The organism is Klebsiella sp. RIT-PI-d (assembly GCF_001187865.1).
Taxonomy (GTDB): domain Bacteria; phylum Pseudomonadota; class Gammaproteobacteria; order Enterobacterales; family Enterobacteriaceae; genus Superficieibacter.
The window spans coordinates 115,344-173,014 of record NZ_LGIT01000003.1 but is presented as its reverse complement, the minus strand read 5'-3'; the positions used below and the strand labels follow the sequence as shown (position 1 = coordinate 173,014).

Below are 57,671 nucleotides of genomic sequence, written 5' to 3'. Positions count from 1 at the left end.
TAAACAAACAGCAAATAAAATAATGCAGCGAACATCGCTACCGTCCATGGTTTCCCAGGGAATTTCATATTGGGTTCGTCCAATGGCCAGCGATGTCCTGACCACGCCTGAGGATTTGCCATGCGGGATTGCAATATGATTTTCAAATCCTGTTGAGCCTTGTGCCTCGCGTAGCCAGACATCTCTGAGGAAATCATCTTTATTACTAATAGAACCGTCCTGGACTAATAAATCCGTTAATTCTTCAACTGCTTCTTCTTTGCTTTTAGCCATCAAGTTTAATTTGATGTTTTTTACATTAAGTACATTTGAAATATCCATGACTCACCTTCGTTAATATAGGCGGAAATTGAGTAATGCAGCATAAATTGCTTACTTGAGGCGTGGCGAGCCGACATAACCAACGCCAGTTATAACAGGGTTACAGCGCGCTCAAGCGTAAAATTAACAGCGAAGGCAAAGAGACAGACCGGTTAAATAGACTCTTTATCCTGCACTGCGTTTAATTCGACTGAGCGCGCTGCAATTTTCAGGCAGCGACTTCGCGCTGATAAATGTCAATCATCTTATCCCAGGCATTGCTGACGTCTTCTGCCAGTGAGAACAGACCGGAAGTGCCGACAATGAACACATCAACACCGGATTGAGAGATGATGTTGAAGGTTTTCTCATTACAGGAGCCGTCAATCTCGGTCAGGTAGTGATAACCATTTTCTTCACGCATCTTAATCAACTGTTTGATTTTGTTAAGCGATTCCGGGATGAATTTCTGTCCGGCATAGCCTGGATCGACTGACATTACCGTCACTTTATCCAGCAGATGCGCATACTCTTTAATCGCGTCTGCCGGGGTTGCCGGGTTCAGCACGACGCCACAGCGGCGTCCGGCATCTTTAATTTGATTGAGCAGACGGAAAATTTTGTTATTCGCCGTCTCCGGATGGAAACTAATGATATCGGCCCCGGCATCAATGCACATTGGAATAATATCTTCCGGGTGATTCACCATCAAATGTACGTCAATTGGCACATCAGTAATTTTCTTCAGATTTTCGATAAAGAACGGCGACAGCGTAATATTTTTTACATAGCTACCGTCCATAATATCGACGTGATAAAAGTCGGCCCGACCGTTCATTGCTGTAATCTGCTCTCTGAACTGCGTTAAGTCCATGCACATCAATGAGGGCGAAAATTTAGCCGCCATACTCTACCTCCAGAAGGATCAATTAGTTAAAGAGGGCTACTACGTGGCCAAGTAAAATACCTACTACGCCGAAGTCCGCATCGCCAAAGGTGGTGGAGACAAAGCCCAAATCCCCCATTAGCGGCAGTAAAATAGCCGGTAAGAACGAAATCAGCAGACCCTGAGCGAAAGCGCCAATGATGGCACCGCGCCGACCTCCGCAGATATTGCCGTAAACGCCTGCCGTCGCGCCGCAGAAGAAGTGCGGCACCAGCCCGGGAACGATGACGCTTAAGCCAAACAACGGGCACAGGAACATACTCAGCAAACCCGCGGCAAAGCTCGACAGGAAGCCGACGATGACCGCGTTAGGGGCGAACGGAAAGACGGTAGGGCAGTCCAGCGCCGGTTTGGCATCTTTAACCAGTTTGTCAGCGATGCCTTTAAAAGCCGGAACAATTTCAGCGATAATCATGCGTACGCCTGCGAGGATTATCCATACGCCTGCTGCGAAGGTTAACGACTGGATAATCGCGAAGATAATAAAGTTCTGACCGCCGCTGACGCTGGTTTCTACAAACGTTTTACCTGCCACTAAGACCAGAATCACAAACAGGATCATCATCGTTAGTGAAATAGCGACCGAAGAGTCTCGCAGAAAGTTTAGCGATTTTGGCACCTTCAATTCTTCGATTGAGGGGCTACCTTTACCGACAGCTTTTCCTACCAGCGCCGCCAGCAGATAGCCGATTGAGCCAAAGTGGCCGAGCGCCAGGTCATTCGTACCGGTAATCTTGCGGGTAAACGGCTGTAAAATGGCCGGAGATACCACCATCATAATGCCGAGGATCACCGCGCCTATCAGCACTACCCAGAACGGCGACAGACCGCCGACGGAGAGGATCACGGCCAGCATCGCTGACATATACAGTGTGTGGTGCCCGGTCAGAAAGATGTACTTCAGCGGGGTAATGCGGGCCAGTACGATGTTAAACAGCATCCCCAGCACCATTATCATCGCCGTCGCCGTGCCGTAGTTTTTCTGCGCGAGCGCCGCCATGGCGTCAGTATTGGGCACCACGCCCTGAATATGGAATGACTGCTCAAACAGCTGACTGAAGGTGGTTAACGTTGTGGCAACAATCGCCGCCCCGGATGTTAATATCACAAAACCCATAATAGTCTTAAGGGTTCCGGAAATAACATCGGAGAATGCTTTTTTCTGCAATAATAAGCCGATCATGGAAAAAAGACCGACCAGAATTGCTGGTGTACCCAACACATCATGAATTATAAACTGCAGCATAGGCTGACTCCGTAGGGCCGCAAATAATTAATCAAAGATTCTCTGAAAGAATTTCTTTAATTTTATTGTTATCCAGCAGATTTGATAAACCAAATACCTTCGCAGAATGGCTGGACAGGTGTTCAGCGATGTCATTGGCGCTAAGAATAATATCAGCCGTTTCGCTTTTCGCTGATGTGAGGTCAGTATGGGAAACATCTGCTTCTATATTAAGCTCGTTAAGGATTTTTTTTACATTCATCTCAACAATAAAGCTGCTGCCTAAGCCGTTGCCGCAAACAATCAGGATCTTTTTCATCTTCATCTCACTATCAGTTTATAACATGTTGAATTTCTTCAAGTGATGCTGCTTTCAGCAGGGCTGAAAGTCGGGCGTCATCACTAAAAATCTCTGCCAGGGCCGTGATCATATTGATGTGCTCATCGCCCGAAAGCGCACACAGCATAATAACGACATAAATCGGGTCATTCTCTTGCGCATTAAAAGAGACCCCATTCTTAATATGTAAAAGCGACAGCCCGTTTTTAATGGCACCTTGTTCAGGGCGTGCATGTGGCATTGCCAGTCCTGGCGCTAAAACATAGTAGGGACCAATTTCATGATGGCTGTTAAAAATGGCCTGAATATATTCTTCGGTGATTGACCCTGCTGCCAGTAAGGGCTGGGCCGATAACGTGATCGCCTGTTTCCAGTCGTTGACCGAATCGACAATCTGGATATTTTCCGCAGGTAGCCAGGTCATCATCATAAATACCCCGATAGCATTGAAGTGGACTTACTATAGTAGAATATCTTTACGCCTTACCGTGATCTAACTCGCAAAGTTAGCGCTAACACAGCATAAATGTTAAAATCCTTGTTACCGCTAACTTTAACAACCTTTCTTATTACTACTTTGCAGTTGAGCAATGCGCAAAAGACCAAACATCCTTTACAATGGTTATCCGGACAGACTGGAGGAGGACATCCGTGCAAACATTTGATACGGACGATGGCGCGAGAGAAAAACGCAGAAAAAACACCGGTAAAATTACGCTCGCCGAAGTTGCAAAACTGGTCGGCGTTAGCACGATGACCGTATCGCGCGCGTTACGTATGCCTGAAAAAGTGAATCCCGAACTGCGCAGCCGCATCGAAGCGGCGGTCAGTGAGTTGGGATATATACCCAATCTCCAGGCGCGAAGTCTGGCTTCAGCCGATTCCCGTTTGATTATGGGCGTTGTCTCGTCCTTCTCATCACCCGGTTTTCTTGCCGTGTCAGAAACGCTGCAAACTGTTCTTTCGACCCAGGGCTATAGCATGATGTTTATTGAGTCCGGCCAGGGGGGACAGAGTGAGGAGAACGCGTTTCAGCAAATGCTGGCTTATAATCCGGCGGCAATTGTGCAGTTTAATATTGATAACATCAGTAGCTGTTCACAAATGTTACTCAATACGGGTATGCCGGTGGTTGAAATTGGCGCGATCAATCGCGATGCCGGCTGGGTAAGTATCGGCGTAGATTATGCCGCCGGGGTAAAAAAGCTGGTTAATTCTCTGGCACAAAGCGGCTACAGAAATATCGGTTTATTGTGCACGGCCTCCAACAATATTCTGTTTCGTCAGGTTCTCAACGGCTGGAACAGCGCGATGCTGTCGCTTAACCATTCTCCTCATCGCGTGGTGACATCGCACCTTCCGTCCGGCATCACGACGGGCTTTAATCTGCTGGGCGATATCCGCATTACCTGGCCTGAGCTGGATGCGTTAATTTGTACTTCAGACGAAATGGCGTGCGGCTGCATTATGGCCTGCCACAATACCGGAGTCAGTGTCCCTGAAAACCTGGCGCTGGCAAGCCTGAGCGGGGGCAATCTTGCGGCAGTGTGTTCGCCTGCGCTGACCGCAGTTGAATTTCCGTGGAGTGAAACCGGAACCCGCGCCGGAAAAACGTTGCTTGATCTGCTGGCGGACAAATCGACAGAGCAGGCTATCGAACTGCCCTCGACATTAAAAATTCGTGCCAGCACCAAAAAGCCGTAATGTTGCGACAGGGTTCCTGATTTACATCGCATTCCTCTTTACGTTCTTCTGGTCGTGATACCTTTCAGGTTGCTGAGTTGACGCCGGACGCGGCGTTATTTATTAATGAATTTTTTGCATAAGTGAAATCACATTTCCCGCACTAATCGGGCATCGCTTTTTATCCTAGAATGATGATTCTTATCGTCTGGAGGTGCTCACAGTGGAATTTTCTGTACTCAGCAACAACCTCAAAATGCCCATGGCAGGTTTCGGTGTTTTTCAGGTAACGAATAAAGAAGAGTGTAAGCAGTCGGTCCTGAATGCTATTCGTGCAGGTTATCGTCTTATTGATACCGCCGCCGTTTACGGTAATGAAGATGCCGTTGGTGAGGCCGTTCGCGAAGCGATCGCTGAAGGTTTGTGTACCCGTGAGGCGTTATTTATTACCTCAAAGTTATGGGTACAGGATATGGCAAACTACGATACGGCCAGGGCGGGTATTCGCGCGTCGCTACAAAAATCGGGTCTGGAATACTTCGATCTCTACTTATTGCACCAGGCGATGCGCGATTATTTCAGCGCATGGCGTGCATTAGAAGATGCTTACGACGAAGGAAAACTGAAGGCGATTGGCGTGTCTAATTTCTACGCCCACGTGCTGACCAACTTCTGTGAGACCGTCAGAATCAAGCCAATGGTCAATCAGATCGAGCTGCATCCTTATTTTTCGCAGCCCGCGGCGCTGGAAACCATGAAGTACTACAATGTACAACCTGAAGCATGGGCGCCGTTAGGCGGTGGAAGGCATAAGCCATTTGAAGATAAGGTGCTTCTGGAAATCGCCGATGCCCACCACAAATCCGTCTCGCAGGTCATATTGCGCTGGAATATACAGCGGGGCGTTACGGTCATCCCGAAATCGACTCATCAGCAGCGTATAGTGGAAAATATCGCCATCTGGGATTTCTCGTTAACCGACAGCGAAATGGACAAGATTAGCTCGCTGGATTCAGGCTATGTCGGCGAAGCCGTAAAACATTTCAATCCTGAATTTGTCCGTCACTGCCTTGGCGTAAAAATTCACGACTAGTCTTCGGGCGATATTGCACCAGAAGCCGTCATCATGACTTGCCCACACCCGAACACTTATCCGATCCGTCACGGGTCATCAAGAGGTACTTATGAAAACAATGGGTTATGCAGCACACAATTCCGATGGAAAATTAGTCCCTTATCACTTTGAACGCCGTGAACTTCGTGAAAATGACATCGCTATGGAAATTCTTTACTGCGGTGTCTGCCACTCGGATTTGCATACCGTGAAGGGCGACTGGGGCGCGCAGCCTTATCCCTTAATTCCGGGTCACGAAATTGTCGGCGTCATCACCTCCGTGGGCCAGGGCGTCAAAAAATATCAGGTCGGCGATCGCGTTGCCGTCGGCTGTATGGTGGACAGCTGTATGCACTGTGACCAGTGCGAACACGGCGAGGAGCAATACTGTCGTAACGGCATGACGCCCACTTACGGCGCGCCGGATCGGATCACTGGTGAAATCACCCAGGGCGGCTATTCGAGACATATTGTTGTGCGCGAAGAGTTCGTACTGAAGATCCCGGCAAATATGGATCTGGCAAAAACGGCACCGATTCTCTGCGCGGGGATCACTACCTTTTCGCCGTTACGTGCCTGGAACGTGGGACCCGGAAGTCGGGTAGGTGTAATAGGATTAGGCGGATTAGGCCATATGGCGGTGAAGCTGGCCGTGGCGATGGGGGCCGACGTCACTGTGATCAGCCGCAATAATAATAAGGATGATGAAGCGAAAGCGCTTGGCGCGAAGGGGATCCTGGCGTCCTCCGACGAGCAGGCGTTAAACGCCGCAGCTTGCGCATTCGATCTGATTATTGATACCGCCCCCGTCAAGCACGACCTGAATATTTATACTCCGCTGCTGGACGTTGATGGCTCACTGGTCATTGTCGGCCAGGTTGGCCCGATGGCGGAACCGTCGACTATTCCTTTGATTATGGGACGTCGCCGGATCGCCGGTTCGCTAATCGGCGGTATTGCTGAAACCCAGGAAGTGCTGGATTTCTGTGCCGCGCATAATATCTACCCCGAATGCGAAATGATTAATATTGACCAGATAAATGACGCGTTCACCCGTCTCGAAAAAGGGGATATGGCGCATCGATTTGTGATTGATATGGCTTCCCTGAAGGTTGATGCAGCCGATAAATAATGTGCTGGCTTAGATGGTGAATAAAGGCGGTAATGATACACCGGGAATGGCTGACTCTATTCCCGGTTTATATAGCCCGGTCGCCGCTGGCAACACCGGCGTAAGCGTCAGAACGGCTCTGATAAATCATTGCGATGCGCTAAACAACCGTCGGCCAATCTCCGCAATAACCGCATCTGCTGTTTTCATCGACGCCGTAGTCTGTGTGATGTAAATCGCCACATAAAACGGCGGTTTTTGCGGGGGATATACCGCGGCGATGATGGCGCGCGAGCCGTAGCCGCCTGCACCGGTTTTATCAGCGATGGCCCAGCCTTCAGGTAACGTTGAACGTAGCAGCGCGTCGGCAACGTTATCTTCCCGCATCCAGTTATCGAGCGTGGCCCTGTCGGTTTGGGTCAGGACGTCCGATGCTAAAAGCAGACGCAGCGAACGGACAATATGGTGCGGCGTGGTTGTGTCGCGTACATCGCCGGGCGTTGCCATGTTTAGCGTTGGCTCGGTGCGATCGAGTCGGGTGACGTTATCATCAAGGCTGCGCATAAATTGCGTCACCGCCGCCGGGCCGCCGAGCCAGGTCAGTAGACGGTTTGCCGCCGTGTTATCGCTATAGCTGACCGCCGCAGAGCAAAGTTTGCGTAGTGAAATGGTTTCAGGCGGCAAGTAATTTTTAGCGATCGGCGAGTAGTCCAGTAATTCAGTCGGCTGAAGAGAAACGCGCTCTTCCAGCGAACCGTGCTTTTTGTGCAGCTGGTCGAGGAGGGCCGCACACGTCAGCACTTTAAAGGTACTGGTAAGGGGAAAACGTTCGTTCTCGCGCCAGCCAAACCCCGGCGTCCCCTGCGCATCCACTACCGCCATACCTATCCGGGCGTTCAGTTGGCTTTCCTGCTGCTGAAGATACCCCGTTAGCGCAGAAGAGGCTGCCTGGGCCGGGGAAAGCCAGGTCAGCAGAATAAAAAACGCGGCGGCAATACGTTTCATGGCAATGATTTCAGGTGAGTAATAAACAGGATGGATCATAGCTTACCCCGGCATGATACCGGGGTAAACGCGATTACGGCTGCCAGGTTTGCGCTTTGCCCGACATTTTTTTATTCAAATAATAGGCCGCACTGATCAACGCCAGATGCGAAAGCGCCTGCGGGAAATTGCCCAGCGCGTGGCCCCAGGCGTCAAACTCCTCAGCGTACAGCCCCAGATGGTTAGCATATTTCAGCACTTTTTCGAACTCTTCACGCGCTTCCTCCAGCTTATCCGCCCGGGCCAGACATTCGATATACCAGAATGAACAGGCGACGAAATAGCCTTCTTCGCCGTGAAGTGAATCGGCAGGTGTTTCATCGGCAATATAGCGTCGCACCATGCCATCGCGCACCAGTTTGCTTTTGATGGCGTCGAGGGTGGCAAGCCAGTCGGGATCTTTGGCGCTGACGAAACGCAGCAGCGGCATCAGCAGCATCGACCCATCCAGATCGCTGCCGTGGCGGGTTGAGGTGAAATGCCCCAGTTTCTCGTTCCAGAAATTTTTCCAGATATCTTCCCGAATCGCCTGGCGCGTGCTCTCCCAGCGCTGATAGGGCATCGAAAGCGAACGTTTTGCTCCAAGGCGTAACGCCCGGTCGAGCGCCACCCAGCACATTAAACGTGAGTAGAGAAAATGCTCGGCCTCGCCGCGCATCTCCCAGATACCCGCATCGGCGGTATTCCAGATATCGCAGACGTGATCCACCAGGTTAATCACATGTTCCCAGGCGCGATGAGAGATACCATCGCCATATTTGGTTGCCAGATAAAGGGTATCCAGCAGTTCGCCATAAATGTCTAACTGACGCTGTTTATAGGCGTCATTACCAATACGCACTGGCACTGAGTCACGGTAGCCTTTCAGATGCGGCAGTTCGATTTCGGTGAGCTCGGTGCCGCAGTCCAGACGATACATTACCTGGAGCTTATCGGGTTCGAAACGACTGTTTTCCATGCAGCGACCAACCCAGCGACCAAAGGCGGCGGCTTCATCAACATAGCCGAGACGGATCAGGGCATAGCAGCTAAAAGAAGCATCGCGTATCCAGGTGGCGCGGTAATCCCAGTTGCGCTCGCCGCCGGGTAGCTCAGGCAGTCCGAAAGTAGCCGCTGCGGCTATCGAACCCTGCGATTTTGAACTTAGCAGCTTGAGTGCCAGCGCCGAGCGGATCAGGATTTCATGCCAGCGCCCTGAATATTTGTTTTTAGCTACCCACTGCTGCCAGTACCCCAGGGTATCGTGCTGGCTTTGCAAAACGTCCTGTTTTTTCCAGCGCTTTACCTCATCGCCGCCCAGCACAAAAAAGGCTTCTTCACCACAGCTAAGTGTAAAGGTGCCGCTGAGAAAACCGTCTTTTTCGCTTAACGGTACTGACGTTCTCAGCGTGATTTTATCGTCGTTCTCTCCCTGCCAGACGGCAAAGGTCTTATTTACCTTCGGTGAAGGGGCGTGGCGTGCATAGTCAAAATTTACCCGACACAGCAGGTTAATTGTGGCTTCACCCTGATCAACCCGAAGCCGACGAACAATTCGCGGCAGCGTATTCTCATCATCGGCAACAGGCATAAAGTCGGTTAATTCGACAATTGCACCCTCGGTGAGCCAGCGCGTTTGTAGCAGGTTGCTGTCAGGCAGGTAAGACTGAAGCGAACGCCACTGGTCGCCTTCGGGGGAGAGCGTGAAGACGCCTGCCCGTTCATCATCCAGCAGAGAGACGAAGAGGGAAGGGCTATCCAGATTCGGCCAGCAGAAGAAATCGATAGTGCCATTACTGGCGACCAACGCACAGGTGCGCAAATCGCCAATGATCCCATGATCGCCAATCGGCCGCAGTGATTGTCGGTACGTTGTCTTTTTCATATAAGAATGAGCTTAGTACAGCGTTTGTTAATTGAACAAGACTGAAACGCGCCGGTCCGTTAAACCATTAACATCACCCCGGTTGTCTGTCCCGGAACAGGGGCTGACTGAAGTAGGGCGGTAGGGCGTCATTTTGAAAGAGAAAAACGAGTAAGAAATGCTTATCTTGCTCGTCTTTTTAAGCGCGTGAAGATGGGTGTGGGCGATTAATTGACATACGACTGAGCCGTTACGCGGTCAGGACCACACAGCATGATAGGTTTTCCCTTAGCGATACTGTCGCTAAAGTATTGCTTCATACCGACACTGATACCCGCGCCACACCACATAAGATGGTGCTCATGACGACTGCTAATGGCTACCGGGATTTCACTGATAATGGAAGAGACATCGACGCTAAAACCTTGCCCGGAGAGACGAATTGCCTCAAGCCAGATTTCGTTATCATCCTTCACGCTGATTGCTTCGAGGAACAGCGGGACATCACCATCACGACGAGATGAGCGCGTCAGAGAACCGGCCCGGTGTATAACGCACTGATGAAAGCGCTGTAAACGACGAGGAGCACCCTCGCGGGTATCGTCCTGCAGCCAGCGGTTTACCGGGCGCATTAAGCGGTTGATAACGTCATCGCTGCTGTAATCATTAATCACATTTCTGACATAGCGTAACAGCGCGCGATCTGTGCCAAATTCCAGCTGCCAGAGTAAATCGCCTTTCAGGGCCGACCAGCCGTAGGTACGCAGAGGCTCGCCTGACTGATGGCTATGACGAATATCTAAAAGCGTCGCGCCGCCCGCCGTCTGCGTTTTTAGCGTACGAACATCCTCAAGCTGAGTTTCATTCCAGCCCGCAGAGAATTCGCCCGGGCTAATCAGGCCATAACGATACCAGCGTCGCAGATTGGAAGGGTGAATACCGGTGATAGTGCAGATATTATCCGTGGAGTGATATTTCATACTATGCCCCCTTAGAGGGATGTCGTCGGAGAATGCCAACAACTGAAGCACCATTATGAACCGCAATGTCTAAAATTAATACAGCAGATCATGCTCATTACAAAACTTCACGCCTTTTTTTACATAAAATTCATTAAGCGGCAGATAAATATGACATTCTGATAAAAATTAAATGAAATAATTAAAAATTATTTTGTGCTACCCGGCAGTCAATCTTACCGGGTAACACATCGCTGAACGGTCTCTAGCTGAAAAACATTACTGAAACGCAAAGTAAACCAACAATAAGCGTAATGAGATTACCCAGTGAACGGTAAGGCTTTAATGCGGCAATCAGATAGGTAGAGAGCGTTGGCATAATGAACAGGATCATCGCTATCAGCGGGCCGCTGATAGCGTAAATCATCGATATAGCATTCGGATTAATACAACAAACCATAAATGTTGTCAGCGAAATAAGAATAATCGACGTTGCCCGATGAAATGCCCGGCTTTTTTTTATGCCTATTTGCTCAAGAGATGATTTAACCATTTCGGTAGCACCTTCGATAACCCCAAAATAGGTGCCGAGAAACGATTTAGACATCGCGATGACGGCCACAATAATGCCGGAAATGGCCAGCCAGGTCGGCGAATTCGGCATCATAGAGAGCGCCGATAAGATCGTTACGCCTTCATCTCTCGCCGAATTGATATAGGACGGTGGGATTGACAGCAGGCAGCTAAACACAAAAAACAGCACGCTCAGGCAGATAATAAGGTAAGCCACCTTCATGATTTTTTTGCATTTATCCATGGCCTGCTCGCGATATTTTTCCTGTCTGTCGATGGCAAACGTGGAAATAATCGGCGTATGGCTAAAAGCAAAAACCATCACGGGAATGGAGATCCAGATCTGGTGCAGCGTATGACTATCAACGGTCATATTATCGGTCAGCAGGGTGGGCTGCCAGCTACCGGTGAGATAAAACGACAGAAACAGAAAATAGGCAATCAGCGGAAAAACTAACATGCCCATCACCCGGATCGTAGCCTGGCGACCCATCAAAAAGATGGCATTCAATACCAGCACCACCCCGAGACTGGTCAGCATCCGCACACCGGTGGTTATCTCGCGATATTTGGCTATTTGCTCGCAAAGAGAGTTCGTAATGGCAACGGCATAGATAAGAATCACCACAAAGAAAGCGACAAAATAGAGTGCGGTAATAGCACTGCCAATTTTCTTACCGTAATAGTGCGTAACTGCACCGGTGATCCCTTCCCCGGCAGGTGTGTTGGCAGAGAGGATAAACTGGCACAGGGCTTTATGCGGCCAGTACGTCAGAGGATACGCCACCAGGGCGGTAATAAATAACACGACCGCACCGGCCGATCCCAGTTGAATGGGCAGAAACAGTGTACCCGCTCCGACAGCAGTCCCGTACAGGGCGAAACTCCACAGAGTCTCTTCTTTTGACCAAAATTTCGACATTAGATAGTTTTAAATAGCAGATAAGTGACAAAAAGAAGCGCAACTTACCATAGTTTGTTGGCCAATGGACATATTGTCATCAACGTTACATTTTGCCTGCGGCACGCGTCAGCTGATAATTAACAATCCATTGTGATAACACTCACTTATTTAAAACAATTAAGATAATTTAAATTAACAATGGACTACTATGCCCGGGGATATTCTCACTGAGGTCGTCATGAAAGAGGTCGTGATTGTAGGCGCTGTACGTACGCCCATTGGCTGTTTTCAGGGGACGCTGTCGCGCCTTTCTGCGGTTGAGCTGGGAAGCACTGTTATTCGGGCGCTGATCGAGCGTAGCGGTATCCAACCGCACAGCGTGGATGAAGTGATCCTCGGCCAGGTCCTGACGGCCGGTGCCGGGCAAAATCCGGCCCGTCAGTCGGCGTTACATGGCGGTCTGCCGAATACCATCTCTGCCATCACCATCAATGATGTGTGTGGTTCCGGACTGAAAGCGCTGCATCTGGCGACCCAGGCAATCCAGTGTGGCGAGGCCGATGTGGTTATCGCCGGCGGGCAGGAAAACATGAGCCGCGCGCCGCATGTTCTTACCGACAGTCGTACCGGCGCACATCTGGGTAACAGCCAGTTGCTGGACAGCCTGGTTCACGATGGACTCTGGGATGCCTTTAATGATTATCACATGGGCATTACCGCAGAAAATCTGGCGCGAGAATACGGTATTAGCCGCGAATTACAGGATGACTGGGCGCTTCGATCGCAGCATAAAGCGCGTCTTGCCATTGATTCCGGTCGTTTCAAAGAGGAGATCGTACCGGTTGCCACCGTGCGTGCCGACGGGACCCCATATTGGGTTGATACCGATGAGCAACCGCGTACCGATGCCAGCGCCGAAGGGCTGGCACAGCTTATCCCGGCATTTGACCGCGACGGCTCAGTGACGGCAGGTAATGCTTCTTCTATTAATGACGGTGCAGCCGCAGTCATGATGATGAGTGAAGCAAAAGCGCAGGAACTTAATCTGCCGGTACTGGCGCGCATCCGCGCCTTCGCCAGCGTAGGCGTGGATCCTGCCCTAATGGGTATCGCACCGGTCTATGCCACGCGCCGCTGCCTGGAAAGGGCTGGCTGGGCGCTGGATGAGGTGGATCTGCTCGAAGTGAACGAAGCCTTTGCCGCCCAGGCCATTTCAGTTGGTAAAATGCTGGAGTGGGATGCCAGTCGGGTGAACGTTAACGGCGGGGCTATCGCGCTGGGCCATCCGATTGGCGCATCCGGTTGCCGTATTCTGGTATCGCTGGTGCATGAGATGATGAAACGTCACTCCCGTCGCGGCGTAGCGACACTATGCATCGGCGGCGGCCAGGGCGTTGCGCTGGCGATTGAACGCGATTAATGGCGGCCAGCAGGACAAAAAAAAGCCCTCAGTAATGAGGGCAAAGGCCAGTTACAGAAGTTTTTGTTTCACTCACTCATTCATGCCGACAAGACGGCGGCGGTTTATCTAAAAACCAGGTGTTAATTTATAGAAACATTGTTTCATAATCTGTGACGCTTGACTCATTTCATAAGAATTTCCTTAAGCCACGCCGGTAACCTTTTTACTTCTGTGACCCTCATCCGGATAAACTTTGCTTTTTTGCCAGTATCGTGCTTACCGCTGTTATTTCACAAAGGTTTATTAACTCTTTGTAATTTATCGTCTTTAATCATAATGATTAAACAGGGTTTGCTGATTTTGCGATCGCAACGACATTTTTGAACATTAGTTGCAAAAAATTGAAACGTTGTTTTATTTATAATTGAAAAGCGGTTTCAGGAGGGCTAAGATGAGTGCATCAACCAGGCGAAACAAGAATTCGCTTCTCGGGCCGCACTGGCTCACTGGCTCTCTTCTGGAGGTAACGTGGACATCAGACAAAGTATTCACAGCGCACATGCAAAAACCCTTGATACTCAGGGTCTGCGCGATGAGTTTTTAGTCGAAAAAGTGTTTGTGGCCGATGAATACACCATGGTGTACAGCCATATTGATCGCATCATCGTTGGCGGCATTATGCCGGTGGTGAAAAGCGTCTCCGTCGGGGGCGAAGTCGGTAAGCAGCTTGGCGTCAGCTATTTTCTGGAGCGCCGTGAGCTGGGCGTTATTAACATCGGCGGTCCCGGCACCATTACCGTTGATGGCACCTGCCATGAAATCGGTCATCGCGATGCGCTGTATGTGGGTAAAGGGGCAAAAGAAGTGGTGTTTGCCAGTATCAATGCGCAAACACCGGCCAAATTCTATTACAACTGCGCCCCGGCCCACACCGCGTATCCCACCAAAAAAGTGACGCCTGCGGAGGTATCACCGGTGACGCTGGGTGATGACCTCACCAGTAACCGTCGTACCATCAATAAATACTTTATTCCGGACGTGCTGGAAACCTGTCAGCTCAGCATGGGCCTGACCGAGCTGGCTCCCGGCAATCTGTGGAACACCATGCCGTGCCATACCCACGAACGCCGCATGGAAGTGTACTTCTATTTCAATATGGATGAAGACACCTGCGTATTCCACATGATGGGACAGCCGCAGCAAACACGACATATTGTGATGCAAAACGAGCAGGCGGTAATTTCACCAAGCTGGTCGATTCACTCAGGCGTCGGGACCAAAGCCTATACCTTCATCTGGGGTATGGTCGGTGAAAACCAGGTCTTTGATGATATGGACCACGTCGCCGTTAAAGATTTGCGCTAGTCGCACCCGCTATTCGCACAGTGAGCCTGTTATTACAGGCTCTGAAAGATAAGGAATAAAAAATGATTCTGGAAGCATTTTCTCTGCAAGGTAAAGTCGCGGTTGTCACGGGATGTGACACCGGTCTGGGACAAGGTATGGCGCTGGGTCTGGCTGAAGCTGGATGTGACATCGTGGGTATCAACATTGTTGAACCGACGGAAACCATTGAGCGCGTCACCGCGCTGGGCCGCCGCTTTCTCAGCCTGACCGCTGACCTGCGCAAAATTGACGGCATTCCGGCACTGCTTGAGCGCGCCGTGGCCGAGTTTGGTCATATTGATATTCTGGTCAACAATGCGGGCTTGATCCGCCGTGAAGACGCTATCGACTTCAGCGAAAAAGACTGGGACGACGTAATGAACCTGAACATTAAAAGCGTGTTCTTTATGTCTCAGGCGGCGGCCAAACACTTTATCGCCCAGGGTAACGGCGGCAAAATCATTAACATCGCCTCCATGCTCTCCTTCCAGGGCGGCATCCGCGTTCCGTCTTACACCGCCTCAAAAAGCGGCGTGATGGGCGTGACCCGTTTGATGGCCAACGAGTGGGCGCAACACGGTATCAACGTCAACGCGATTGCGCCGGGCTACATGGCGACCAACAATACTCAGCAATTACGCGCTGATGAAGAGCGTAGCGCGGCAATCCTGGAGCGTATTCCGGCGGGCCGCTGGGGTCTGCCGAGTGATCTGATGGGACCGATCGTGTTCCTGGCATCCAGCGCATCTGATTACATCAACGGTTATACCGTTGCCGTAGACGGCGGCTGGCTGGCTCGTTAAGGCGGATGATGTAGCATGCGAGCGTCGCACCGCAGAACCCTGCTTCTGGCAGGGTTTTTTATTGTTTATTTTTCCGGCGTCCATATCCTTATTAGCGTAATATCCATAATCAGTAGGGCTGTAATTCATATTTATTTAATAAAAAACATATTAATCATTTAGTTATAAATAAATTTTTTGAACGAGATGTTTTTCTAAAATTGTAATGTCCATCACATAACCTTTACCCATAGCCATTTAATCCATATCTATGCGGTTTCTTGCCTGACAACGTAAATACGTCCTCGCGTAAATTGGTCCTATCTTCTCTCTGTTCAGGCAGGAAAAAATGACCTCTCTCAGTCACGATCCCATTGCGGTGCCGCGCGCCTTACGCGATACGCGGCGAATGAATATGTTTGTGTCGATATCGGCGGCGGTCGCCGGGCTGCTGTTCGGTCTGGATATCGGCGTTATTGCCGGCGCATTGCCGTTTATTAGCGATCACTTTGTGTTGACCAACCGTCTCCAGGAGTGGGTGGTCAGCAGTATGATGCTGGGTGCGGCACTGGGCGCGCTGTTTAACGGCTGGCTCTCTTTTCGGCTGGGGCGTAAATACAGCCTGATGGTCGGCGCGGTGCTGTTCATCCTCGGATCGCTGGGGTCGGCTTTTGCTCCCGGGGTGGAAGTATTGATTGCTGCCCGTATCGTATTAGGGGTGGCAGTGGGGATCGCCTCGTATACCGCGCCGCTGTACCTGTCCGAAATGGCGAGCGAAAACGTGCGCGGCAAGATGATCAGTATGTATCAGTTAATGGTTACGCTGGGCATCGTGCTGGCCTTTCTCTCTGACACGGCATTTAGCTATAGCGGCAACTGGCGTGCGATGCTGGGGGTGCTGGCTCTTCCGGCGGTGGTGCTGATGGGACTGGTTATCTTCCTGCCTAATAGCCCGCGCTGGCTGGCGGAGAAAGGCCGCCATGTTGAAGCGGAAGAGGTCCTGCGGATGCTGCGCGATACGTCAGAAAAAGCGCGTGATGAGCTGAATGAAATTCGCGAAAGCCTGAAGCTTAAGCAGGGGGGCTGGAAGCTGTTTAAGGTTAACCGCAACGTGCGCCGTGCGGTATTTCTGGGCATGTTGCTACAGGCGATGCAGCAATTTACCGGTATGAACATCATCATGTACTACGCGCCGCGCATCTTCAAAATGGCCGGTTTTACCACCACAGAGCAGCAAATGCTGGCCACGCTGGTGGTCGGACTGACCTTTATGTTTGCCACGTTTATCGCCATTTTCATGGTGGATAAAGCCGGGCGTAAACCGGCGCTGAAAATTGGTTTCAGCGTTATGGCGCTGGGAACGCTGGTACTGGGCTACTGCCTGATGCAGTTCGATCAGGGTACCGCGTCACCGGGCCTCTCCTGGCTGTCAGTGGGCATGACCATGATGTGTATTGCCGGTTATGCCATGAGTGCCGCGCCGGTGGTGTGGATTTTGTGCTCCGAAATCCAGCCGCTGAAGTGTCGCGATTTTGGCATCACCTGTTCGACCACCACCAACTGGGTGTCAAACATGATTATTGGCGCGACCTTCCTGACGCTGCTCGACAGCATCGGCGCAGCCGGGACCTTCTGGTTATATACGGCACTTAATGTCGCGTTTGTTGGCATCACGTTCTGGCTTATCCCGGAAACCAAAAACATCACTCTGGAGCATATCGAACGTAATCTGATGGCCGGTAAGAAACTACGCAAAATCGGCAACTGAACGGGCTGTGGCTCTCAATCAAAAATGAAAGGGAGCCTTCATCATGCTGTCGCAACACGCTTAAGTAAAAAATTCGGCTGAAATTAAATGCAACAGTGAAAAGATGCAGGTAACGTTGTTTCACTCTTTTTTTGACGCAGAACGGGATAACGACATGAAAACCATCGGCTTACTGGGCGGCATGAGCTGGGAATCCACCATTCCTTACTATCGACTGATCAACGAAGGTGTTAAACAGCGCCTCGGCGGACTCCACTCCGCCAGCCTGCTGTTGCACAGCGTGGACTTCCACGAGATTGAAGCCTGTCAGGCCAGCGGCGAGTGGGAAAAAGCCGGTGAGATGCTGGCGGAGGCGGCCACAGGCTTGCAGCGTGCCGGAGCGGAAGGCATTGTGCTGTGTACTAACACCATGCATAAAGTCGCGGAGCAAATCGAAGCGCGTTGTTCACTGCCGTTTTTGCACATTGCCGATGCGACCGGGCGGGCGATTAGCCAGCATACGATGTCCCGGGTGGCGCTACTGGGCACGCGCTACACCATGGAGCAGGACTTTTATCGCGGACGGCTGACACAGCAGTTTGCTATCGAAACGCTTATCCCTGAAGCAGACGATCGCCAGCGTATTAATCAGATCATTTTTGATGAGTTGTGTCTGGGTCGCTTTACCGATGCCTCCCGCGACTATTACCTTCAGGTGATCCAGCGCCTGGCGGAGCAGGGCGCGGAAGGAGTGATCTTCGGCTGTACCGAAATTGGCCTGCTGGTGCCGGCTGAACGCAGCCCGCTGCCGGTATTTGACACCGCGGCTATTCACGCGGCTGACGCGGTGGAATTCATGCTGTCCTGAGCATCGCCTCCAGCGGCGCTGTAATACGCGGCAGACTGGTCTGAAGATGGTGCGTAAATGCCTCGACCAGCGCCGAGGCAGGGCGGTGCAGGGGGCGGATCAGGCTGACGGTAAAAGGAACATCAATGCTAAACCGCCGCACTGCCACACCGCTGTCGACGTAGTCCAGGGCGGTTAACGGGTTAACCACCGACAGCCCTACCCCTGCCCGTACCAGCGCGCAAATCGACGCAGCGCTGTGCGTCTCGACCACCATCCGGCGTTTTACCTGATGCTCGTTAAACAGCGTATCCAGTAACTGCCGATAACTGTCGGTACGCGACAGACTGATATAATTCTGCCCGTGAAAATCGGCTGGCGTCAGGATCTCGCGGGCCGTTAACGGATGATCCTGCGGCAGAACGCAGACTTCATTCAGCGTCAGCAGCGGCGTTCGTTCGGTTCCGGCGGGCGTATGCAGTGTTTCAGTGATCCCTAAGTCATGGCGCTGCGCCGACAGCCACTCCTCCAGCAGCGGCGATTCCTGCGGCACAATATTCAGGCTCAGATCCGGATAGCGTGCCAGAAAGGGCTGAAGCAGGATGGGCAAAAAAGACTGCGAAAAAACCGGCAGGCAGACCACCGACAGCTCGCCCTGGCGAAATTCGCGCAGGCTCTCTGCCGCACTGACAATACGATCCAGTCCGTACCAGGATCGCTGCACCTCTTCAAACAGTCTCAGTCCCTGCACCGTCGGATGCAGCCGACCCCGCGTACGTTCAAAAAGCGTGAGGCCCAGCACCTGCTCAAAGCGTGCCAGTTCGCGGCTGACAGTAGGCTGCGAGGTATGCAGCATCTGTGCTGCTTCGGTCAGATTTCCGGTGGTCATCACGGCATGGAAAATCTCAATATGGCGTAAATTCACGGCGGCCATGGCAGCTCCTGAAGGTCAATATCCATATCATATTTGCATAGACTGACGACAAATCGATATTTTTTATTCGGTTTATTTTCTGGCGTAATAGGAAAAAAAGCCGCAATGGAGCCTGTTATGCCGCATGATTTACACACCACCGATAGCAGTCTGAATGCTGAAAACCTGCTGCGCCTGCCCGCTGAATTTGGCTGTCCGGTATGGGTGTATGACGCGCAGATCATTCGCCGCCAGATGGCCAGGCTGCGTAAATTTGATGTGGTGCGTTTTGCGCAAAAAGCCTGCTCGAATATTCACATATTGCGCCTGATGCGCGAGCAGGGCGTCAAAGTCGATTCGGTATCGCTGGGCGAGATCGAACGTGCGCTGGCCGCCGGATACGATCCGCAAACCCACCCGGATGACATTGTTTTTACGGCCGATCTTATTGATAACGACACCCTGGCGCGGGTGCATGAGTTGCAAATCCCGGTTAACGCCGGTTCAATCGATATGCTTGAACAACTGGGCCAGGTGTCGCCTGGCCATCGTGTCTGGTTGCGGGTGAATCCGGGCTTCGGTCACGGCCACAGCCAAAAAACCAATACCGGCGGTGAAAACAGTAAGCACGGGATCTGGTACGGCGATCTGCCCCTTGCGCTGGAGAAAGTCCGCCAGTACGGTTTACATCTGATCGGTATTCATATGCATATTGGCTCTGGCGTTGACTATGGTCATCTGCAACAGGTTTGCGGTTCCATGGTTAAACTGGTGATCGATGCCGATCAGGATCTGGAGGCGATCTCGGCGGGCGGCGGGCTGTCGGTTCCTTACCGGGAAGGCGAAGAAGCGATCGATACCGATCACTATTTTACCCTATGGAATGCGGCGCGGGAGCAAATTGCCCGTCATCTGGGGCATCCGGTCACCCTGGAGATTGAGCCGGGGCGGTTTCTGGTAGCGGAATCCGGCGTGCTGGTGGCGCAGGTTCGCAGCGTTAAGGCGATGGGCAGCCGCCATTTCGTACTGATTGACGCCGGGTTTAATGACCTGATGCGCCCGGCGATGTACGGCAGCTATCATCATATTAGCGCGCTGGCCGCCGACGGACGCGACCTCCACCACGCGCCGTTACTGGAAACGGTGGTAGCCGGGCCGCTGTGTGAATCGGGGGACGTGTTTACGCAACAGGAGGGCGGGAAAGTGGAAACCCGCACGCTGCCGGCCGTGACGGCGGGAGATTATCTGGTGCTGCACGACACCGGGGCTTATGGAGCATCTATGTCCTCTAACTACAATAGCCGCCCGCTGTTACCCGAAGTACTGTTTGACGGCGCAGACGCGCGGTTGATCCGCCGCCGTCAGACGGTTGATGAGCTACTGGCGCTGGAATTGTTCTGATCAAAATACGGGCCCGTCGTTACCGAGTCGCGCAGGATCAGTTTACCGGTGAACGGCGGGATCGGCTCCAGAGGTTTCTCACCCGCCAGTTTGATCGCCTGGTCGATAGCGGTCACGATCATCATGTCAATCGGCAGGTAAACGGTAGACAGCCCCGGCTCCAGCCAGCGGGCGCTGGGTGCATCGTCGAAGCCAAACAGCGAAATATCCTGTGGAATACGCAGTCCGGCCTGATGTAGCGCTTTTGACGCGCCAAGGGCCATATCATCATTGCAGGCAAACAGCGCGCTGAACGTCACATTTTCCGATAACAATGCCTGACACAGTTCATAACCGCGCGTCATGCTGGCATCACCGTATTTAATCCTGCTTTCATCAGGCGCAATACCGTGTTTCTCCAGCGCCCGGCGATAGCCCAGCAGTCGTGCTTTACCGGTGGGCGTGTGGATGGGCACAGTAATACAGGCAATATCCCGGTGCCCCTGTGAGATCAGGTAATCGACCGCCTGAAACGCGGCGTCCTGCTGCTCGAAGAACACGCAGCGTTCACGCGCCGACTGGACGTCACGATTGATGATCACCAGCGGCATCGGCAGCGCAGCAATCAGCGACGAAATGGTTTTTTCGCTCATAAAGCGGGTATAGAGCACGATAGCATCGCAGTGTCTGTCCGCCAGCATCTGCACCGCCTGTTCTTCGCATTCCGGCGTGTCGTGGCCGTCGGTGACGATCAACTGCTTACCGTACGATTCCGTCTGGCGTGCCGCCTGCTGCAACAGACGACCAAAATAGAAGCCGTCAAACGTTGAAACGACCAGCCCAATGCTATTACTGGTGCGGTTAGCCAGCGAGCGGGCCAGAAAATTAGGCCGGTAGCCCAACTCCTCCATGGCGTTAAAAACCTGTTGCCGGGTGCTCTCCTTGACCTGACCTGTGCCGTTCAGTACGCGGGAAACGGTCGCTTTCGACACGCCTGCACGTAATGAGACATCCAGCATTGTTGCCATTATTTGTTCCTGATGCCACATGATAGCCGCAGTTTAACATAGACATTGTGGGGAGAAAGGCTGCGTGCTTCAGGATTGTACTTTGATCAACATTAGCACCTGACTTCGCGCTGTTTCCCCGCGCAACGCGAGGAAGAACAGGCTTAAAGACTCACCAGATGACAGGCTACCCGATGCCCGGCGGCCACCTCCCGCAGGGATGGGATCTGCTGATGGCAGCGCGCTTCAGCATACGGGCAGCGGGACGAGAAACGGCAGCCGGACGGCGGCTGAGACGGATCGGGGATTTCGCCCTGCACCGCAGCAACCGGGGCGCGGCCCGGCTCCAGCGTCGGCACGGCGGCCAGCAGCGCCTGAGTATAAGGATGCAGCGGCTGGCTGAATAGCGCATCGCGGCTTGCGGTCTCGACCAGCTGTCCCAGATACATCACCGCCACGTCATCACATAAATGTTCGACTACCCCCAGATCGTGAGAAATAAACAGAAAGGTCACGCCGCGATCGTCGCGCAAATCGGCAAATAAATTGATGATTTGTGCCTGAATAGAGACATCCAGCGCGGAAATCGGTTCGTCAGCAATAATAAAGTCCGGATTAAGGATCAGCGCACGGGCAATGCCAATGCGCTGGCGCTGACCGCCGGAGAACTCATGCGGAAAGCGGTTATAGTGCTGAGCCGACAGCCCGCAGATTTGCATCACATCGATCACTTTTTCGCGCATTTCACGCCGGGTACAGAGCTTATGCTCCAGCATCGCTTCACCGATTGCCTCGCCGATCCGAATGCGCGGATTCAGCGAACTATAGGGATCCTGAAAAACCAGCTGGATCTTTGGGCGAAGCGATCGTAATGCGCGCGGGGAAAGATCGTGCAGATCCTGGCCGCGAAACTTAACGCTGCCCGCCGTTTTATCATACAGCCCCAGCAACGTCCGTCCGACGGTGGTTTTACCGCTTCCCGACTCGCCGACCAGACCGAAAATCGTGCCCTGACGGATGGCAAAACTAACGCCGTCTACCGCACGCAGCTGGCCGGTTTGCTGACCAAACAGGCCATCGCGCAGCGGGAAATGCTTTTTCAATCCGTCAACTTCAATCAGATAATCACTCATGACTGCGCCTCCGGTAAGCCACTGTAAAAGCAGGCGGCCTGATGTGTTTCACCCACCAGCGGCGGAATGCCCTGACGACAGCGCCCGGTAGCGTTGGCGCAGCGATTGGTGAAGGCGCAATAGGGTGGCAGTGCTGCCAGATCCGGTACCTGGCCGGGAATAGAATATAAACGGCGGCGGCGCTGGCCGGGCACCGGACGGGAGGCGATCAGGCCCTGAGTATAAGGATGTAGCGGGTTACGCAGTACCTCCGCCGTTGTGCCCTGTTCCACAATTCGCCCGGCATACATCACCACCACCCGTTCCGCCATCTGGGCAATGACGCCCAGATCGTGGGTGATCAGCATTAGCGCCATATGATGTTCGCGCGCCCGATCGCGCAGTAACCGCAGGATTTGCGCCTGCACGGTGACGTCCAGGGCGGTGGTTGGCTCGTCGGCAATCAGTAATTTCGGCTGGCAGCTTAAGGCCATGGCGATCATTACCCGCTGTAGCATTCCGCCGGAAAGCTGGTGCGGATAGCTGTTCATCAGACTTTCCGGGCGGGCCAACCCTACGCCATCGAGCTGCGCAATCGCCTGCTGCCAGGCGACTTTTGGCGATTCACCGCGGTGGCGGATCAGCGGTTCACACAGTTGATCGCCTATCGTCAGCACCGGATTCAGCGCGCTCATGGGCTCCTGAAAAATCATCGCCAGCGCATTGCCGCGTAAATCGGCCATGCTGCTGGCTTTCAGACGCAAAAGATCGCGGTTCTGAAAGCGGATCGCTCCGCTGTCCAGACGTGCCGCCTGCGCGGGTAATAGCCCCATCAGCGCCATGGCGGTCACGCTTTTACCGCAGCCTGATTCACCGACCACGCCGACAGTTTGTCCGGCATCAATAGTGAAGGAGACATCCTGTACCGCCCGTACCCGGCCCTGTTCGCCAGCAAATGAGATAGACAGACGGTCGAAGGTGACTAACGGCTCGCTCATTTCAGACTCCGTTTCATTTTGGGATCCAGCGCATCGCGCAGGCCGTCACCCAGTACGTTAATGGCGATCACGGTGATAAAAATGGCAATTCCCGGCGGCATCCACAGCCACGGACGGCGCTGAAAGTCGATCAGGCTGTTGGCTGCATCCATCATATTTCCCCATGAGGGCGTCGGAGGGACAACGCCCAGCCCCAGATAGCTGAGCGCCGATTCGCTAAGGATGGCATTCGCCACTGCCATGGTGGCCATCACCACCAGGATCGGGATGGTGTTTGGCAGCAGATGACCAAACAGTCTTCGCCGCGCCGACAGACCGAGTACCTGCGTCGCCAGCATAAAATCGCGCTCGCGCAGGGAAAGGATCTGTCCGCGCACCAGCCGGGCCAGCTTCGGCCACTCCAGCAGACTGAGCATGACAATCACCATATAAATGCGCGAATCGGATGAGAAATCGAGTTCTGAGAGCATGGCCCCGGCGACAATCAATAGCGGCAGGCTGGGGATCGTCATCACTAAATCTGCCAGTCGCATTATCAGTTTATCGATGACACCGCCGGCATAGCCAGATACCGCGCCAAGTAAATAGCCAAGCGCGACCGACATCAGCATGGTCAGCAGACCAATAATCAGCGAAATCCGCCCGGCCAGCAGCAGGCGGGTATAGACATCCCGGCCAAGAAAATCCGTGCCGAGCCAGTGCGCTGCACCCGGCGGTTTATTGATCATCAGCACATCGGTGGCATCATCTTTCCACGGCGACCAGAGCGGACCCAGTACGCACCATACCGCCATAACAATCAGCATGAACAGGCACAACATCGCCAAAGGATTGTGACGCAACCTGCGCCAGGCCTGACGCCAGGGGGAGGGGGTAACCTGCGCCAGCACCGGGATCTCTGCTTTACGCAGGCGGCGTTGAGTAGAAAACAGCGAACTGAGCATTACGACCTCACCCGGATACGCGGGTCGGCCCACGCGTAAAGTATGTCGGCAAGCAGATTGCCAAGAATGGTTAAGACCGCCAGAAAAAGCGTAAAGCCCATCAGCACCGGGTAATCACGCGCCGCCAGAGAATCGATATGAATATGTCCGGCTCCCGGCCAGTTAAACACTTTCTCGGTAATAATGGCCCCGGAAAACAGCCCCGGCAGTTCGAAACCGAGCAGGGTGATAATCGGCAGTAACGCATTGCGCAGCGCGTGTTTAAAAATGACCGTGCGTTCACGCAGCCCTTTGGCGCGGGCGGTGCGGATAAAATCCATCTTGACCACATCCAGCATACTGGCGCGGAAATAGCGCGTCAGACTGCCGGCCTGGAGCATCACCAGCGCGAGGACCGGAAGAAGTAAATGGGCGGCAACCTGCATCATCCACGCCCAGCCGCTGTCATCGCTACCGGTATTGGTCATTCCGCCGACCGGCAGCCAGTGCAGATCGACCGCGAACCATTTAATCAGCAGCAGGCAGAGAAAGAAGGTGGGAAAAGACATGGCGGCAAATACCGCAACGCTGACCAGATGATCGAACAAGGAATTGGGCCTGAGAGCCGAAACAATACCTACGGTCAGACCAATGCCCCAGTAGAACACCAGCGCCACGCTTGCCAGCAGAAATGAGTTCCAGATGTACTGATTCAGTAACTGGCTAACCGGAATTTGATACTGCAAAGAAAAGCCCAAATCCCCCTGCGCCAGCTGGCCCAGCCAGTGCAGATAGCGGCTGAACAGAGGCTGATCGAGGCCGTAAATTGCTTTAAGCTCGGCGGCGCGCGCGGCGGTCAGCGTAATATTGCCGTCAATAAAATCGCCGGGGGTTTTGGCGAACAGCATAAAGATGATCAATGAGGCCAGCAGCAGCATCGGCAGCGTTTGCAGCAGGCGCCGCAGAATAAAATTTCTCATGGTTTTCTCACGGCCGCCGCCCGAAAGGGCAGCGGCGACGGTGACAGCATTACTTGACGATTTTTACATTCGGCAGGCTGCCGGTCAGGCCGTTGTAGATATCCGGCGCGAAACCGGTCACGCGGGCGCTGCTGGCGGAAAGAATTTTCCGGTTGCCGAGCAGAATAACCGGCGGATCTTCCGCCAGCACTTTGTAGAGCTGATGGTAAATTGGCTTACGTTTCTCTATATCGAGCGTGGCGTTACCTTCGTTAATTAGCTTATCGACCTCGGGATTGTTATAGCCCGACTCTTTAGCTTCGGTGCTGTAGAAATCCCACACGCCATCGTGCGGATCGTTAAGCGTGCTGGTGCTAAACGATGCCAGATCGTAATTACCTGATTTACGCTGCGCCATCAGGGCGTTGAAATCCACCACCTGCGGTTTTAACAGCACGCCAATTTGCTGCCAGTTCTCTTTCGCAATCGGGATCAGCGCGTCGTTGAGTACTTTCTTACTCACCAGCAGCGTCAATTCAAGACGTTTGCCATCCTTCACGCGAATCCCATCCGCACCCGGCTTCCAGCCTGCTTCATCCAGCAGTTTTTTCGCCTGCGCCGGATCGTATTTATAGGGGTTTACGCCTTCCGGGTTATACGCCCAGGAAATCGGCGCGATCGGCTCAATGGCCACGGTGCCGTAACCCTGATACACCACATCAATTAACTTCTGGCGATCCAGACCATAAATCAGGGCCTGACGCACTTTGGCCTCTTTCAGCGCCGGACGACGGACGTTAAATTCTACCTGGCTGTAATCACTGGAGCCGTACAGATTGATATTGGCGAAGCCCAGGAGCTTAAGTTGTTCAATGTCATCCGGGCGGGACGTGAATGCATCGTAATCCGTTTCACCGGTCTGAAACAGCTGGAAGTTGGTAGACGGATTGGTAACGCGATAGATAAAGCGCGGCGTCGGCGGCGTGCCGCGATAGTAATGAGTATTGGCGTGGAAACGGATCTCCTGACCCGGAATATATTTATCATAAACATACGGCCCGTTACCCAGCGGTTTGCCGTGCAGCGTGCGCAGATAATCGAGATTGCCACGCTGATAATTCTTACCGTAATAGGCTTTAGACAATACCGGGCCGCCGATTTTCGACAGTGTGGTCGCGCCTGGCTGGGTCGTCGTCACTTCAATGGTCTGCGGATCAATCACTTTCAGGCCGCTAACGCTGTCCGCTTTGCCGGCCTTATATTCTGCGCCGCCGGCAATATTGGCGAGCGTGATATCAGTATCACCATCATATTTGGGATCGGACAATACTGTCAGGGTAAACGCCACATCGTCAGCGGTCAGCGGCGAGCCGTCGCTAAAGGTCAGGTTCGGGCGCAACTTGATGGTATAGACCTTGCCATCCGGGCTGACCGTCCAGCTTTCCGCCAGGCCCGGTACCAGCTTACCGTGGCTATCCCAGTCAATCAGGCGCGAGAAGATCACATTGGTTACGTTCTCATCCCAGCCGTTAACGAAGAAGTACGGATTAAAAATGCCCTGCGGCTCCGAGATCCCGGCGACCACGGTATCTTTACGCAGCTTCGCCGCCGCCGGAACCTGGCTGGCATCGGTCGCAGGCGTAATACCCTCTTTTAATACGTCGTCTGCACTGGCGACAGTAGAGAAGGCGACCATGCTGCCGAAGAGGGCAATGCGCAGGGCCAGCGCAAAGCCGGTAGGTTTTGTTGATAACGATGTAAGTAGCGTGGTCAAAAGAGTTCCCTCATCGGATAAATGCAGAAAAACTGACAAATAATGACGAACGATAAGAGCCGTCATGCGGCCTGTCTAACAACGAAAAACACTGATTTATAACCAATTATCCTTAGAGAAAATTCGCAATAGCATTGCTTAAAAGCGGCAATTGCTGCCCATAATGCAATGTGGTATGCCAATAACAAATTTTTAACCATTCTGGGATGCCGATCGTCGTCATGAGAGGTTAATCACAGAAGTTTTGTCGCGACATGGCTATTTTTGGTATGCCAAATGGGCGCAAGCTGTCCCCATTTCGATAACAAGTCCCTAAAATTCTGAGGTAATACTTCATGGCATTTCAGGAAAAAATGATCGACTCGCTGGGCAGTTTTGCGACAAAATTCAACAGTTATCGCTATATCATGGCGATCAAATCCTCCTTCATCACGCTGATGCCGGTCATTATTGTCGGGGCATTTTCAGTGCTGATTTCGAACATGGTTCTCGACCCCAAAAATGGGCTGGCCAGCTTCCAGTCGCTGTCATTTCTGGCGACGCTCAAACCGATCACCAGCGCCATCAACTACGCGACGCTCAATTTTCTGAATATCGGTGCGGTGTTTTTAATCGGCATTGAGCTGGGCAGGATCAACGGGATCAAGACGCTGTTTCCCGGCCTGCTGGCGGTGATCTGCTTTATTTGCGTCACGCCTACCACCGTCGAAATGATGGTTGACGGGCAAATGCGCGAAGTGAAAGACGTGCTGCTGCGCCAGTTCTCGGATACCCGCAGCCTGTTCCTCGGTATGTTTATCGCCATTCTGTCGGTAGAAATTTACTGCTGGCTGGAGGGGCGGCCGGGACTGAAGATCAAAATGCCGGACACCGTGCCGCCGAACGTTTCCGCTTCGTTTTCCGCGCTGATCCCGGCGATCATCACGACTACGGTTATCGCTACTTTCGGGTTTGTGTTTCATCAAACCACCGGCATGTACCTGTACGACGCGGTTTATCAGGTGGTGCAGCAGCCGCTTGAGCGGGTAATGCAAAGTCTGCCGGGTATTCTGCTGTTAATGTTTGTCGCGCAGCTGTTTTGGGTGATTGGCATTCACGGCAACCAGATGATCAAGCCGATCCGTGAGCCGCTGCTGCTGGGGGCTATCACCGTCAACATGAGCGCTTTTGAGCAGGGCAAAGAGGTGCCTAATATCATCACTATGCCGTTCTGGGATGTATATATGAGCATTGGCGGTTCCGGGCTGACAATTGGTCTGCTGATTGCGGTAATGATTGCCACAAAGCGTAAAGAGATGCGTGAGATCGCCAAGCTGTCGATTGGGCCGGGGCTGTTTAACATTAATGAGCCGGTTATTTTCGGGATGCCGATCATGCTGAACCCGATCCTGGCGATCCCGTTTATTATTACGCCGCTGGTTACCGGCTCGATCGGCTATTTCGCAACGGTCACCGGGTTTGCCGGTAAAGCCGTGGTGATGGTGCCGTGGACCACGCCGCCGCTGATCAACGCCTGGCTTTCCACCGCCGGTTCAATGGGCGCGGTTGTTACCCAACTGATTTGCATCATTACGGCGGTCATTATTTATCTGCCGTTCGTCAAAATTGCTTCCCGTCGTGCTGACCAGGCGCAGTTACTGAGCGAGCAGCAGGCCGCCAAAAAATGAGGAACTTATGAGTCTAAAAACGTTAGCTATTCCGACGGATTTTATTCTGGGGGCTGCGGCCTCCGCCTGGCAGACCGAGGGCTGGAGCGGCAAGAAAGTGGGCCAGGATTCATGGCCCGATCTCTGGTACAAAAACGATCGTCACGTCTGGCATAACGGCTACGGCCCGGCAGTGGCCACCGATTTTATCAATCGCTTTCGTGAAGATGTTGCGCTGATGAAGGCCGCAGGCCTGACCCACTATCGTACCTCAATCAACTGGTCGCGTTTTTTGACCGATTATGAAACTGCAACAGTTGATGAAACGTACGCTGACTATTATGACCAGCTATTTGATGAGATGCAGCGCCACGGCATAGAGCCGATGATCTGTCTTGAGCACTATGAGCTGCCGGGCTATCTGCTGGAAACTTACGGCGGCTGGGCGTCAAAAAAAGTTGTTGAATTATATCTGCTGTACGCGCAAAAAGTCTTCGAACGTTATCATCATAAAGTTACGCGCTGGTTTACCTTTAACGAGCCGATTGTGGTCCAGACGCGGGTTTATCTCGATGCGCTGCGCTGGCCGTATGAGCAGAATACCTCCACCTGGATGCAGTGGAATCACCATAAAACGCTGGCCACGGCAAAAGTGGTGAAGCTGTTCCGTGAAAAGGGCTATCACGGTACGGTGGGCTGTATTCTCAATCCGGAAGTGACCTACCCACGTTCTAAAGCAGCGCACGATGTCCGTGCCGCTGACGTTTACGATCTGTTTTATAATCGGGTATTCCTCGACCCGATGGTGCATGGCGAATACCCGGCCGAGCTGTTTACGCTGCTGGCAAAACATGAGGTGGCGTGGGATTACACGGCCGATGAGCTGGCGATCATTCGCGACAATACGGTAGATGAACTGGGCATCAATCTTTACTATCCGCATCGGGTAAAAGCACCGTCCCGCGCGTGGCATCCGGAAACGCCTTTTCATCCGGCCTGGTATTACGAACCGTTTGATCTGCCGGGACGATGCATGAATACGTCGCGCGGCTGGGAGATTTATCCGCAGATCGTTTATGACATGGCGATGCGTATTAAACAGGAGTACCGCAACATTCCGTGGTTTATCGCGGAAAGCGGGATGGGCGTGGAAAACGAAGCGCAGTTTCGCAATGCTGAAGGAACTATTGAAGATGATTATCGTATCCGCTTTATCAGCGAGCATCTTTATCAGACGCTGCGGGCTCGTGAAGACGGCGCGAACTGTCAGGGTTATATGCTGTGGGCCTTTACCGATAACGTCTCACCGATGAATGCATTTAAGAATCGCTACGGACTGATTGAAATCGATCTGCAAAACAACCGCGCCCGGCGTGCCAAAAAATCGGCGTCGTGGTTTCACCAGTTACGTGAGGATCGTCAGCTAACGCTGACCCTCGATGATGAAGATAAGTAGCCTCGTTTTCAGGTGAAAACCGCCGAACCGGCGCGAAATTTGGTAAACTTGTCCACGTCCGGGCGTCACCGGACGTCAACTTCAACGTATGTACAGGTGATAGTGTGGAGAAGGCCCTCGTTCCGCCGGAAAAGAAACCTTACCAGGAAATTGGTGAAGATTTACGCGCGCAGATTGTGCAGGGGCGCTATCCTCCCGGCTCGCGGCTGCCGCCGGAACGCAACATCGCCGAAACCTACGGAGTGAGCCGCACCATCGTGCGCGAAGCGCTGTTAATGCTGGAACTACAGGGGACGGTCGACATCCGTCAGGGGTCCGGCGTCTATGTCATGCGCGTTCCCTGTGAAGCAGAAAACGAGGACGAACGTCTGCTGAACAGCGACGCCGGACCGTTTGAAATTCTTCAGGCCCGCCAGCTGCTGGAAAGCAATATTGCCGCTTTTGCCGCCCGCATGGCGACCCGCGCCGATATCGATAACCTGCGCCGAATCATCGAGCAGGAGCAGCGGGCCATCGCCACCAATGATACTACCCAGGACAATAATAAGATGTTTCATCTGGTGCTTGCCGGGGCGTCGCAGAATCAGATGCTGCTGATGACGGTGGAGAACATCTGGCACCAGATGGATGGCAATCCGCTGTGGCAGCAGTTTAATGCGCACATTGCCAGCCGGGCTTACCGGCTGAAGTGGCTGGGCGATCGGCAGACCATTCTTGCGGCCCTGCGCCGCCGCGACGTTATGGGGGCCTGGCAGGCCATGTGGCAGCATCTGGAAAATGTAAAAAATAGCCTGCTGGAGCTTTCCGACGAAGACGCGCCCGATTTCGACGGCTATCTGTTTGAATCCGTCCCGATTTTTCAGGGAAAAGTGATGTAAAGGCCTGAGCCGGTACGCGTCTGCAATAATGCCGGATGGCGCTGTGCTTACCCGGCCTGCGATTTCGATACCCGAATGCCAGCGCCGCGCTTTACCTTCAGGCGCTTGCAAGCGACAGCGCCGCCGGGCAGTTAATATACAGGCTCAACCCTCGTTTAACGTGCTTACCGACTGTCGGCGTACCAGCGTTGGGCTAAATAAATGGGTTATTTCCGGCAGCGGCCGCGCGTCGGCCAGCGCCAGCGCCAGTTCCGCCGCCTGAGTTGCCATCGTCACAATGGGGTAACGCACCGTCGTCAGACGAGGACGGACGTAGCGTGAAACCAGCACGTCATCAAAACCGATCAGCGAAATTTCGCGTGGGACATCAATACCATTGTCATTAAGTACGCCCATAGCACCTGCGGCCATTGAGTCGTTGTAGCAGGCAATGGCGGTAAAGTTTTTCCCGCGTCCCAGAAGCTCCGTCATCGCCTGTTCGCCGCCGCTCTCATCCGGCTCGCCAAAGGTGACCAGCCGGTCATTCGCCGGAAGACCACTCTCTTTAAGCGCATCGTAATAGCCCTGCAACCGATCTTCCGCATCAGAAATGGCATGATTTGAGCACAGGTAACCAATCCGCGTATGGCCCTGCTGAATCAGATGACGGGTGGCCAGCCATGCCCCGTAGCGGTCATCCAGCGCGACGCAGCGCGCTTTATAGTCTGGCAAAATACGATTAATTAACACCATGCCCGGGATCTGCTTCATCAGCCCGGCCAGTTCGGCATCGGGGATCATCTTGGCGTGAACCACCAGCGCCGCGCAGCGGTGACGCATCAACTGCTCGATGGCCTGACGCTCTTTATGCTCATCGTGATAGCCGTTGCCAATGAGCAAGAAATTGCCGGTGTGATAGGCCACTTGCTCTACCGCTTTTACCATGGCGCCAAAAAAGGGATCGGACACGTCACCGACGACCAGTCCAAGCGTTTCCGTGGATTGCTGCGCCAGCGCCCGGGCATTGGCATTGGGATGATAGGAGAGGGACTGCATCGCCGTCAGCACGGCCTGACGGGAGCTTTCGCTGGCTTTCGGTGAATGATTAATGACGCGTGATACGGTGGCGACAGAAACGCCTGCGAGCCGGGCTACATCTTTTATGGTCGCCATACTTTGCCTTATAGGGTAAACGTTTACATCAGATTCAGTTTTACGGAAAAATGCCCGTTCTTCAAGAGGATTAACGTAACATGACTGACCTGATCCGCCTGTGATCGTCGTCAGCAATGTTATCGTTTATGACTTTCATTTCAGTGATGAAATGAGAAAAAGCTAATTAATACCTTTGGTTACACTTTGCGCAAGGATGTTGCGATTGTCTGCTGGTGGCCTTGTTAAGCGCATTGCTATTCTGATTATCCCAGAGGTATTGATTGGTGAGATTTTTTGGTACGCATTTCGTACCCGACTCTTACACCGGCCTGCGCAGATGCGCAGGTTTTTTTTCGCCTCGATTTTACCGCCACCCCTGTTATGCTACTCCTGTAAACCTGCAAACGTTCATATACATGCAAAGGGAGTTGATATGCTTCTACGATTTTTTCGGCAGCTGTTTCAAATGTTATTCCGGGTGACGATCACCGGCGATAGCCGCGCACTGCATCAGGAGAAAATATTGATTACGCCTAATCACGTCTCCTTTATCGACGGGATTTTGCTGGCGCTGTTCTTGCCCATCCGCCCGACGTTTGCGGTCTACTCCTCCATTAGCCAGCAGTGGTTTATGCGCTGGCTTAAACCGCTGGTTGATATTGTTCCGCTGGACCCGACCAAACCGATGTCCATCAAGCATCTGGTACGATTGATCGAACAGGGGCGTCCGGTGGTTATTTTCCCCGAGGGGCGCATTTCGGTGTCTGGCTCGCTGATGAAAATCTATGACGGGGCAGCGTTTGTGGCGGCAAAAGCGGGGGCCACCATTGTGCCCGTACGTATTGAAGGCGCTGAACTGACGTTTTTCAGTCGTCTGAAAGGGCTGGTAAAACAGCGCCTGTTCCCGCGTATAACCCTGCATATTCTGCCGCCAACGCATATTCCGATGCCAGATGCGCCGCGCGCGCGCGACCGCCGCAAAATGGCCGGTGAAATGCTGCATCAAATCATGATGGAAGCGCGGATGGCCGTGCGCCCGCGTGAAACGCTATTCGAGGCGTTGCTCTCTGCTCAATACCGGTTTGGCGCAGGAAAACACTGTGTAGAAGACATCAACTTTCAGCCGGACAGCTATCGTAAGCTGCTGATGAAAACCTTATTCGTCGGCCGTATTCTGGAAAAATACAGCGTCCAGGGTGAGAAAATTGGCCTGATGCTGCCGAACGCGGCTATCAGCGCAGCGGTGATTTTCGGGGCAATTTCCCGTGGCCGTATACCGGCGATGATGAACTACACGGCGGGCGTTAAAGGACTGACCAGCGCCATTACCGCGGCAGAAATCAAAACGGTTTTCACCTCGCGCCAGTTTCTTGATAAAGGCAAGCTGTGGCATCTGCCGGAACAGCTTAAACACGTTCGCTGGGTTTTCCTCGAAGACTTAAAAAGCGATGTTACCGCTGCCGACAAACTGTGGATTTTTTCGCATCTGCTCATGCCTCTGCGGGCACAGGTGCCGCAGCAACCGGAAGATCCGGCGGTGATCCTCTTTACGTCTGGTTCAGAGGGCAACCCAAAAGGCGTCGTACACAGCCACAAAAGCATTCTGGCTAACGTCGAGCAAATTAAAACCATTGCCGACTTCACCGCGAACGATCGCTTTATGTCTGCGCTGCCGCTGTTTCACTCCTTCGGCCTGACCGTTGGACTGTTTACGCCGCTGCTGACCGGCGCAGAAGTGTTTCTTTACCCAAGCCCGCTGCACTATCGTATTGTGCCGGAACTGGTCTATGACCGTAACTGTACCGTACTATTCGGCACCTCAACCTTCCTCGGTAACTATGCCCGTTTCGCGCATCCTTATGATTTTTTCCGGCTGCGCTATGTGGTGGCTGGCGCAGAGAAATTGCAGGAGAGCACGCGCCAGCTGTGGCAGGATAAATTTGGCCTGCGCGTACTTGAAGGCTATGGCGTCACTGAATGTGCGCCGGTGGTCTCGATTAACGTGCCGATGGCGGCAAAACCCGGCACCGTCGGGCGTATTTTGCCGGGGATGGACGCACGTTTACTGGCCGTGCCGGGTATCGATGAAGGTGGAAGGCTGCAACTTAAAGGGCCGAATATCATGAGCGGCTATCTGCGGGTAGAGAAACCGGGCGTGCTGGAGGCACCAACGGCAGAAAACCAGAACGGTGAGGTTGAAACCGGCTGGTACGATACCGGTGATATCGTCGCCTTTGACGAACAAGGTTTTGTGCGCATCCAGGGCCGTGCTAAACGCTTTGCCAAAATTGCCGGTGAAATGGTGTCGCTGGAGATGGTCGAACAACTGGCAATGGCGGTATCCCCTGAAAAAGTGCATGCCACCGCCATCAAGCAGGATGCCAATAAAGGCGAAGCGCTGGTACTGTTCACGACAGACAGCGAACTGGCGCGCGATAAGCTCCAGCAGTATGCCCGGGCAAATGGTGTTCCTGAACTGGCCGTTCCACGCGATATCCGCTTTATCAAGCAAATGCCGCTATTAGGCAGTGGTAAGCCGGATTTTGTGACCTTAAAAAGCATGGTTGATGAGCCGGAGCAGACGAATGAGTGAGTCAGTACACACTAACACTTCGCTGTGGTCGAAAGGCATGAAGGCGGTTATCAGCGCTCAGTTTCTGTCGGCTTTTGCAGACAATGCGCTGCTGTTCGCCACCCTGGCGCTACTGAAAGAGCTGTATTACCCGGACTGGAGTCAGCCGATCCTGCAAATGGTGTTTGTGGGTGCTTACATCGTTTTCGCGCCTTTTGTCGGGCAGATTGCCGATAGTTTTGCTAAAGGCCGGGTCATGATGTTTGCCAACATCCTGAAGCTTATCGGCGCGGCCAGTATCTGCTTTGGCGTAAACCCGTTTGTGGGCTACACGCTGGTCGGCATCGGTGCAGCCGCTTACTCTCCGGCAAAATACGGCATCCTCGGCGAGCTGACCACCGGTGACAAACTGGTCAAGGCCAATGGCCTGATGGAGTCATCGACCATTGCCTCTATTTTGCTGGGTTCGGTCGCCGGCGGCGTGCTGGCGGACTGGCACGTGATGGCCGCACTTGGCGTCTGCGCCGTAGCCTACGCAGGGGCAGTCGTCGCTAACCTGATGATCCCAAAACTGCCGGTGGCGCGCCCGGGCCAGTCATGGCGTTTTACCCCCATGACGCGCAGCTTTTTCAGCGCCTGCCGCCTGTTGTGGACCAACCCTGAAACCCGTTTTTCGCTGGTGGGCACCAGTTTATTCTGGGGCGCAGGCGTTACGCTGCGCTTCCTGCTGGTACTGTGGGTACCGGTAGCGCTGGGTATTGTCGATAACGCGACGCCGACCTATCTTAACGCGATGGTGGCTGTAGGGATTGTTCTTGGCGCAGGTGCGGCGGCGAAACTGATCACCATAGAAACGGTCGCGCGCTGTATGCCTGCCGGAATATTGATCGGCGTGGGTGTGGTCTTTTTCGCCCTTCAGCAGACTCAGCTACCGGCTTACGGCTTGCTGCTCATCATCGGTATTTTTGGGGGCTTCTTTGTGGTGCCGCTCAATGCCTTATTGCAGGAGCGCGGCAAGAAAACGGTCGGTGCAGGTAACGCCATCGCGGTACAAAACCTCGGCGAAAACGGTGCCATGCTGCTGATGCTGGGATTATATTCACTGGCAGTAAAAGCGGGGGTGCCTATTGTCGGCGTTGGCGTCGGGTTTGGTGCGATATTCGCGCTGGCCATTACCGCGCTGTGGATTTGGGGACGTCTGCGTAAACGGTAAAGAAAATCAATGCCTGCCCGGCACGCGCAACGCCGCCGGGCAGGTCAGATTTATGGTGCCGGATAGGTATAAACCTGATGCACCGCTTCAATCTCCGCCAGCACCTCTTCGCTAAGATCCAGATGCAAACTTTCGACGTTAGCGTGAAGCTGCTCCATCGTGGTGGCGCCCAGCAGCGTGCTGGCAACAAACGGCTGACGGCGTACAAACGCCAGCGCCATTTGTGACGGATCAAGACCGTGGCGCTGTGCGATATCCACATATGCTGCCACGGCTTTTTGCGCCTGCTCGCCGCTATAGCGGGTAAAACGGCTGAACAGAGTATTACGTGCGCCGGCAGGCTTCGCCCCGTTAAGGTATTTGCCGCTCAGCGTACCAAACGCCAGGCATGAATATGCCAGCAGTTCTACGCCCTCATATTGGCTCACCTCAGCCAGACCCACTTCATAACTGCGGTTAAGCAGACTATACGGATTCTGGATGGTCACGATCCGCGGCAAATCATGCTTATCGGCCAGATGTAAATAGCGCATCACGCCGAACGCGGTTTCGTTTGATACCCCGATATAGCGAATTTTTCCGGCACGCTGGCACTCGGTCAGGGCTTCCAGCGTTTCCAGCAGAGACACCACCGGTGCAGACTCTGTCCAGCTATAACCCAGCTTGCCAAAACAGTTGGTGGCGCGCTGCGGCCAGTGAACCTGATAGAGATCGAGATAGTCGGTTTGCAGACGCTTCAGGCTTTGATCCAGTGCTTCACGAATATTTTTACGATCCAGCGCCTGATTCGGGCGAATACCGCTGTCGTTGTTGCGGCTCGGGCCACTCACTTTGGACGCAATAATCAGCTTTTCACGGCTACCCTGTTTTGCCAGCCAGTTGCCGACATACGTTTCCGTCAGCCCCTGCGTTTCCGGGCGCGGCGGTACAGGGTACATTTCCGCAACGTCAATCAGGTTGATTCCCTGGCTCACGGCATAATCAAGCTGTGCATGGGCGTCGGCTTCGCTGTTTTGTTCACCAAACGTCATAGTGCCCAGCCCAAGGGTGCTTATCTCAAGCGAACTGTGGGGGATACGGTGATAATGCATAGCCGAATTCCTTTTTTAAGTCACGTCAGGACCTTCCCGACAAAGGAATATAAAAATGGCAGAGGCAAAGAGAAAGGGAAAGCAAAAAAATCATAAAGGCCAGCAGATGACTGACCCTCAGCGGTTAACGCTCAATAATCTGTGAAATTTCATCGCGATTAATTTGTACCGAATTACCCTGCTGATCGTGGTAGCTTACCAGACCGGTGTCATTATCGACTTCCGGCTTGCCGTCGGTGAGGATCATCCTGCCGTCTTTCGTTGCCATAACGTAATCGCTGCTACAGCCTGAAACGACACAGGCTAATCCTACAGCCGAAATCAATACTCCCCACTTTTTCACTTTTAATTCTCCTCGTACAACTCGTATTTGTTATCAGTCTAGTAGTAACGCAGAGGGCTGAGGAAATAAAACCAGTAAAATCTTAAAACCTAAGCAAATGCCTGCTCAACGATGCTAAAACAAGGCTTCAGTCGACCGACAGCGCAAAATGGCGTGCCAGAAGCGCCGCCGTAAAGTTCTTCTTCAGATAGAAGCCGCGGGGCAGCGTCAGAATGGGTTCACCTTGCGCGCCAATCGCCTCCGTCAGCGCCCGGCTATTTGCCGCCTTTGGCCGCAGCTGTAACACTTCTCCGTGGCGAGCCGTGATGCGCTCCACCTGACCCAGCACGATCAAATCCATCAGCTCCTCCCAGTCCATACGCAGCTGGCGATCTTCCTCCTCGTCAGGGGTCCACAGCAGGGGCGATCCCACGCGGCGTTCAGCCAGTGGGATCGTACGTTCCCCTTCAACCGGTACCCACAATACGCGTTTTAACTTGTGGCGAACGTGACTGGTTTCCCAGCTTACGCCACTGTTACCGGTTAGCGGGGCAACGCAGACAAATGTGGTTTCCAGCGGCCGTCCACGGCGGTCTATCGGAATGGTTTTCAGCTCTACGCCCAGTGCGGCGAAATCTTGTTCAGGTTTACTGCCGGCGCTGGCACCCAGCCAAATCTCCAGCAGCACGCCTGTCCAGCCTTTATCGCGCTTTAAGTCCTGAGGAATAGGCAGATTCGCCAGCGCCGCCAGTTCGCCCAGCGAGTATCCGGCGAGCTGTTGTGCCTGACGTAACAACTGCGCTTGGGTTTGCGGCGGAGAAGTCAGCGGCGAGAAAGAAGACATAATCACAACCTTGGTTAAAAAGTGAGCAATGATTTTACCCACCGAGCGCAAAGTTTAACTTTTTATCTTCGGTAGCAACAGCTCTCTGATTTGTAGATGTTTTTTTTAAGCAGTATTTCGATGCAGGGTGTTTGAAAAAAGGTTTTCCAAATCTGGTCACTGGCAATGAACAGGATCTTACACCATGTTATCCACAGAAAAGTGGGATAACTGTGAAAAACTCTTACCACTGTTTCCATTTACAGCCTTGACGGATGATGAAAATCGAATTTTTACACAAAAAGTGACTAACTTATTGGCATAATCTGTGGATAAAACCCACGCTGTTCGATCTTTCATCACCCGGAGGATCGCGCATGTGATGCGAGTCACATTTTTAATCTTTTTGAGATGGCTTTTATGTTTAAGTTATTGAATATAATGCTCTTATTTAAAGGGTGTAAAATGAGATCGTTCGGACTTGTCTGGGTTTTCCCACGTTAATTCCACACTTCTTCACAACTCTATCCACAGAAAAAGTGAATAAAATCGGCTCTGGCGTCCTCCGTCTGTTTATAACTTCGAGAATTTTTGTGAGTTATTCAATCGTTATCCGGTTATTCTCCTGTAAGAGAGTGGTTTACCGTTTCCGGCGAGTGTGAAACAATCATTCACATTGAAGATTAGGTTGAGGTAGTCCGGTGATTGATGACGATGGCTACCGCCCGAATGTGGGTATTGTAATCTGTAACCGTCAGGGCCAGGTCATGTGGGCGCGGCGGTTTGGTCAACACTCCTGGCAGTTCCCTCAAGGGGGAATTAATGCCGGAGAAACAGCCGAACAGGCGATGTACCGGGAGCTGTTTGAAGAAGTTGGCCTGAGCCGCAAAGATGTGCGGATCCTCGCGTCGACCCGCAACTGGTTGCGTTACAAATTACCGAAACGTTTGGTGCGTTGGGATACAAAGCCAGTTTGTATTGGCCAAAAACAGAAGTGGTTTTTATTGCAGTTAATCGGCAATGATGCAGATATCAATATGCAGACCAGCAGCACGCCCGAATTTGATGGCTGGCGCTGGGTAAGCTACTGGTATCCGGTGCGTCAGGTAGTCTCGTTTAAACGCGACGTCTATCGTCGGGTGATGAAAGAATTTGCCGCAATGGTCATGTCGCTTCAGGAAACCGTGCCTAAGCCGCAGCCAGCACCGGCATGGCGACGTAAAAGAGGTTAAGCCACGCACATTATGCTCACCCGATTGCGCGAGATCGTTGAGAAAGTTGCCAGCGCCCCGCACCTGAGCGAGGCGCTGAACATTCTGGTTACCGATATCTGCCTGGCGATGGACACTGAAGTCTGTTCGGTCTATCTGGCCGATCACGACCGTCGTTGTTACTATCTGATGGCAACGCGTGGCTTAAAAAAACCGCGTGGTCGCACGGTTACGCTGGCATTTGATCAGGGCATCGTGGGGCTGGTGGGACGTCTTGCTGAGCCAATCAACCTTGCGGACGCACAAAAGCACCCCAGCTTTAAATTTATTCCTTCCGTAAAAGAAGAACATTTTCGTGCCTTTCTCGGCGTACCCATTATTCAGCGCCGTCAACTGTTAGGCGTACTGGTTGTTCAGCAACGTGAACTGCGCCAGTATGATGAAAGTGAAGAGTCCTTCCTGGTGACGCTTGCAACGCAAATCGCCGCCATTCTGTCGCAATCTCAACTAACGGCGCTATTTGGACAGTATCGCCAGACGCGTATCCGTGCGCTGGCGGCCTCGCCAGGCGTGGTGGTCGCAGAAGCCTGGATGGATACCTCGCTGCCACTAATGGAGCAGGTTTACGAAGCCTCAACGCTGGATACCGCCTCCGAGCGCGAGCGCTTAACCAGTGCGCTTGAGGAAGCGGCTAACGAATTCCGTCGCTACAGCAAACGCTTTTCTGCCGGAGCACAAAAAGAAACGGCGGCAATATTTGATCTTTACTCACATCTTCTCTCCGATGCGCGTCTGCGTCGCGAGCTTTTCAATGAAGTTGATAACGGTGCGGTAGCCGAGTGGGCGGTGAAAAAGATCGTCGAAAAATTTGCCGAGCAGTTTGCGGCGCTGACCGATGGCTATCTTAAAGAACGGGCGGGCGATTTACGCACGCTGGGCCAGCGCTTACTGTTCCACCTTGACGATAATCTTCAGGGGCCTCACACATGGCCTGAACGCTTTGTGCTGGTGGCCGATGAATTATCCGCCGCCACGCTTGCCGAACTACCGCAGGATCGCCTCGCCGGGGTGGTGGTACGCGATGGCGCATCCAATTCCCACGCGGCAATCATCGTCCGTGCGCTGGGTATTCCCACCGTGATGGGGGCAGATATCCAGCCGTCGGTCCTGCACCGACGCACGCTTATTGTCGACGGGTATCGCGGTGAGGTACTGGTTGATCCTGAACCGGTACTGCTGAAAGAATACCAGCGGCTCATTAACGAAGAAAATGAACTTAGCCGCATCGCCGAGGACGACGTTGAACGTCCTGCCGAACTGAAAAGCGGCGAGCGTATTAAGGTTATGCTCAACGCCGGGCTGAGTCCTGAGCATGAGCAGAAGCTCGGCAGCCGCATTGACGGTATTGGTCTGTATCGCACCGAAATTCCGTTTATGCTGCAAAGCGGTTTTCCCTCCGAAGAAGAGCAGGTGGCGCAGTATCAGGGCATGCTGCAAATGTTCAATGACAAGCCGGTCACCTTGCGCACGCTGGATATCGGCGCCGATAAACAGCTTCCCTACATGCCCATTAGTGAAGAAAATCCGTGTCTGGGCTGGCGAGGTATTCGCATCACGCTAGATCAGCCAGAAATCTTCCTGGTACAGGTTCGTGCCATGCTGCGCGCCAATGCCGCTACGGGTAACCTTAGTATCCTGCTGCCGATGATCACCAGTATTGAAGAGGTGGACGAAGCACGACGGCTTATTGAACGCGCCGGGCGCGAAGTAGAAGAGATGATCGGCTATGCGATCCCCAAACCACGAGTTGGCGTCATGCTTGAAGTGCCATCGATGGTCTTTATGCTGCCGCACCTGGCGACACGGGTGGATTTTATCTCTGTCGGCACCAATGATTTAACCCAGTACATCCTGGCGGTCGATCGCAACAATACCCGCGTGGCGAATATTTATGACAGCCTGCATCCGGCAATGCTGCGTGCGCTGGCGATGATCGCCCGCGATGCTGAACATTACGGCATTGATCTGCGCTTATGCGGTGAAATGGCTGGCGACACCCTGTGTGTGGCTATTCTTATCGGTCTTGGCTATCGCCATCTCTCTATGAATGGCCGTTCGGTTGCGCGGGTGAAGTATTTGCTGCGTCACATTGACTTTGAAGAAGCGCAGACGCTGGCCCGACGCAGCCTTGAGGCACAAATGGCGACGGAAGTTCGTCATCAGGTCGCGGCATTTATGGAGCGCCGGGGAATGGGCGGCTTAATTCGCGGCGGGCGATAGCGAGCCATACAGATCTTTTACAACTTCACGGTCATCACCTTAATGCGCCTGTGCTATGATTCGCTCCTTTGGAGCACCTGCTATTAACAGGCGCGTATCATTACCGCTTTCCACTTTCAGCGGAATAACAATTACTTATGGTGACAGATGAATAGTGGCTATCTGCATTTCCCGGATTTTGATCCGGTGATATTTTCCATTGGACCGGTTGCGCTGCACTGGTATGGCCTGATGTACCTGGTCGGATTCGTTTTTGCGATGTGGCTGGCGACGCGCCGCGCCAATCGTCCCGGTAGCGGCTGGACGAAAAACGAAGTTGAAAACCTGCTGTACCTGGGCTTTCTTGGCGTCTTTTTAGGCGGCCGTATCGGCTATGTTCTGTTTTACAACATGCCGCTGTTCCTTGAAAATCCGCTTTATTTGTTCCGTGTCTGGGACGGGGGAATGTCATTCCACGGTGGCCTTATTGGGGTGATTGTGGTGATGCTCATCTTCGCTCATCGCACGAAGCGCAGTTTCTTTCAGGTGTCCGACTTTATCGCGCCGCTGATCCCGTTTGGGCTGGGGGCAGGGCGTTTAGGCAACTTCATTAATGGCGAGTTGTGGGGACGTGTTGACCCGTCTTCTCCGTTTGCGATGCTGTTCCCCGGATCGCGTGCTGAGGATATCGGCCTGCTGCCCGCGCACCCGGAATGGCAATCCATTTTTGATACCTATGGCGTGCTGCCGCGCCATCCGTCGCAGCTTTATGAGCTGGTGCTGGAAGGCGTTGTGCTGTTTATCATCCTGAACCTGTTTATTCGCAAGCCGCGTCCAACCGGCTCGGTATCCGGCCTGTTCCTGATCGGCTATGGCGCATTCCGTATCATCGTTGAATTCTTCCGTCAGCCGGATGCGCAGTTCACCGGTGCCTGGGTGCAGTACATCAGCATGGGGCAGATCCTCTCGGTACCGATGATTATTGCCGGTATCGCGATGATAATTTGGGCGTATCGCCGCCCGCAGCAACAACTTTCCTGAGGCAGCATGAAACAGTATCTTGATTTAATGCAGAAAGTGCTTGATGAAGGCACGCCGAAAAATGACCGTACCGGAACCGGCACGATCTCTATTTTTGGTCACCAGATGCGCTTTAATCTGCGTGAAGGCTTTCCGCTGGTTACCACCAAACGCTGCCACCTGCGCTCGATTATTCATGAGCTGCTGTGGTTTTTGCAGGGTGATACTAACGTCGCTTATCTGCGTGAAAACAAGGTCACGATTTGGGACGAGTGGGCTGATGAAGACGGCAATCTGGGGCCGGTGTACGGCAAACAATGGCGTGCCTGGCCGACGCCGGACGGCCGTCATATTGACCAGATTACGACGGTCATTAACCAGCTCAAAAACGATCCTGATTCCCGACGCATTATTGTTTCAGCCTGGAACGTAGGTGAACTGGATAAGATGGCGCTGGCTCCGTGTCATGCGTTCTTCCAGTTCTACGTAGCGGACGGCAAGCTGTCCTGCCAGCTTTACCAGCGTTCCTGCGATGTATTTCTTGGCCTGCCGTTTAATATTGCCAGCTATGCCCTGCTGGTGCATATGATGGCGCAGCAGTGCGATCTTGAGGTCGGTGATTTTGTCTGGACCGGGGGCGATACGCACCTGTACAGCAATCACATGGAGCAGACTCATCTACAACTAAGCCGTGAACCGCGCGCGCTGCCAACGCTGGTGATTAAACGTAAACCGGACTCAATCTTTGATTATCGCTTCGATGATTTTGAGATTGAAGGTTACGATCCGCATCCGGGGATCAAAGCGCCAGTGGCTATCTGATCGGTTACGTATCGGCGGAGATAAACAAAGCACCGTCCGATATTATTGATCGCCTGCGTTTCACCGTTTTCCAGCGGCACCTTCGGGTGCCGTTTTTCATTTCTGAAGCCGTCTTCCTGTTTTTTTGCAACTCGCTGCAATACCCTAAAAATCTCTCGTAGCGTCTCGTAAAATGAAAAACCGCCCCTCGTAATACCTGCGCCGCCGCCGCACCCTATCGCCATGAAACGACAACAGGGCTATACGCTCATTGAAACGATGATTGTCACTATCATCGTCGTCATACTCAGCGCAGCAGGACTGTACGGCTGGCGAAGCTGGCAACAGCAGCAGCGTTTGTGGCAAAGCGCGAATCAGGTGCGTGAATACCTGGTACTTCTGCGTGACGATGCGAACTGGCACAACCGCGATCGTGCTTTGGCCATTCATCGCGTCGGAAAGACAGAGTGCCTGGTGAGCCGCGATGTGACTGGCTGCCCGTCTGGCGATCCGTGGACGCTACGCCTGCCCTGGCCTGAGGTTACCCTGGCGGAGATGACGCCAGGACTGGCTTTTTTTGGCCTGCGGAATACGGCATGGGCCGGGCATGTTCGTCTGCAAAGCCCGGCTGGAAACTGGCTAATCGTGGTGTCAGGCTGGGGACGCATTCGGCTATGTCAGCCAGCGGAGGGAAATACATGCCTGTAGCACAGCGGGGTTTTTCGCTAATCGAAGCATTAATCGCAATGGCGATCGGCAGCTTACTGCTACTGGGCGCGTCGCGTTTTTTACCCAGCTTACAGCGTGCCGTGCTCCAGCAGTCCCGGCAGCAGGCGCTGGAAGACGAGCTGTGGCAGCGCGTTTATACAGTGGCAAAGCATCTCCAGCGTGCCGGTTACTGTCGTGGGCAGTGCGTGGGAAATCCCTTGATTATTGAGCGCTCGGGAGCCTGTGTGCTGATTAAATGGGATGCTAACAGTAACGGGATCTGGGATGTTTCATCCGCTGCGACCTCGGACGTTATTGGCTTTCGTCTGCAAAATGGCGCGCTGGAAACGCTGCGCGGGGTCTCTTCTTGTGAAGACAATCACTGGGACAAAATGACCGATCCACAAACGTTGCGGGTGACGGGCTTTGTAGTATCGCGTTATAGCCGGGCGGGTTTTGCCCCAGAGCTGACAATAACGCTGGCGGCTGAATCAATAAGCCGGCCACGTCGCATGGCAACGGCTGTATATAGTGTTGCGGGATACAACCTGTGAATCATCAACGCGGGATGTCATCGCTGGCGCTGGTGCTGCTTTTGCTGGTACTCGGCAGCCTGATGCTTCAGGGATTGAATCAACAGCAGCGCGCCCTGTCCACCCGGGTGGCGGTAGAAACGCTGGCGCTGAACGAACAGGCTAGCGTCCATTCCGCATTACAGTGGGGCAAGATGCAGACCTGGCAGATAAATCCGCTTCTCCAGTGCAGGCAGCAGCACGCGCAGGTCTGGCAGGTCTGTTTACGGGTGTTGCGAGACAATGCGTTGCTGCTTATCGCCACCCACGGGTCGATGACGCTCTGGCAGGCAGGCGAAATAAGCGAAGGCGAAGTGCATTTTTCATTGCATGGCTGGAGTGATTTCTGTCCACTGAATGAGGTGATGCTATGTCACATCCCCTGAACCAACAGCAGGGATTTAGTTTACCGGAAGTGTTACTGGCAATGGCATTAATGATTTTGGTCATAACTGCGCTTGCCGGGTATCACCGCGCGCTGGTCAACGGTTCGGCAATGCTCAACCAGCATCGCCAGCTCTGGCGCAACGCCTGGCAATATACCCGCCTTCAGGGCGGGCCAACAGAAGCAGGGTGGCGGGTACAGCGCGTGCAGACAATGCAGCAAAGATGTGTCAGCATCAGCATTACACTCACCGCACCGGTGGGTAAACAAGGGCAAATGACGCGGTTGCATTGCCCGGTCAGTCAGTAGTCGGGAGCAAATATGTTAAGGGTCTACCATTCCAATCGTCTGGATGTGCTGGAAGCGCTGATGGAGTTTATTGTCGAGCGTGAGCGTCTTGACGACCCCTTCGAGCCTGAAGTCGTGCTGGTCCAAAGTACCGGTATGGCGCAGTGGCTACAAATGTCTCTCTCCCGGCGTTTTGGTATCGCGGCAAATATTGATTTCCCGCTCCCGGCGAGCTTTATCTGGGAGATGTTTGTGCGTGTCCTGCCAGATATCCCGGGTGAAAGCGCATTCAATAAACAGGGCATGAGCTGGAAGCTGATGACGCTTCTGCCTGATCTCATCGCGGGTGATGAATTTGCTATGCTGCGCCATTATCTCAGCGACGATACCGACAAGCGCAAACTGTTTCAGCTTGCCTCGCGTATTGCCGATCTCTACGACCAGTATCTGGTTTTTCGTCCGAAGTGGCTAACCTGCTGGGAAGCCGGAGAGCGGGTTGACGGTCTTGATGAGAGCCAGCAGTGGCAAGCCCCGTTGTGGAAAGCGCTGGTTGAGCATACTGCTGCGCTCGGCCAGCCATTATGGCATCGCGCTAATTTATATCAGCGTTTTATCCACACGCTTGAACAGGCCAGTGAACCTCCGGCCGGGTTGCCGTCACGGGTATTTATTTGCGGCATTTCAGCATTGCCGCCTGTCTATCTGCAGGCGCTACAGGCACTTGGCAAGCACGTTGACGTGTTCATCCTGTTTACCAACCCATGTCGCTACTACTGGGGCGATATTAAAGATCCGGCATTTCTGGCGCGCCTGGTGGCTCGCCAGCGTAAACACCATCGGGAACAACGCGAATTCCCACTCTTTCGTGACTCCAGTCAGGCTGCCGGCTTGTTTAACGACGACGGCGAGCAGGATGTGGGTAACCCGCTACTGGCCTCGTGGGGCAAGCTCGGGCGTGACTATATGTATCTTCTGGCCGGGCTGGAGAACTACGAAGAGCTGGACGCGTTTGTCGATATTACGCCGGACAATCTGCTGCATAACTTGCAATACGACGTACTGGAATTACAGAACGCGGCGGTACCGGGGCGAACGGCCGAAGAGTTCGCCCGCAGCGACAGGAAACGCAGGCTGGAGCCAGACGACCGTAGCCTGATGATCCATGTTTGTCATAGTCCACAGCGGGAAGTTGAAGTGTTGCACGACCGACTGCTGGCGATGCTGGAAGACGACCCAACCCTGACGCCACGCGACATTATCGTTATGGTGGCTGACATCGACAGCTACAGCCCGTTTATCCAGGCCGTTTTTGGGAGCGCGACGGGAGAACGCTATCTGCCTTATGCTATCTCTGACCGCCGGGCGCGTCAGTCTCATCCGGCGCTGCAGGCGTTTATCAGCCTGCTTTCACTCCCGGACAGCCGCTTTGTGTCGGAAGACGTACTGGCGCTCCTGGATGTTCCGGTGCTGGCCGCACGTTTTAACATCAATGAAGAAGGGCTGCGTTATTTGCGTCAGTGGGTAAATGAATCCGGTGTGCGCTGGGGCATGGACGACGACAACGTGCGTGAACTTGAATTACCGGCGACCGGGCAACATACCTGGCAATTCGGCCTGACGCGTATGCTGCTTGGCTACGCGATGGAAAGCCGCGAAGGCGAGTGGCGCGCCGTTCTGCCGTACGACGAGTCCAGCGGACTTATTGCCGAGCTGGTCGGGCATCTGGCCTCGCTGCTAATGCAGCTTAACCTCTGGCGTCGCGGATTAATGCAGGATCGTCCGCTTACCGAGTGGCTTCCGGTTTGCCGTGAAATGCTTAATGACTTTTTCCTCCCCGATCAGGACACCGAGGCAGCGCTGGCGCTTATTGAGCAACAGTGGCAGGCGATCATTGAGCAGGGCACCGGATCGCATTATGGCGAGCCTGTACCGCTGTCGCTGTTGCGTGATGAGCTGGCACTAAGACTGGACCAGGAGCGTATCAGCCAGCGATTCCTCGCCGGACCGGTCAACATCTGCACCCTCATGCCCATGCGCTCTATTCCTTTTAAAGCCGTATGTTTATTGGGCATGAACGACGGGATCTATCCGCGTAGTCTGTCGCCGCTTGGCTTTGATCTGATGAGCCACAAACCGCAGCGCGGCGACCGTAGCCGCCGTGACGATGACCGTTATCTGTTTCTCGAAGCCCTGATGTCTGCCGAACAGAAGCTCTATATCAGCTACATTGGCCGCTCAATCCAGGATAACAGTGAACGTTACCCTTCGGTACTGGTGCAGGAACTGGTGGATTACATCGGTCAAAGCCACTATCTCGCCGGGGACGAAAATTGTAACTGTGATGAAAGCGAACGACGAGTAAAAGAACACATCATGCATCTGCATACCCGGATGCCATTTGACGCTGAAAACTTCAAAAGCGATGAGCGGCAAAGCTATGCCCGCGAGTGGCTGGCGGCGGCCAGTCAGCAGGGAGAGGCACATCCGGCGTTCATTCAACCGCTGCCGCCATTAACGCTCGACACTCTGCCTTTTGAGCAGTTACAACGCTTTTGGGCGCATCCGGTGCGCGCTTTTTTTCAGCAGCGATTACGCGTCAATTTCCGGGCAGAAGAGAGCGAAATCCCGGATGCTGAGCCTTTCACCCTTGAGGGGCTAACCCGATATCAGCTCAATCAGCAATTACTGAATACGCTGGTCGACGAAGAAGACGCCGATAAAATGTTCCGGCGCTATCGCGCGGCGGGGGAACTGCCTTACGGCGCGTTTGGGGAGATTGTCTGGGACACGCAGTTGCAGGAGATGCAAACCCTGGCCGACCGCGTTATTGAACACCGCCAGCCCAGCCAGAGTCTTGAAATCGACCTGCAATGCAGTGGGATCGCCATTACCGGCTGGCTTCAGCAGGTGCAGCCCGACGGGTTACTCCGCTGGAGGCCTTCGCTGCTCAGCGTGTCACAGGGTATGCAACTTTGGCTGGAACACCTTGTCTACTGTGCCAGCGGGGGAACAGGTGAAAGCCGGTTACTGGTGCGCAAAGACGGGTCGTGGCATTTTCCTCCGCTGCCGCCCACGCAGGCACAGGCTTATCTTGATGAGCTGGTGGCAGGTTATCTCAAGGGGATGACCGAGCCGCTTTTACTGCTGCCAGAAAGTGGGGGGGCATGGATAAAAGCCTGTTATGACGCGGAAAATAATGCCATGTTAAAGGACGATGAAACGCAGTTAAAAGCACGTAGCAAATTTCTTCAAACGTATGAAGGGAATATGGTCGTGAGCGGCGAGGGCGCAGATATCTGGTATCAGCGTCTGTGGCGCACCCTGGAGCCGTCGTACTATGAAGCCATTATTGAGCAAGCTGAGCGTTATCTGCTGCCGATATATCGCTTTAATCAGTCATAATGATGAGGTTCGTGAATGCCTATAAGCAGCACCTGGTTAAAAACATTGGTTGTGTTACTTGCTCTCTGGGCAAATGTCGGTCAGGCAAACACAGGATGGCAGCCGGTACAGGAAACCATCCGTAAAAGCGAAAAAGATCCCCGGCAGTATCAGGCGATTCGCCTTGATAACGGTATCGTGGTTCTGCTGGTTTCGGATGCGCAGGCGGTGAAATCGCTGTCGGCGCTGGTGCTGCCGGTCGGTTCACTGTCCGATCCGGCGTCTCACCAGGGGCTTGCTCACTATCTCGAACATATGACGCTGATGGGTTCAAAAAAATACCCGCAGCCGGACAGCCTTGCGGAATTCCTGAAAATGCACGGCGGCAGCCATAACGCCAGCACCGCACCGTATCGCACGGCCTACTATCTGGAGGTCGAGAATAATGCGCTGGAAGGCGCGGTCGATCGTCTGGCAGACGCAATAGCGGCTCCGCAGCTGGCGGAGAAATATGCCAGTCGCGAACGCAATGCCGTCAATGCTGAACTCACTATGGCACGCTCGCGTGATGGTATGCGCATGGCGCAGGTCAGTGCGGAAACCATTAACCCGGCGCACCCCGGTTCGCAATTTTCCGGCGGGAATCTGGAGACCCTGAGTGATAAACCGGGTAATCCGGTGCATAAGGCGTTGGTGGAATTCCGCGATCGTTATTACTCCGCTAACCTGATGAAAGCGGTGATTTACAGTAATAAGTCGCTGCCGGAACTGGCAAAAATTGCCGCAGAAACCTATGGCCGCGTGCCGAATAAAAATATCACTCAGCCGGAAATCACCGTCCCGGTGGTAACTGACGCGCAAAAAGGGCTGATCATTCATTATGTTCCCGCGCTGCCGCGCAAAGTGCTGCGGGTGGAATTTCGCATCGACAATAATACTGCGCAGTTCCGCAGTAAGACTGACGAGCTGGTGACCTACCTGATTGGCAACCGAAGCCCCGGTACGCTCTCTGACTGGCTACAGGAAAAAGGTCTGGTTGAAGGGATCCGCGCCGACTCCGATCCGGTGGTTAACGGCAACAGCGGCGTACTGGCCATTTCGGCGACCTTGACGGACAAAGGGCTGGCACACCGTGATGAAGTCGTCGCGGCTATTTTCAGCTATCTGAATCTGCTGCGTGAGAAGGGCGTTGATAAACGCTATTTCGATGAGCTGGCACACGTACTGGATCTCGATTTTCGCTATCCGTCCATCACCCGTGATATGAGCTACGTAGAATGGCTGGCGGACACCATGATCCGCGTGCCGGTTGAACATACGCTGGATGCCGTCAACATTGCCGATCAATATGATGCAGAAGCCGTAAAAGCGCGTCTGGCGATGATGACGCCGCAGAATGCGCGTATCTGGTATATCAGCCCCGACGAGCCGCATAACAAAACCGCGTATTTCGTTAACGCGCCTTATCAGGTCGACAAAATCAGTGATAAAACGTTTGCTGACTGGCAGCAAAAAGCCAGCACCATTGCGCTTAAGCTACCGGAACTTAACCCCTATATTCCGGATGATTTCACTTTAATCAAGCCTGAGAAAACCTATAACCAGCCGGAGCTGATTGTGGACGATCCGGCGCTGCGCGTACTGTATATGCCCAGCCGCTACTTTGCCGGAGAGCCGAAAGCAGATGTCTCAATGGTGTTGCGCAATCCGCAGGCTATGGACAGCGCCCGTCATCAGGTAATGTTCGCCCTGAACGACTATCTGGCAGGTATCGCCCTGGATCAGCTAAGCAATCAGGCCTCGGTGGGAGGGATCGGTTTTTCCACTAATGCCAATAATGGTCTGATGGTCAATGCGGACGGCTATACGCAGCGGCTACCGAAGCTGTTTGAAACCTTGCTTAGCGGCTATTTCAGCTTTACTCCAACGGAGGAACAGCTTGTCCAGGCAAAATCCTGGTACATCCAGATGCTGGATTCCGCAGAGAAAGGTAAAGCGTATGAACAGGCAATAATGCCGATCCAGACGTTGTCGCAGGTACCCTATTTCCAGCGCGAAGAACGCCGCGCCCTGCTGCCGTCCATCACTCTGAAAGAAGTGATGGAGTATCGTGAAACGTTGAAAAAAGGCGCGCGGCCAGAATTCCTGATCCTCGGCAACCTCTCCGTTGCCCAGGCCAAACAGCTGGCGTACAACGTGCAAAAACAGTTGGGTACCGAGGGGAAAGAGTGGAGCCGTAACAAAGAGGTGGTGGTCGAAAAATCGCAGTCGATCATTTTTGAAAAAGCAGGCAGCAGTACTGACTCGGCGCTGGGGGCGGTATTTATTCCTGCCCAAAGTGATGAATACAGCAGCGCTGCCGCCAGTGCGCTATTAGGGCAAATTGTGCAGCCGTGGTTTTACAGCCAGCTGCGTACTGAAGAGCAATTGGGCTATGCGGTTTTTGCCTTCCCGATGAGCGTCGGACGGCAGTGGGGCATGGGATTCCTGCTACAAAGCAACGATAAGCAGCCGGCATATTTGTGGGATCGCTATAAAGCCTTCTTCCCGACCGCAGAAGAAAAGCTGCGGGCCATGAAACCGGAAGAGTTTGCCCAAATTCAGCAGGCGGTGGTCGCGCAGATGCGTGAAGCGCCGCAAACGCTGGATGAAGAAGCCTCGAAACTGAGCAAGGATTTCGACCGCGGAAATCTGCGTTTTGATTCACGGGACAAGGTGATTGCCGAGGTAGAACGACTGACGCCACAAAAATTAGCCGATTTCTTCCATCAAACGGTGGTGAAGCCCCAGGGCATGGCGATATTATCTCAGGTTTCAGGAAGCCAGAGCGGAAAAGCAGAATATGCGCGTCCCGACGGCTGGAAAACCTGGGAGAGCGTCAGTGCGCTACAGCAATCCCTGCCTTTATTGAGAGAGAATGAATGACCGATACCGCCGAATCCCTTGATCCACTGCGCTTGCCGCTCACCGGTGAACGCCTGATTGAAGCCTCGGCGGGTACCGGAAAAACCTTCACCATCGCCGCACTGTATCTGCGTCTTTTACTCGGACTGGGCGGCGAGGCGGCTTTCCCCAGACCCGTTCTTGTCGAAGAGCTGCTGGTCGTCACCTTTACCGAAGCGGCTACTGAAGAGCTTCGCGGGCGTATCCGCAGCAACATCCACGAGCTGCGCATTGCCTGCCTGCGCGAAACCACTGCGAACCCGTTGTACGCCAGTCTGCTGGACGAAATCGCGGATAAACAGCAGGCCGCGGATGTTCTGTTGCTGGCAGAGCGTCAGATGGACGAAGCCGCTGTGTTCACTATTCACGGTTTCTGTCAGCGGATGCTCAGTCTTAACGCCTTCGAGTCCGGAATGCTCTTTGAGCAGCAGCTTATCGAAGATGAATCGCTGTTGCGCTATCAGGCCTGCGCAGATTTCTGGCGGCGTCACTGCTATCCGCTCAGCCGCGACATCGCCCAGGTGATCCACGCGTCGTGGAAAGGGCCGCGCGATCTGCTGGCCTCTATCGATCGCTATTTACAGGGTGAAGCGCCAAAAATCAAAACGCCGCCGGGGACAGAAGAAACCATCTTTATTCGGCATCAGCAGATACTCGAGCGGATCGCGATCATAAAAACACAGTGGCGCGAAACGGCAGGAGAACTGGACAGCATTCTGGAAAACTCCGCTATCGACCGGCGCAAATTTAACCGCGGCAACCAGGGCAAATGGATCGACAAGATAACAGCCTGGGCGGAGGAAGAGACGGTCACTTATCAGTTGCCCGACGCGCTGGAGAAATTTAGCCAGTCGTTCTTGCGCGAGCGTACAAAAGCGGGCGGAACGGCTCCCGAGCATCCTTTATTTGACGCGATTGAAACCCTGCTCGGCGGCACGCTAACCCTCGACGATCTGGTGATTGCACAGGCGATGGTCGAGATCCGTGATGCGGTGGCGCGGGAAAAACGCCGCCGGGGAGAGCTGGGCTTTGACGACATGATTGGCAGGCTGGCGGCAGCGCTGTATAGCGAGAGTGGCGACGCGCTGGCCGCCGCCATCCGTCAGCGTTTTCCGGTCGCCATGATCGATGAATTTCAGGATACCGATCCGCAGCAGTACCGTATTTTTCGCCGTATCTGGCAGCAGCAACCCGATACCGCGCTGTTGCTGATTGGCGATCCGAAACAGGCTATCTATGCTTTTCGTGGCGCAGATATTTTTACCTATATGAAGGCCAGAGGCGATGTCAGCGCGCACTACACGCTGGGCACCAACTGGCGATCGGCGCCTGGCATGGTCGGGAGCGTGAACCGGCTGTTCAGCCTGACCGATAATCCGTTTATGTTCCGCGACATCCCGTTTAAACCGGTCAACGCGGCGCCCAGAAATCAGGGGCTGCGTTTTGAGCTGAACGGTGAAACACAGCCGGCGATGAACATCTGGCTGATGCCGGGTGAAGGCGTTAGTTCGGGTGACTACCAGACGACGATGGCGCAAATCTGCGCCGCACAAATTCGTGACTGGCTGATTGCAGGCCAGCAATCGCGTGCGCTGCTCTGGCGAGGGGAGTTTTCACGGCCGGTGCAGGCATCGGATATCACCGTACTGGTGCGTAGTCGTCAGGAAGCCGCGCTTATCCGCGATGCGCTTAACATCCTGTCTATACCGTCAGTGTATCTTTCTAACCGCGACAGCGTATTTGAAACGCCGGAAGCGCAGGAGCTGCTGTGGCTGCTCCAGGCGGTGCTGGCTCCCGAGCGGGAAAATGCGCTGCGCAGCGCGCTGGCGACGGCCATGCTCGGACTGAATGCCCAGGATATTGAGCGTCTTAACCTGGATGAGTTTGCCTGGGATGCCGTGGTTGAAGAGTTTACCGCCTACCGCCAGCAGTGGCAGCAGCGCGGAGTCATGCCCATGCTGCGAGCCCTGATGTCGCAGCGAAATATTGCCGAAAACCTGCTGGCAACGCCCGGCGGTGAGCGGCGTCTGACTGATATTCTGCATATCAGCGAATTATTACAGGAAGCCGGCTCGCAGCTGGAGAGTGAACATGCACTGGTACGCTGGCTGGCGCAGCATATTGCCGAGCCGGATACCAATGCCTCCAGCCAGCAGATGCGCCTTGAAAGCGACAAGCATCTGGTGCAGATCGTGACCATCCATAAATCAAAAGGTCTGGAGTATTCGCTGGTCTGGCTGCCGTTTATCGCGCGCTATCGCAAGCAGGAGCAGGCGTTTTATCACGACCGCACGTCATTTGAAGCTGTTCTCGATCTTAACCATAGCGATGAAAGTCTTGAGCTGGCTGAAGCCGAGCGTCTGGCGGAAGATTTGCGCCTGCTGTACGTAGCGTTAACCCGCGCCATCTGGCATTGCAGCCTTGGCATTGCGCCATTAACCAGCCGTCGCAGTGATAAGCCCGGTGAAACCGATCTTCATCACAGTGCGCTGGGTCGCCTGATCCAGAAAGGCGAAGCCAGAGATGCCGCGGGTCTGGTCGCCTGCCTGCATGAGGTTTGTAACGACGATATCGTGCTTCGCTTCCCTGACGCGCCGGATAACAGCCGCTGGCAGCCGCCGCAGGCGTCGCAGGAATTGCTTGCGGCCCGTCGGATCCAGCGCCGGCTGGTGGATGAGTGGCGGGTAACCAGCTATTCGGGCCTGCAACAGCGCGGACACAGTGTGGCACAGGATCTGTTGCCGCGGCTGGATATCGACGCCGCAGGCGTTGGCAAGGTTGCCGACGAAGCAGAATGGACGCCGCATCAGTTTCCGCGCGGCGCATCGCCTGGCACCTTTTTACACAGCCTGTTTGAAGACCTCGACTTTAACCAGCCGGTTGAGCATGAATGGATGCGGGAAAAATTACAGCTGGCCGGTTTTGATGAACAGTGGGCGCCGGTACTGACGACGTGGATCACCACCATCCTCAATGCGCCGTTAACCCCGGAGGGTATCGCGCTTAGCGAGCTGCCGGCAAAACAGCGCCAGGTTGAGCTGGAGTTTTATTTGCCCATTAATCAGACCCTTGATGCGACAGCGCTGGATGCACTTATGCGCCGCTTCGATCCGCTCTCCGCAGGCTGTCCGGTGCTGGACTTCCGTCAGGTGCGCGGTATGCTCAAGGGCTTCATCGATCTGGTTTTCCGCCACAACGGGCGCTACTACCTGCTGGACTACAAGTCTAACTGGCTGGGGGAAAGCAGTGACGCCTATACGCAGCAGGCGATGATGCAGGCGATGCAGGCGCATCGCTACGATTTGCAGTACCAGCTCTATAGCCTGGCCCTGCACCGTTTTCTGCGTCACCGTCTGGCCGATTATGATTATGAGCGCCATTTCGGCGGCGTTATTTATCTCTTTTTACGCGGTATTGACGGTCAGGATCCGCAGCAGGGTATTTTTACTACCCGGCCCAATCAACAGCTGATTAACGCGCTTGACGCCCTGTTTGCCGGAGAGAAAGAGGAGATGGCAGAATGAATTTACAGGCACTGTTACTTGAGGCCGTAACCCACAAACTTCTGCGCCCGCTGGATGTGCAGTTTGCTCTCATGGTGGCCGAAAAAGAGCATCCGGCGGTGATGCTGGCTGCGGCAGTGCTCAGTCGCGACGCAGGAGAAGGGCACGTCTGCCTGCCACTTTCGCGCCTCGCTCCGGATGCGCATGTGACAGGTAAAGCAGGCGAAATATGGGCGCAAATTTTCGCTTGTGCTGATGCTCCGGACGACTGGAACGCGCTGATGATGCAGTCAGCTGCGGTGAGCTGCGATGAGACACCTGCGCCCGTCATGCTTCATGACGGGCGGCTTTACCTTAATCGCATGTGGCGTAATGAACTTAGCGTTGCCCGCTTTTTCAGCGAACAAAATCAGCCAATGGCGGTAGATGAAACGCAGCTGGCAGAAATCCTTAACGTACTGTTTCCCTCTTCTGAAGACATTGACTGGCAAAAAGTAGCGGCGGCGGTCGCGCTGACCCGTCGTATTTCGGTTATCTCTGGCGGCCCCGGTACCGGCAAGACGACGACCGTGGCAAAACTGCTGGCGGCGCTGGTACAGATGTCAGACGATAAATGCCGTATCCGGCTGGCTGCGCCCACCGGCAAAGCCGCTGCCAGGCTGACCGAATCGCTGGGGGCGGCGCTGCGTCGTCTGCCGCTGACCGAGGCGCAAAAAAAACTGCTTCCCACCGACGCCAGTACGCTGCATCGCCTGCTCGGCGCGCAGCCCGGTAGCCAGCGAATGCGTTATCACGCTGCGAACCCGCTGCATCTGGATGTGCTGGTGGTGGATGAAGCGTCAATGATTGATTTGCCGATGATGTCGCGCCTGATTGACGCGCTACCGGCGCACGGACGGATTATTTTCCTCGGCGATCGCGATCAGCTGGCCTCGGTTGAAGCCGGTGCGGTGCTGGGCGATATCTGCGCGTGGGTTAACGGTGGCTATACGCCCGCTCGCGCGGCTGAGCTTTCGCGCCTGACGGGAACCGCGGTTCCGGCGGGGAAAGATAGCGGTGCCGGCGCGCTGCGGGACAGCTTATGTCTACTGCAAAAAAGTTACCGTTTCACCAGCCACTCCGGTATTGGCCAACTGGCGGCGGCGGTTAACTGCGGCGATAAGCGCTCGCTGAAAACCGTCTGTTCGCAGGGCTTTGATGATATCAACCTCAAGCCGCTGCGCACGCAGGATGAGTATCAGTCGATGCTGGACGATGCATTAAGCGGCTATGCGCATTATCTGACCCTGCTGCGTGAAAATGCGCAGCCTGATGCCGTGCTGGCGGCATTCAGCGAATTTCAGCTTCTCTGCGCGCTGCGTGAAGGTCCGTACGGGGTTAGCGGCCTGAATACGCAGCTGGAGCAGGCGCTGGCCCGAAAACGCCATATGACGTTACCGCGCCACTCTCGCTGGTATCCGGGGCGACCCATAATGATTGCCCGGAACGATAGCGCGCTGGGGCTTTTTAACGGCGATATTGGCGTGGCGCTGGAAGGCGAGCAGGGGATGCGCGTCTGGTTCCCGATGCCCGACGGTACGGTTAAGTCATTTCATCCGGGGCGCTTGCCGGAACATGATACGGCGTGGGCCATGACGGTACATAAATCCCAGGGATCGGAATTCGATCACGCGGCGCTGATCCTGCCTGCCCAGAGCGTGCCGCTGGTAACGCGGGAGCTGGTTTACACCGCCATTACCCGGGCGCGACAGCGTTTGTCACTGTATGCCGATGATAAGCTGCTGGCGCAGGCCGTCGTCACCCGAACTGAACGTCGTAGCGGGCTGACAGCCTTTTTTGAAAAAATCAGCTAGCCGAATGTCGTCAGGTGAGATCGGCCATCAGCACTTTTGATCGTCGCTGATAGTTATACATCTCTTTTTTACTGTCCGGCAGCAGGTCGACATCCACTGGCGTAAAGCCGCGCTCCTGAAACCAGTGGATACTGCGGGTGGTTAGTACAAACAGCTTGTCGAGCCCCATTTGCCTGGCCTGAGACGCTACCCTGTCGAGCAGAACTTCGCCCCGCGAAGAGCTACGATAATCCGGATGCACCGCCACGCAGGCCATTTCACCGATTTTCTCTTCCACAAACGGGTACAGCGCCGCGCAGGCAATCGTCAGGTTATCGCGCTGGATGATGGTAAATTTATC

Annotated in this window: 48 protein-coding genes (2 of these 48 cut by a window edge); 26 read left to right on the top strand and 22 right to left on the bottom strand. The window is 53.8% G+C overall.

All coding sequences use genetic code 11. The features are described from left to right. The 5 genes from AC791_RS01225 to AC791_RS01205 form a co-directional block, all read right to left on the bottom strand. On the bottom strand, positions 1–321 hold the 5' portion of the coding sequence (locus tag AC791_RS01225) for a PTS sugar transporter subunit IIA (protein WP_049838668.1). It extends 144 nt beyond the left edge of the window; only the first 321 of its 465 coding nucleotides appear in the window; it begins with the start codon at positions 319–321; its stop codon lies off the left edge, out of view. Between the two features lie 208 nt (positions 322–529). Next, positions 530–1,207 carry a D-allulose 6-phosphate 3-epimerase gene (alsE, locus tag AC791_RS01220; protein ID WP_049838667.1) on the bottom strand — a complete coding sequence of 226 codons (678 nt, stop codon included), beginning with the start codon at positions 1,205–1,207 and terminating at the stop codon, positions 530–532. Between the two features lie 22 nt (positions 1,208–1,229). Further along, on the bottom strand, positions 1,230–2,492 hold the full coding sequence (locus AC791_RS01215; protein WP_049838666.1) for a PTS ascorbate transporter subunit IIC: 1,263 nt from the start codon (positions 2,490–2,492) through the stop codon (positions 1,230–1,232). Between the two features lie 31 nt (positions 2,493–2,523). After that, positions 2,524–2,790, bottom strand: a complete 267-nt coding sequence (locus AC791_RS01210) for a PTS sugar transporter subunit IIB (protein ID WP_049838665.1) — start codon at positions 2,788–2,790, stop codon at positions 2,524–2,526. 13 nt (positions 2,791–2,803) lie between these two features. Continuing rightward, entirely contained in the window at positions 2,804–3,241 is a 438-nt protein-coding gene (locus AC791_RS01205; RefSeq protein ID WP_049838664.1) for a PTS sugar transporter subunit IIA, read from the bottom strand. Positions 3,242–3,462: 221 nt separating this feature from the next. On the opposite strand from AC791_RS01205, the gene AC791_RS01200 reads away from it, so the two are divergent. The 3 genes from AC791_RS01200 (at position 3,463) to AC791_RS01190 (ending at position 6,740) form a co-directional block, all read left to right on the top strand. Continuing rightward, a complete protein-coding gene (locus AC791_RS01200) occupies positions 3,463–4,515 on the top strand; it encodes a LacI family DNA-binding transcriptional regulator (protein ID WP_077264585.1) in 1,053 nt (350 codons plus the stop codon). A gap of 202 nt (positions 4,516–4,717) precedes the next feature. Continuing rightward, entirely contained in the window at positions 4,718–5,587 is an 870-nt protein-coding gene (locus AC791_RS01195; RefSeq protein ID WP_049838662.1) for an aldo/keto reductase, read from the top strand. Positions 5,588–5,678: 91 nt separating this feature from the next. After that, positions 5,679–6,740, top strand: a complete 1,062-nt coding sequence (locus tag AC791_RS01190) for an NAD(P)-dependent alcohol dehydrogenase (RefSeq protein WP_049838661.1) — start codon at positions 5,679–5,681, stop codon at positions 6,738–6,740. Between the two features lie 126 nt (positions 6,741–6,866). Here the strand turns inward: AC791_RS01190 and bla are convergent, their stop codons facing one another. From bla to AC791_RS01170, 4 genes are all read right to left on the bottom strand, one after another. Continuing rightward, the gene (bla, locus tag AC791_RS01185; RefSeq protein ID WP_049839045.1) at positions 6,867–7,724 is read right to left on the bottom strand and encodes a class A beta-lactamase; all 858 of its coding nucleotides are present in this window, start codon (positions 7,722–7,724) and stop codon (positions 6,867–6,869) included. Positions 7,725–7,797: 73 nt separating this feature from the next. Further along, the gene (locus AC791_RS01180; RefSeq protein WP_049838660.1) at positions 7,798–9,627 is read right to left on the bottom strand and encodes a glycoside hydrolase family 15 protein; all 1,830 of its coding nucleotides are present in this window, start codon (positions 9,625–9,627) and stop codon (positions 7,798–7,800) included. Between the two features lie 206 nt (positions 9,628–9,833). Continuing rightward, positions 9,834–10,586 (bottom strand): hypothetical protein, encoded by a 753-nt coding sequence (locus AC791_RS01175; protein ID WP_049838659.1) that lies wholly within the window; start codon positions 10,584–10,586, stop codon positions 9,834–9,836. A 244-nt stretch (positions 10,587–10,830) separates the two neighbouring features. Next, positions 10,831–12,060, bottom strand: a complete 1,230-nt coding sequence (locus AC791_RS01170; protein WP_049838658.1) for an amino acid permease — start codon at positions 12,058–12,060, stop codon at positions 10,831–10,833. Between the two features lie 220 nt (positions 12,061–12,280). Here AC791_RS01170 and AC791_RS01165 point away from each other — a divergent pair, with 220 nt between their 5' ends. From AC791_RS01165 to AC791_RS01145, 5 genes are all read left to right on the top strand, one after another. Beyond that, positions 12,281–13,462 carry an acetyl-CoA C-acetyltransferase gene (locus AC791_RS01165; RefSeq protein WP_049839044.1) on the top strand — a complete coding sequence of 394 codons (1,182 nt, stop codon included), beginning with the start codon at positions 12,281–12,283 and terminating at the stop codon, positions 13,460–13,462. A gap of 510 nt (positions 13,463–13,972) precedes the next feature. After that, the gene (gene kduI / locus AC791_RS01160) at positions 13,973–14,809 is read left to right on the top strand and encodes a 5-dehydro-4-deoxy-D-glucuronate isomerase (protein WP_049838657.1); all 837 of its coding nucleotides are present in this window, start codon (positions 13,973–13,975) and stop codon (positions 14,807–14,809) included. 62 nt (positions 14,810–14,871) lie between these two features. Continuing rightward, complete coding sequence (gene kduD / locus AC791_RS01155) at positions 14,872–15,633, top strand: 2-dehydro-3-deoxy-D-gluconate 5-dehydrogenase KduD (protein ID WP_049838656.1); 762 nt, start codon at positions 14,872–14,874, stop codon at positions 15,631–15,633. Between the two features lie 328 nt (positions 15,634–15,961). Continuing rightward, entirely contained in the window at positions 15,962–17,380 is a 1,419-nt protein-coding gene (locus AC791_RS01150) for a sugar porter family MFS transporter (RefSeq protein WP_049838655.1), read from the top strand. A gap of 154 nt (positions 17,381–17,534) precedes the next feature. Continuing rightward, on the top strand, positions 17,535–18,227 hold the full coding sequence (locus AC791_RS01145; RefSeq protein WP_049839043.1) for an aspartate/glutamate racemase: 693 nt from the start codon (positions 17,535–17,537) through the stop codon (positions 18,225–18,227). On the opposite strand, the gene AC791_RS01140 is transcribed toward AC791_RS01145, so the two are convergent. Beyond that, on the bottom strand, positions 18,214–19,140 hold the full coding sequence (locus tag AC791_RS01140; protein WP_049838654.1) for a LysR family transcriptional regulator: 927 nt from the start codon (positions 19,138–19,140) through the stop codon (positions 18,214–18,216). The genes AC791_RS01145 and AC791_RS01140 overlap by 14 nt on opposite strands. A gap of 117 nt (positions 19,141–19,257) precedes the next feature. Between AC791_RS01140 and lysA the strand changes: the two genes are divergently transcribed. After that, positions 19,258–20,520, top strand: a complete 1,263-nt coding sequence (gene lysA / locus AC791_RS01135; protein WP_049838653.1) for a diaminopimelate decarboxylase — start codon at positions 19,258–19,260, stop codon at positions 20,518–20,520. Here the strand turns inward: lysA and AC791_RS01130 are convergent. From AC791_RS01130 to AC791_RS01105, 6 genes are all read right to left on the bottom strand, one after another. Continuing rightward, positions 20,481–21,518 (bottom strand): LacI family DNA-binding transcriptional regulator, encoded by a 1,038-nt coding sequence (locus tag AC791_RS01130; protein WP_199485493.1) that lies wholly within the window; start codon positions 21,516–21,518, stop codon positions 20,481–20,483. The two genes, lysA and AC791_RS01130, sit on opposite strands and share 40 nt — an antisense overlap. 152 nt (positions 21,519–21,670) lie before the next feature. Continuing rightward, positions 21,671–22,639, bottom strand: a complete 969-nt coding sequence (locus tag AC791_RS01125; protein WP_049838651.1) for an ABC transporter ATP-binding protein — start codon at positions 22,637–22,639, stop codon at positions 21,671–21,673. After that, positions 22,636–23,616: an ABC transporter ATP-binding protein gene (locus tag AC791_RS01120; RefSeq protein ID WP_049838650.1), complete on the bottom strand. Its 981-nt coding sequence runs from the start codon at positions 23,614–23,616 to the stop codon at positions 22,636–22,638. Before AC791_RS01120 ends, AC791_RS01125 begins: the two co-directional genes overlap by 4 nt. After that, positions 23,613–24,560 (bottom strand): oligopeptide ABC transporter permease, encoded by a 948-nt coding sequence (opp4C, locus tag AC791_RS01115; RefSeq protein ID WP_049838649.1) that lies wholly within the window; start codon positions 24,558–24,560, stop codon positions 23,613–23,615. Before opp4C ends, AC791_RS01120 begins: the two co-directional genes overlap by 4 nt. Further along, positions 24,560–25,519, bottom strand: coding sequence for an ABC transporter permease (locus tag AC791_RS01110; RefSeq protein WP_049838648.1), 960 nt, complete (start codon positions 25,517–25,519; stop codon positions 24,560–24,562). Before AC791_RS01110 ends, opp4C begins: the two co-directional genes overlap by 1 nt. 49 nt (positions 25,520–25,568) lie before the next feature. After that, positions 25,569–27,194 carry an ABC transporter substrate-binding protein gene (locus AC791_RS01105; protein WP_228136873.1) on the bottom strand — a complete coding sequence of 542 codons (1,626 nt, stop codon included), beginning with the start codon at positions 27,192–27,194 and terminating at the stop codon, positions 25,569–25,571. Between the two features lie 413 nt (positions 27,195–27,607). Between AC791_RS01105 and AC791_RS01100 the strand changes: the two genes are divergently transcribed. The 3 genes from AC791_RS01100 to AC791_RS01090 all read left to right on the top strand — a co-directional run bounded on the left by AC791_RS01100 (position 27,608) and on the right by AC791_RS01090 (position 31,252). Then, positions 27,608–28,939: a PTS sugar transporter subunit IIC gene (locus AC791_RS01100; protein WP_049838646.1), complete on the top strand. Its 1,332-nt coding sequence runs from the start codon at positions 27,608–27,610 to the stop codon at positions 28,937–28,939. Between the two features lie 7 nt (positions 28,940–28,946). Next, positions 28,947–30,374: a glycoside hydrolase family 1 protein gene (locus AC791_RS01095; RefSeq protein WP_049838645.1), complete on the top strand. Its 1,428-nt coding sequence runs from the start codon at positions 28,947–28,949 to the stop codon at positions 30,372–30,374. 104 nt (positions 30,375–30,478) lie between these two features. Further along, positions 30,479–31,252 (top strand): GntR family transcriptional regulator, encoded by a 774-nt coding sequence (locus AC791_RS01090; RefSeq protein ID WP_049838644.1) that lies wholly within the window; start codon positions 30,479–30,481, stop codon positions 31,250–31,252. A 144-nt stretch (positions 31,253–31,396) separates the two neighbouring features. On the opposite strand, the gene galR is transcribed toward AC791_RS01090, so the two are convergent. Next, on the bottom strand, positions 31,397–32,404 hold the full coding sequence (galR, locus tag AC791_RS01085; RefSeq protein ID WP_049838643.1) for an HTH-type transcriptional regulator GalR: 1,008 nt from the start codon (positions 32,402–32,404) through the stop codon (positions 31,397–31,399). A 415-nt stretch (positions 32,405–32,819) separates the two neighbouring features. Between galR and aas the strand changes: the two genes are divergently transcribed. Continuing rightward, a complete protein-coding gene (gene aas / locus AC791_RS01080) occupies positions 32,820–34,979 on the top strand; it encodes a bifunctional acyl-ACP--phospholipid O-acyltransferase/long-chain-fatty-acid--ACP ligase (RefSeq protein WP_049838642.1) in 2,160 nt (719 codons plus the stop codon). Beyond that, positions 34,972–36,171 (top strand): lysophospholipid transporter LplT, encoded by a 1,200-nt coding sequence (lplT, locus tag AC791_RS01075; RefSeq protein ID WP_049838641.1) that lies wholly within the window; start codon positions 34,972–34,974, stop codon positions 36,169–36,171. Before aas ends, lplT begins: the two co-directional genes overlap by 8 nt. 50 nt (positions 36,172–36,221) lie before the next feature. On the opposite strand, the gene AC791_RS01070 is transcribed toward lplT, so the two are convergent. The 4 genes from AC791_RS01070 to AC791_RS20935 all read right to left on the bottom strand — a co-directional run bounded on the left by AC791_RS01070 (position 36,222) and on the right by AC791_RS20935 (position 38,667). Then, complete coding sequence (locus AC791_RS01070) at positions 36,222–37,262, bottom strand: NADP(H)-dependent aldo-keto reductase (RefSeq protein ID WP_049838640.1); 1,041 nt, start codon at positions 37,260–37,262, stop codon at positions 36,222–36,224. 124 nt (positions 37,263–37,386) lie between these two features. Further along, positions 37,387–37,605 (bottom strand): YgdI/YgdR family lipoprotein, encoded by a 219-nt coding sequence (locus AC791_RS01065; RefSeq protein WP_049838639.1) that lies wholly within the window; start codon positions 37,603–37,605, stop codon positions 37,387–37,389. A gap of 127 nt (positions 37,606–37,732) precedes the next feature. Next, complete coding sequence (gene mutH / locus AC791_RS01060) at positions 37,733–38,428, bottom strand: DNA mismatch repair endonuclease MutH (protein WP_049838638.1); 696 nt, start codon at positions 38,426–38,428, stop codon at positions 37,733–37,735. A gap of 62 nt (positions 38,429–38,490) precedes the next feature. Beyond that, a complete protein-coding gene (locus AC791_RS20935; protein WP_416202283.1) occupies positions 38,491–38,667 on the bottom strand; it encodes a hypothetical protein in 177 nt (58 codons plus the stop codon). A 441-nt stretch (positions 38,668–39,108) separates the two neighbouring features. Here AC791_RS20935 and rppH point away from each other — a divergent pair, with 441 nt between their 5' ends. From rppH to recD, 12 genes are all read left to right on the top strand, one after another. Continuing rightward, positions 39,109–39,639 carry an RNA pyrophosphohydrolase gene (rppH, locus tag AC791_RS01055; protein WP_049838637.1) on the top strand — a complete coding sequence of 177 codons (531 nt, stop codon included), beginning with the start codon at positions 39,109–39,111 and terminating at the stop codon, positions 39,637–39,639. A 12-nt stretch (positions 39,640–39,651) separates the two neighbouring features. Continuing rightward, positions 39,652–41,898, top strand: a complete 2,247-nt coding sequence (ptsP, locus tag AC791_RS01050; RefSeq protein ID WP_049838636.1) for a phosphoenolpyruvate--protein phosphotransferase — start codon at positions 39,652–39,654, stop codon at positions 41,896–41,898. A 147-nt stretch (positions 41,899–42,045) separates the two neighbouring features. Then, positions 42,046–42,918 (top strand): prolipoprotein diacylglyceryl transferase, encoded by an 873-nt coding sequence (gene lgt / locus AC791_RS01045; protein WP_049838635.1) that lies wholly within the window; start codon positions 42,046–42,048, stop codon positions 42,916–42,918. 6 nt (positions 42,919–42,924) lie between these two features. Next, positions 42,925–43,719, top strand: coding sequence for a thymidylate synthase (thyA, locus tag AC791_RS01040; protein WP_049838634.1), 795 nt, complete (start codon positions 42,925–42,927; stop codon positions 43,717–43,719). 222 nt (positions 43,720–43,941) lie between these two features. Next, complete coding sequence (locus AC791_RS01035) at positions 43,942–44,406, top strand: prepilin peptidase-dependent protein (protein WP_049838633.1); 465 nt, start codon at positions 43,942–43,944, stop codon at positions 44,404–44,406. Then, positions 44,397–44,960: a prepilin peptidase-dependent protein gene (locus AC791_RS01030; RefSeq protein ID WP_049838632.1), complete on the top strand. Its 564-nt coding sequence runs from the start codon at positions 44,397–44,399 to the stop codon at positions 44,958–44,960. The genes AC791_RS01035 and AC791_RS01030 overlap by 10 nt, the downstream gene beginning before the upstream one ends. After that, entirely contained in the window at positions 44,957–45,364 is a 408-nt protein-coding gene (locus AC791_RS01025; RefSeq protein ID WP_049838631.1) for a DUF2509 family protein, read from the top strand. The genes AC791_RS01030 and AC791_RS01025 overlap by 4 nt, the downstream gene beginning before the upstream one ends. Then, on the top strand, positions 45,349–45,672 hold the full coding sequence (locus AC791_RS01020) for a prepilin-type N-terminal cleavage/methylation domain-containing protein (RefSeq protein ID WP_049838630.1): 324 nt from the start codon (positions 45,349–45,351) through the stop codon (positions 45,670–45,672). Before AC791_RS01025 ends, AC791_RS01020 begins: the two co-directional genes overlap by 16 nt. A 12-nt stretch (positions 45,673–45,684) precedes the next feature. Further along, positions 45,685–49,053 (top strand): exodeoxyribonuclease V subunit gamma, encoded by a 3,369-nt coding sequence (recC, locus tag AC791_RS01015; RefSeq protein WP_049838629.1) that lies wholly within the window; start codon positions 45,685–45,687, stop codon positions 49,051–49,053. A gap of 15 nt (positions 49,054–49,068) precedes the next feature. Continuing rightward, on the top strand, positions 49,069–51,957 hold the full coding sequence (ptrA, locus tag AC791_RS01010; protein WP_049838628.1) for a pitrilysin: 2,889 nt from the start codon (positions 49,069–49,071) through the stop codon (positions 51,955–51,957). Continuing rightward, the gene (gene recB, locus AC791_RS01005; protein ID WP_049838627.1) at positions 51,954–55,499 is read left to right on the top strand and encodes an exodeoxyribonuclease V subunit beta; all 3,546 of its coding nucleotides are present in this window, start codon (positions 51,954–51,956) and stop codon (positions 55,497–55,499) included. Before ptrA ends, recB begins: the two co-directional genes overlap by 4 nt. Next, positions 55,496–57,331 carry an exodeoxyribonuclease V subunit alpha gene (gene recD / locus AC791_RS01000; protein ID WP_049838626.1) on the top strand — a complete coding sequence of 612 codons (1,836 nt, stop codon included), beginning with the start codon at positions 55,496–55,498 and terminating at the stop codon, positions 57,329–57,331. The genes recB and recD overlap by 4 nt, the downstream gene beginning before the upstream one ends. Before the next feature lie 10 nt (positions 57,332–57,341). Here recD and argA read toward each other — a convergent pair whose 3' ends face one another. Beyond that, positions 57,342–57,671, bottom strand: partial view of an amino-acid N-acetyltransferase gene (gene argA / locus AC791_RS00995; protein ID WP_049838625.1) — the 3' portion only. Its footprint extends 1,002 nt past the window's final position; only the last 330 of its 1,332 coding nucleotides appear in the window; its start codon lies off the right edge, out of view; it ends in the stop codon at positions 57,342–57,344.

Coding starts and splice junctions, on each gene's coding strand:
- alsE (WP_049838667.1), bottom strand. CDS start 1,207: ATGGCGGCTAAATTTTCGCCCTCATTGATGTGCATGGACTTAACGCAG.
- AC791_RS01215 (WP_049838666.1), bottom strand. CDS start 2,492: ATGCTGCAGTTTATAATTCATGATGTGTTGGGTACACCAGCAATTCTG.
- AC791_RS01210 (WP_049838665.1), bottom strand. CDS start 2,790: ATGAAAAAGATCCTGATTGTTTGCGGCAACGGCTTAGGCAGCAGCTTT.
- AC791_RS01205 (WP_049838664.1), bottom strand. CDS start 3,241: ATGATGATGACCTGGCTACCTGCGGAAAATATCCAGATTGTCGATTCG.
- AC791_RS01190 (WP_049838661.1), top strand. CDS start 5,679: ATGAAAACAATGGGTTATGCAGCACACAATTCCGATGGAAAATTAGTC.
- bla (WP_049839045.1), bottom strand. CDS start 7,724: ATGAAACGTATTGCCGCCGCGTTTTTTATTCTGCTGACCTGGCTTTCC.
- AC791_RS01180 (WP_049838660.1), bottom strand. CDS start 9,627: ATGAAAAAGACAACGTACCGACAATCACTGCGGCCGATTGGCGATCAT.
- AC791_RS01175 (WP_049838659.1), bottom strand. CDS start 10,586: ATGAAATATCACTCCACGGATAATATCTGCACTATCACCGGTATTCAC.
- AC791_RS01170 (WP_049838658.1), bottom strand. CDS start 12,060: ATGTCGAAATTTTGGTCAAAAGAAGAGACTCTGTGGAGTTTCGCCCTG.
- AC791_RS01165 (WP_049839044.1), top strand. CDS start 12,281: ATGAAAGAGGTCGTGATTGTAGGCGCTGTACGTACGCCCATTGGCTGT.
- kduD (WP_049838656.1), top strand. CDS start 14,872: ATGATTCTGGAAGCATTTTCTCTGCAAGGTAAAGTCGCGGTTGTCACG.
- AC791_RS01150 (WP_049838655.1), top strand. CDS start 15,962: ATGACCTCTCTCAGTCACGATCCCATTGCGGTGCCGCGCGCCTTACGC.
- AC791_RS01145 (WP_049839043.1), top strand. CDS start 17,535: ATGAAAACCATCGGCTTACTGGGCGGCATGAGCTGGGAATCCACCATT.
- AC791_RS01140 (WP_049838654.1), bottom strand. CDS start 19,140: ATGGCCGCCGTGAATTTACGCCATATTGAGATTTTCCATGCCGTGATG.
- lysA (WP_049838653.1), top strand. CDS start 19,258: ATGCCGCATGATTTACACACCACCGATAGCAGTCTGAATGCTGAAAAC.
- AC791_RS01130 (WP_199485493.1), bottom strand. CDS start 21,518: ATGCTGGATGTCTCATTACGTGCAGGCGTGTCGAAAGCGACCGTTTCC.
- AC791_RS01125 (WP_049838651.1), bottom strand. CDS start 22,639: ATGAGTGATTATCTGATTGAAGTTGACGGATTGAAAAAGCATTTCCCG.
- AC791_RS01120 (WP_049838650.1), bottom strand. CDS start 23,616: ATGAGCGAGCCGTTAGTCACCTTCGACCGTCTGTCTATCTCATTTGCT.
- opp4C (WP_049838649.1), bottom strand. CDS start 24,560: ATGCTCAGTTCGCTGTTTTCTACTCAACGCCGCCTGCGTAAAGCAGAG.
- AC791_RS01110 (WP_049838648.1), bottom strand. CDS start 25,519: ATGAGAAATTTTATTCTGCGGCGCCTGCTGCAAACGCTGCCGATGCTG.
- AC791_RS01105 (WP_228136873.1), bottom strand. CDS start 27,194: ATGGTCGCCTTCTCTACTGTCGCCAGTGCAGACGACGTATTAAAAGAG.
- AC791_RS01100 (WP_049838646.1), top strand. CDS start 27,608: ATGGCATTTCAGGAAAAAATGATCGACTCGCTGGGCAGTTTTGCGACA.
- AC791_RS01095 (WP_049838645.1), top strand. CDS start 28,947: ATGAGTCTAAAAACGTTAGCTATTCCGACGGATTTTATTCTGGGGGCT.
- galR (WP_049838643.1), bottom strand. CDS start 32,404: ATGGCGACCATAAAAGATGTAGCCCGGCTCGCAGGCGTTTCTGTCGCC.
- aas (WP_049838642.1), top strand. CDS start 32,820: ATGCTTCTACGATTTTTTCGGCAGCTGTTTCAAATGTTATTCCGGGTG.
- lplT (WP_049838641.1), top strand. CDS start 34,972: ATGAGTGAGTCAGTACACACTAACACTTCGCTGTGGTCGAAAGGCATG.
- AC791_RS01070 (WP_049838640.1), bottom strand. CDS start 37,262: ATGCATTATCACCGTATCCCCCACAGTTCGCTTGAGATAAGCACCCTT.
- mutH (WP_049838638.1), bottom strand. CDS start 38,428: ATGTCTTCTTTCTCGCCGCTGACTTCTCCGCCGCAAACCCAAGCGCAG.
- AC791_RS20935 (WP_416202283.1), bottom strand. CDS start 38,667: ATGGAAACAGTGGTAAGAGTTTTTCACAGTTATCCCACTTTTCTGTGG.
- ptsP (WP_049838636.1), top strand. CDS start 39,652: ATGCTCACCCGATTGCGCGAGATCGTTGAGAAAGTTGCCAGCGCCCCG.
- lgt (WP_049838635.1), top strand. CDS start 42,046: ATGAATAGTGGCTATCTGCATTTCCCGGATTTTGATCCGGTGATATTT.
- thyA (WP_049838634.1), top strand. CDS start 42,925: ATGAAACAGTATCTTGATTTAATGCAGAAAGTGCTTGATGAAGGCACG.
- AC791_RS01035 (WP_049838633.1), top strand. CDS start 43,942: ATGAAACGACAACAGGGCTATACGCTCATTGAAACGATGATTGTCACT.
- AC791_RS01030 (WP_049838632.1), top strand. CDS start 44,397: ATGCCTGTAGCACAGCGGGGTTTTTCGCTAATCGAAGCATTAATCGCA.
- AC791_RS01020 (WP_049838630.1), top strand. CDS start 45,349: ATGTCACATCCCCTGAACCAACAGCAGGGATTTAGTTTACCGGAAGTG.
- recC (WP_049838629.1), top strand. CDS start 45,685: ATGTTAAGGGTCTACCATTCCAATCGTCTGGATGTGCTGGAAGCGCTG.
- ptrA (WP_049838628.1), top strand. CDS start 49,069: ATGCCTATAAGCAGCACCTGGTTAAAAACATTGGTTGTGTTACTTGCT.
- recB (WP_049838627.1), top strand. CDS start 51,954: ATGACCGATACCGCCGAATCCCTTGATCCACTGCGCTTGCCGCTCACC.
- recD (WP_049838626.1), top strand. CDS start 55,496: ATGAATTTACAGGCACTGTTACTTGAGGCCGTAACCCACAAACTTCTG.